Source organism: Staphylococcus sp. MI 10-1553 (assembly GCF_010365305.1).
Taxonomy (GTDB): domain Bacteria; phylum Bacillota; class Bacilli; order Staphylococcales; family Staphylococcaceae; genus Staphylococcus.
In genome coordinates, this window is record NZ_CP048279.1 from 1,845,484 (window position 1) to 1,903,154 (window position 57,671).

Below are 57,671 nucleotides of genomic sequence, written 5' to 3' on the forward strand. Positions count from 1 at the left end.
ACTCGCCTTCAATCGACCAATATTCTTCAGGTTTAAAGTTACGAATTTCATTTTCACGGTCAATCACAAGACGTAATGCGACAGATTGTACACGTCCGGCTGATAAACCTTTTTTTACTTTTTTCCATAATACGGGTGAAATATTATAACCCACTAAACGGTCTAATACACGTCGAGCTTGTTGCGCGTCGACTAAATCCATTTCAATCCCGCGTGGATGTTTGAAGCTTTCTTTTACAGCGTCTTTCGTGATCTCGTTAAAAACCACGCGATTTTCTTTACTATCTTCTAGTTCTAAAATGTTTGCCAAGTGCCATGCAATTGCTTCACCTTCACGATCGGGGTCACTTGCGAGAAACACTTTTTTCGCTTTTTTCGCATGTCTCTTCAAATCCTTAACAACTGGCCCCTTACCTCGAATAGTAATATATTTAGGTTCATAGTCATGTTCAACGTCCACGCCCATTTGACTACGTGGTAAATCTCTCACATGACCCATTGATGCGATTACTTTGTATTTTTTGCCTAAATATTTTTCTATTGTTTTCGCTTTTGCAGGCGATTCAACAATGACAAGATTATCTGCCAAAGTAGTTACCCCCTTGCTTTTTCTGTTTACAAAGATAAATGATAAACGGTTATTTTTATATTTGTCAATCTTTTGTATTTATTTCACAAAGCGTTAACATTTAAATTCGCATAATCTTTCAAAATATCTTGGGCACATAATACAATTTCTGCCCCCTCTTTGACACGTAGCATATTGCCTTTCGTATGCACGTTGAACATATCACCCGGCAGTACATAAACATTACGATTTTGTTCTAATGCCTGATCCAACGTAATGAGCGCGCCACTTTTTTCTTTTGCCTCAGTGATAAGTATCCCTTTTGACAAACCACTGATAATGCGATTGCGTTCAGGAAATCTAAATTTAGCAATAGGCGTATGTGGTGGATATTCGCTAATAGTTAAATGGTGTTGTTCCATCGTTTGGCGTAATGATTGTGTGTCTCTAGGATAATGATGAAAATGCCCAAAGCCGAGCACACCAATCGTGGACAACTCATGTCGAATCGCATAATGATGTGCGAGCGCGTCTGTACCATGTGCAAGTCCTGAAATAATAGTTAGTGGAAAATGTTGAAACGTGTTAAAAAGAACTTCGAGCGCTTGTGGGGTGTATGCTGTATGTTGCCTTGCTCCTATAATGCTAAGACTATTTGCTGAATGTTGAAGGAGTTCGAGTCGTCCTTTACAAAATAAAATCAACGGGGGATCATAAATTTCTTTCAACAATGGCGGATAAAGTGGTTCGTCTATCGCAATCGGGACAATTTGATGTTCATGTAAAGCTGCTTCAATCGTATGAATATTTAGCGTTTCAAGTCGTGCGAACTTTTGTAGAATATGAGATTGCGGCATGTGTGAAAGCATCGATTTGAAGGATTGAATCAATTGTGTCAAGTTCCCTGTAAGACAGCAAAGTTTAGAATAGTAGGGTTGGATTTGTTGTGTTGAAAAACCAGCGTACAATAATAATAGTAGAAATTGTTTCATGAATAGTGGTCACCTCTAGATGTGGAATAAGCGCGATGTGTGAATGCGGAAAAATAAAAGGCGTTGTGCCCAACATAAGTGGCACGTTTAAAAAGGGAATAAAAAATGATATCAAAATCAGCTATCAACACATGAACTGTTGGCAATTTTGCGCTAACAGTCCATGCATGAATAGCTTCAAATCGCGACGTGTCAGTTGCCCAACGCACCGCTGATAATTGTGTTGAAATTCAATTATTTAACAGTAAGTAATGATTCGTAAATACCTGCTTCTTTAGCGGCTTCAATTAAAGTTGAACCAATTTCAGAAGGCGTCGCTGCTGTTTTAACACCACATTCATTTAATGTTTTGATTTTTTCTGCAGCTGTACCTTTACCGCCTGAAATAATCGCACCTGCGTGACCCATACGTTTTCCTGGAGGCGCAGTTTGACCACCGATGAAGCCAACAACAGGTTTCTTCATGTTCGCTTTAATCCATTCTGCAGCTTCTTCTTCTGCCGTACCACCAATTTCACCGATCATCACAACTGCTTTCGTGTCATCGTCATTGTTGAATGCTTCTAACACGTCGATAAAGTTTGTACCGTTAACTGGGTCCCCACCGATACCTACAGCTGTAGATTGACCGATACCTTCTTCAGTTAATTGATGTACCGCTTCATATGTTAAAGTACCAGAGCGTGAAACAACGCCGACATGGCCTTTTTTGTGGATGTATCCTGGCATAATACCAATTTTCGTTTCATCTGAAGTAATGACACCTGGACAGTTTGGTCCAATTAAACGTGTCTTTTTACCTTCAAGATAACGTTTAACCTTAATCATATCGATAACAGGAATATGTTCAGTAATACAAATCGCTAAGTCTAATTCTGCGTCGATACATTCTAAAATCGCATCTGCCGCAAATGGCGCTGGTACGTAAATAACAGATACGTTACCGCCAGTTTCTTTTTTCGCTTCTTCAACTGTATTGAAAACAGGTACGCCTTCAACGACTTGTCCACCTTTACCTGGTGTTACCCCTGCAACAATTTGCGTACCATATTCTAACATTTGCTTAGTGTGGAAAAGGGCAGTTGACCCTGTAATACCTTGTACGATTACTTTTGAATTTTTATCTACAAATACACTCATTGTAGTTGTCCCATCCTTTCCTTACGCTTCGTTTACAAGTTTAACAATTTTTTGTGCACCTTGAGCCATTGTATTTGCTGGTTCAATTGCTAAACCTGAGTCTTTTAAGATTTGTTTACCTTCTTTAACATTTGTACCTTCAAGACGTACAACTAATGGTAATGTTAATTCCACTTCTTTTACTGCCGCTACGATACCTTCAGCGATAATATCACAACGCATAATACCACCAAAGATATTAACGAAAATACCTTTAACGTTTTCATCGCCTAAAATAATTTTGAACGCTTCAGTAACTTTTTCTTTAGTTGCACCGCCACCTACGTCAAGGAAGTTAGCTGGGTTACCATTAAAGTGATTAATCGTATCCATTGTCGCCATCGCTAAACCTGCACCGTTAACCATACAACCAATATTACCGTCTAATGCGATATATGATAAATCGTATTTAGAAGCTTCAATTTCTTTTGGATCTTCTTCTTCTAAATCGCGTAATTCAACGATATCTTTGTGACGGAATAATGCGTTGTCATCAAAGTTGATTTTAGAGTCAAGTGCTAAAACATCACCTTCACCTGTTAAAACAAGTGGGTTAATTTCAACGATTGAACAATCTTTTTCAATAAACACATTATATAAAGCAATTAAAAACTTAACCGCTTTGTTAATTGATTCTTTAGGAATATTGATGTTAAACGCAATACGACGTGCTTGATATGGTGCTAAACCAACCACTGGGTCAATTGTTTCTTTGAAGATTTTTTCAGGGTTTTTCGCTGCAACTTCTTCAATTTCAGTTCCACCCTCTTCAGACGTCATTAAAGTCACACGGTCTGTCGCACGGTCAATAACAAATCCAACATAATATTCTTTTTGGATATTGGCACCTTCTTCAATGTAAAGACGCTTCACTTCTTTACCTTCAGGACCTGTTTGGTGTGTAACGAGAACTTTTCCAAGTAACTCATTTGCATATGCTTCAACTTCTGATAAAGACTTAGCGATTTTAACACCACCAGCTTTACCACGTCCCCCCGCATGGATTTGCGCTTTAACAACATATACATCTGTGTCTAACTCTTTCGCTTTCTCAACAGCTTCTTCAGCAGAAAAAGCCACACGCCCTTCTGGTACTGCTACGCCCATTGAGCGAAAAATTTCTTTTCCTTGATACTCATGGATATTCATACTCCATCCTCCTGTTTCTTAAGGTTAAGTTCAAGTACAATTATAGGAAATGTAAGCGCTATTGTAAACAGATTCCCTCTAGTATCATGATGTTTTATAAAGGCTGAGACCTCCTGCAACACACGCAATACATTGTTTCAGCCGTTATCAAATTATAAAAATTATTTTTTAGCACACTGAATCCAACCTAAACGACAGCTGAAATACAACTGCCAACAATACATCTCTCCCCTACTGAAAAAGAATGAGGATGCGTTTGCAGTTTGTGACACCATGCATTTCCCTCACTTTGATTTGAGTTCCAAACCTAGATTGCAAAAATCGCGCAAGACTCCTGAGGGAATGAGTGTATACTGCTAACTTCCCCTTCTCTACTTTAATAGTGTGGTTGCTGTTTATCGCAGTAGCTGTCTGACTTCTCAATGCTATTGCTTTTGAGAAGTCTAGTCAGCCTTGCGGGGGCAGTGCGACGAAATCTTTGTTGCACATGAGATTTCTGTACTGCTCCCAAAATCCAATTCGGCTTCCACCTTATGTCCACTTCAATCAAGCCAAATTGAGTTGAATTTTCAGCCCCTAGGAACGCGCAGGGCGATTCAAGCAATCTAACGACCTCACACGCACTCAAACCTGTGAATATCTCAACATGTGCCTATAACTAAATTGCGCCTATAACCAAATTGTGCCAAAACCTTAACGTACCCTACAACCTAAATACTCCCATAACAAAATGTCCCAAAAACAAAAAAACTAGGACAAAACGAAAAACACTCCGCCTCATCCTAGCGCATCACACATCACACTAATCCTCATCATTCACCTGGAACGAAATCTGCGTATCATCATCCATTGGCACTTGCACAATCTTCTGCTCATCCTCCGTTGACTCCACCACAAACTGATGTTCCTTCAACAAACGAATCAAATCCGCCTGCTGTTCATCCTCAATCGAAATATTCAAATTCTCTTCAATCTCTTCCTTGATCTTCTTTAACTTCGCTTCATCTTCAGTAATTCCCACTTCTTTTTCTTCAAAATGTACTAACACCTTATATAATTTTTGTAACGTTTCATCCATGAGTTTCATATTCCTTTCTTTATTAGAAATTACTACTAGTAAAACATAATTCTAACTTTTTGAAAACTTTTTATACGCCCATCCATTTCATTTAAAACTTTGAAACTATTGATTTAATGGGCTCGAAAGATTTTCTATGAATAGGTGTCACGCCGTATCGTTTCAAACCATCTAAATGTCTTTGCGTGCCATATCCAACATTTTGTGCAAAATCATAACCAGGATATCGTTGTGCATATTCAGCCATCAAGTCATCCCGATACACTTTTGCGATAATACTCGCCGCAGCAATAGACACACTTTTCGCATCTCCTTTAATGATCGCTTGTTGTGGTGCAGTCAGTTGATCGAGCTTCATCGCATCAATTAAATAGTGCGTCGGGGTGACTGACAAATTTTCAATAGCACGGTACATCGCGATTTGTGTCGCCGCATAAATATTGTGTTCGTCAATTTCTTCAGGCGTTGCAATTCCCACTGCCCAAGCACACACTTGATTTTTTAACAATGTATTCAACAAAGTGCGTTGTGTGGCAGACAATTGTTTGGAGTCATTAATTCCTACAAAGTCATGACCAGGCTGTAAAATGACTGCACTTGCGACGACAGGTCCAGCAAGAGGCCCACGTCCGACCTCATCCACGCCACAAACCAGCGCTTCTGGATGCGCATTTAAAATTTCTGTTTCAAACTGGCACATGTCACGATATTTTTGTTGTTGTAACGCTATTTTTTCAAGTTGACGTTGACGCTGCAAAAACGCTTGTTGGACCCCTTTACGTTCATCTTGAAAGTCAGGGTGTCGTACTAAGTCCTCTATTGAAATCACTTGTTGCAATTCTGCTTTAATCGTTTGAATCGTTTTGCCTTTACGCATTGGTCTCGGCCTGCCATTCGGAATATAAGTCAAAGCAATAAGTCCCGATTTTCGCATTTCTAATGTCATAGATGAGTGCTTCAATGACCGCTTCATAATCTACTTCATTCCCACGTTGTAACAGACCACGCTTGCGCCCTATCGCGTCAAACCAAGCCAACATTTCTGCATCTCGAGGTACATCGATTTTAAAATGGGCGAGCAATGCTTCATAGTCATGTTCAATGAGAAATTCTAATCCGTAAATCGCCACTTCATCTAAATGTACAATGCTATCTTTAATTGCACCCGTTAAACTCAACTTTTTACCAATCAGTTGATCTTCAAACTTTGGCCATAAAATCCCCGGTGTATCTAATAACTGTAATGATTTACCTACTTTAATCCATTGCTGTTGTTTTGTCACACCCGGTTTATTCCCTGTTTGTGCAATCGAACGGTTTGCGAGTTTGTTAATCAAAGTCGATTTACCAACATTAGGGATGCCGACAATCATCGCACGTATTGCTCTCGGTTTTAACCCTTTTGCTTTTTCACGTTCAAACTTTTCACGTGTCGCTTCAATTGCAGCTGCTTCTACATTTTTTAAGCCTTTACCATGTTTCGCATCAACGGCTACCGGATAAGCCCCTTTCTCTCTAAAGAACGCATACCATTTTTCCATTTCTTTTAAATTGGCCATATCTTTTTTATTGAAAATGACCACGCGTGGTTTTTGTTGAATGACCTCATCAATCATAGGGTTTCTCGAACTAAAAGGAATGCGCGCATCGACCAATTCAAAGATCACATCCACTTTTTTTAGTTGTTCCGTTACTTCTCGTTTTGCTTTGGCCATATGACCTGGATACCATTGAATCACCATAGTTTTAACTCCTCTTAATTATTCTTACAAATCGTTTTTTTTAATGTTATATGTTATATTAATTGTTAGTTTTAAAGATATAAACATATGATATTGAATGACGAATTAAAGCATCCGCATCATGTATTGTATAACAAAATTTGATATACACCACTTTAAGTATAATCAACTTTATCGTCAATAGCTATTTACAATCACATATCGTTGAACAAAGGTAGGTATATTGAATGGTGAACTCAGCACGTTTTTTTGAAATTTTCCGGTTTGTATTAGTAGGTGGTATTAATACTCTAAATTATTATATCGTCTATTTAATATTATTGCGTTTATTTGATGTCCATTATCTCATCAGCCATATTATCGGTTTCATTTTTTCGTTCGTCGTTTCTTTCTATTTAAATTGTTACTTTGTCTATAAAGTGCGACCGACGCTAAAAAAATTTTTGGCCTTTCCACTGACACAAGTGGTTAATATGGGGACACAAACGTTACTCATTTTTATCTTTGTGGAGCTCATGCATTTCAACGCAGCCTTTGCACCGTTTGTAGGACTCATCGTTACGATACCAATTACTTATATTTTATCTAAGTTTATTCTTAAAGATCGATAATTAAAGTGAGGCTCGGATTATGAGACGTTACATTCACCCCATCGGCTTTATTGTTTTATTTTTATGCATGTCACTCATAGGGCATGCTTATATTTTGTATCGCTTTTTTGCAGACGGTCTGTTATATACAGGTCCAAATGACGGTATGGAACAAATGGTACCGATTCAGATGTTTTTATACGAAAAATGGTCTGAAGGTACCTTTTTCTATGCCACCGATTTTGGTCTTGGCGGTGATTTTTTTACAGATCTATCGTATTATTTTTCGACTAATTTCATTTTTATTTTAACTACAAGCGTCACTTGTCTTTTAGCACTATTACATATCGTGGACCCTAAAGACATGATGTATTGGTTCACACAAGCATGGGTCGTTTCCATTTTGAAGTGCACTGGCGCTATGATAGCAACGTATTACTATGCACGTCAGTTAAAACTCCAGCACGTCGCATCGGTTGTATTTGCGGTGTTATTCGCCATGTCGCCACTTTATTTCCGATTCACCGTGTACTGGCCCTTTTTTAGTGATGTATTTATTTTATTACCACTGCTCTTACTCAGTATTGAACGTTTTTTGAAATCGGGTAAGTTAGGCCTATTCATCATTATTACAGCTATTTCTTTTGCGAATAATTTTTACTTTGCCTATTACCAAGTCTTGATGGGACTCATTTATTATAGTCTGAGAGTGTTTCATCCACACCCCGATGATCAAAAAAGAGGTATCAAAACTGTTCTACCCTTAGTCGTTGCAGCTGTTTTAGGCGTAGGTTCAAGTTTATTCTTTTTCTTTCATGGGGCACGCAGTTTTTTCAACAATCAACGTATCCCATTTGATGGTGACATGCCACTCATTGAACAGTTCAATGAAAATACAAATCTTTTCTATGACAACTATTTAATCATCATTTCATTTGTCGTAATTCAAGCGTTACTGACATTTAAATTGTACCGTCATTTTTACTTTAGACTGTTCGCAATACTGAGCATTTTAACCATTATCGCAGCATTTATACCATATGTGGACAGTATATTTAACGGCTTTTCAGCGCCACAAAACCGTTGGCATTACTTATTAGCATTTGTGACAAGTGGTTTAATTGCAACTTATATACAGCATTTCAAATCGTTATCACGCCTTACATATATCTTGACCGCGATACCTGCAATGGCTATTGTTTTCATGAGTGCTTCCATGAATGATCGGGTCGTCTGGTGGATCTATCTCATCCCTATCGTATTTCTGATTGGATTACTCGTCTTAACGATTGAACATCATGATAACAAACGATGTCATTTCGTAACAGTGAGCTTTGCATGCGCACTTATCGTTTTACAATTTGCGATGTCGGCAGTGTTTATTAAAAATCAAATTTTCCATACAGATCACGAAAAGCGAGCCAATACATTTTATGCGCATGCCAGTTTGTACAATACACCTTTACAGCAGTCGTTAGTCGACCAAATGAATGCGGATAAGCGTGAGGATGAACGGATAGATTGGCGTGTAAACGAGCAGGATAATACACCGATGTATCAACATTTTAAAGGGATGAGTTTGTATTCGAGTATTTTCGATCAACAGCTCATTGAATTTTATTATCGCTATTTAATGATTAACTTAAAAGAAGAATCTGTCAGCCGTTATCAATCTACAGGGAGCCGCTCGAACATTGCAAGTCTCTTATCCGTACGCTACCTTATGGAAAAAGATTATCAGCACCAGCAACCTGCTCATTTTGAAAAAGTGCATCAATTTGGTCAATATGTCATGTACGAAAATCAATACCCTTTACCGGCCGTGCGTGTGAGCCATCATTATTATAACGCTGAAGATTTAACGACACCGATTGATCGTGAACATGCGATGCTCGATGGCGTCGTATTGGATCATCAAGGTCAAACGTATCCTCAAAAAGCCCAAAATCTTGTTCATGAAGTCGAAATGACAACCCTTGATGCCCAACGTACACGCTCAGATGGGTTAACAGTCACTAAACCGAATGGTGGTGTGACGCTGCAACTCCCGGAAACATTACGCGAACAGTATGAAGACTTTTATCTCGTCGTCTATTTTAAACGTAATGCGCCAGATAGTAACAGTACACTCGATGTCAATGGCTATGAAAATCACCGTCTATTTAACAATTCTAAATATCGTACAGGTCAAAATACTTTGCTGTATCGCGTGCAACCTGACAACAACGGCCAAATTCATCTCGGTATTTCACCAACAGGGTCGTATCAATTGCGCATTCAAGGTTTGTACGGCGAAGATTACGATACGTTAAAACAGGCATATCATCAGCAAGCCCCTCATCACTATGAAGAACATCAAGGAAAGATTAAAGTTCATTTAGCTGAGCATTCTGGTGGTATGGCGGTCATCAACATCCCTTATCGTAAAGGCATGACGGCAATTGTTGACGGACACGCTGTCATACCACAAAAGGTCAATGGCATGATGACAGGGATCAAAATTGGACCACATGCGAAACAAATTGACATTCACTACCGTCCACCTTATTTCATCACGATGATCGTCTTGTCAATCATCAGTATCATCAGCAGCATCATTTATAGTCGTTGGTATCAACATAAACAATCGAGAAAGAGTGAAAAACATTGAAAAAACAGAAACAAAAAAGTATTGTAACTCGTTTTTTAACCGTCTTCATTGCGGCCTGTCTCGTCGGATGTATCGTGTACGTGCCGGTCGTGTTCCGTTTCATACATGAAGGCATCATTTATAGTGGAAACGGCGATGGTTTTAAACAAATGATGCCTTTTCAACGCTTTTTGTATGAACATTTTTCTCATCTCCACTCGCTTTATGACAGTGGTTTTGGACTCGGTGGCGATTATTTTACAGACCTCGCCTACTATTACACGACCTCACCGATGATGTATGTGAACTTCATCTTTGTAGGTCTTGGGCAATGGCTGTTACATTTCGATCCGAGTGACATTGAATTTTGGCCCAGCAACCAAATTTTCACGGCGTATTTACGTTGTGTCATCACATTTCTTGCCGCTTATGGCATGTTTCATCAATTTAAACTCGAGCGCTTTTATCGTTATTTAGGTGCCATCCTTTATGCCACTTCCACTGTGGTCTATTATTTCAATTTTACATGGTCGTTTTTTGGCGATATTTTAATTTACTTGCCCCTTTCAATTTGGGGAATTGAACGCTTTTTCAGAAGTCGTCACATCGGATTATTCATCATCGCCATTGCTTTAACTTTGTTTTCTAACTTTTACTTTAGTTATTATGAAGCGATTATTTTAACAATGTACTTAGTTTATCGCATGATTTGGCCGCATCGTGACGATCAAGTTGGTCGCTGGCAAAAATTATATTTGCTTATTCCAGCTGTCCTTTGTAGTTTGTGTATCGCGGCGTTAGGCTTTTTTACTGGTGTACGGTCGTTTTTAAATAATGATCGTCAAACGAATGATGTCTTTATTTCACCGATTATCGAATTTTCACAAAAGTACCATATCTTTACAAACGGTTTTTATATTACAGTTACGTTTATTGCGCTCGTCGCACTATTTTCGTTCAAACTATACCGCCATTATCACTATAAAATGGTCGCGATTTTCACTTGGATACTGTTGATTGGTTCTTTTTCACCCTATTTTGATAGTGCGTTTAATGGCTTTTCATTCCCACAGCGTCGTTGGGTCTACATCCTCGCATTAACGACAAGTGCTTTAATCGCATTGTGGATTAAATATTTGACCGAGTTGACTGTGAAATCATTTTTACAATCACTCATTCCGATTGCATTACTTGCGATTGCAACAGCATTCTTTTCACGCGGTGCGATGTGGTGGATGCTTGCCAGTGTCATCATTTTAATCGTAGTAGCCTATCACATTTACCAACGTCGTCCGCTGACAGGTTGGATGCGCGGTGTCTTGTTCATACTCTTTGTCGTGCAACAATTTATCTTATTACTCAACTATCATCATAACAATATCGCACCCTATCAGTCGATAATGGACGATATGAAAGCGCCAAATTATCATAGTACGACTATACAACAACAGATTGATACGATAAAGCATGACCAGTCACCATTACAGCGCATCGATTACATGAGTACTTACGCTGTGAACTCTAGTATGATTTACGACTTTAATGGGGTCGCACTGTATTCCAGTATTTTTGACGGCAATATTTATGATTATTATGACCGCCAAATGCAAATCAACATGGAATATGACAGTAACAGTACGTATCGTTTATTAGGTGATCGCGAAAATTTATACGCATTATGGGGTATCACGGACCGTATTAAAGATGCCCCCGACCGCACTTTGCCGTATGGAATGAAAAATGTTCAAACGATTCAAGACGAAAACCATGCTTGGACCCATTCCCAACAAACGATAGATTATCCGAGCGCACATTTGACCTCTCGTGTTTATGACGCCAAAGACTTAAAATCACCGTTAGATCGTGAACAAGCGATGTTGCAAGGTGTGGTACTCGACAATCAAAAAGCCAATCAAACGTTCCAGGCGAATTCGAATTTATTATCAAAAGCGACAGTGACACCACGAGATGCCTCGATGAAAGGAAAAATTTTAACCGTTCATGAAAAAGACGGTGGCGTGAATATCGATTTACCTCAAAACGTGAAAGAACGTTATCACGACTATTATGTTGAAATGGACATCGAATTATTGTCACCAAATCAACCGCACTATTTAAAACTAGATGACTTTTACCAACGCCGTACGAAACTCGACTATGCTTATCGTCGTTTTGTTACACCCATTACAGTGCGTGTGACTGTTCGTGACACGATGCAACTGAAGTTAAAACAAGGCGATTACCGTTTTCAGCTTAAAGGTATTTACGGCGAAGATTACAGTACGCTTAAACGTGCTGCTTCAGAAGTAGAACCCGTACAGATGGATAAGGAGCGCCGACACATCAACGCACATTTCAAATCAGACAAAGACCAATACCTTGTACTTCCAATCCCCTATAGACAAGGTTTACACGCTGAAGTCAACGGCGAGACAAGACCTGTGCTTCAAGGCAATGGTTTAATGACAATTGTGCCCGTTGAAAAAGGTGACAGTAAAGCGACATTGACCTATTCACTACCTTATTGGCATATTTTAAGCCTGATTACCGTATTAGGCATTGTGGGCGCGATAGTTTATCGTTGGTGGCTCCGTCGAACAACCAAACAATAATATGAGGCACGATGCTTCGCCGACTGAGCAGGCTGGAATTGAGCAGATTCACAAATTCCAGCCGCTACATAGTTAAGGTGAGGCATCGCTTTTTATTTGTAATTCTCATAAAATCGTACCTTCCGAATTCACAAAACAGATCATTTTTTTATCGTATCATTGTGTAATTTTATATGTTTAGAGGTTAAAATGATGTCATATGACAAATGTATAGAGGCGGTGATTTTTTGAACCACACTGAAAATGTTTTTCTAGATTTTTTACTTCAAAGTTTAAGCGGGCTCGCTCATGTCTTAACATCCTTATTTGAACATTTCAATTTTCCTTGGCTCATTTTAATCGCTATCATTATTTTCAGGAAAGATATTTCAAAAATGCTGACGCAGGTCAGTGGCGTTGATTATGAAGGTAGTGCCGGTAAAGTGAGCGTGTTATTTTCGAATATGAAACAGTTGGAATCCCAAATGGAAGGGTCAGAACATCAACAAATTCATGAATACGGCAAAGATTTAAGGAATCGTGTGAACATAGACCAGAACCCGATGTCAGAAGATGAAATGACGCCTTATGATTATTATTTTAATCTCGTTCATATGCCTGCGTTCACTTGTAAATCCATCGCAAAGCACGGGTACTTCAAAACGATTGAAGATTTGTACAACGCTTATCTTTTCCTCACGAAAGATGATGCGAAAGACCATCACCGACCAAGCGAAATTATAGCTAACATCTATGACACTGTAATGGACATCAAAAGAAATAGTGGCCTTTTATTTGATGAAGCCTTTATCTCGAAATATAGACGGTTTATCGAATTGACGTATATGGGGCTTGCAGAAAGTCATAAAAAAAGTGAGTAAGTAGACATTTGAATAAAGATTAAAGTGGAGGAATGCGAGCTTTATCATGATATCCTGCTTTTCACATTAATCAATCGCATATTCAAAATAAGCAAAATCCCCTCAACACAAAATCAGACTCATCGTAATTATCAAATTTAATAAAGTTAATAGCTTGTAAATTGAACGCATCTAACTGAACATGAAATTTATTATTCATTTAACTTGCAACTTTTCCTTTTTCTAAACTAGCATATCTTTCATAATTCTCGTTGCTAACAAAATAAGACTTAATATCATCTTCTTTTTGATTCAAGTATCTACCTACTTTCTCCTAAAAACGCTATACATCACATGTGCTCATGCTCTATACAATGTCTTCATCTTCGACATTTAGGCATGCCTTAATGTATTTTTATATAAAATTAATTGCGTTTAAGCATATTATATTTCCAACTATGAAATAATCATAAATTTATGTATAAAAGGATTTAAAATAAAGTTATACAATAAGAGGAGGTGTTTCAAATGGGTGATTTATTTGAGTCAATCACAAGCATTGTAACTTCTGCCATTCAACACGACTGGGTGAACATGGGTACTGCGATTGTCGCTACAGTACAGCACAGTGTCGAATTACTCGCAAAATTATTCGGACTGGGTTAGGAATTAAAAGTGTAGAAAAATCTCCTAATCACGCCCACTGGAGAACTTGGAAAATGAAAAGCATAAGATGCATCCACACATCACAGACACTAACTGTAACTTCTGATTTAATCACATTGGGGGCTAGGGTGAAAAAATATCCTAGCCCTGATCAAAGTCCTCAAACAACGATAATGTATCACAATCATTCTTTTACATAAATAAAACAGGGTTGAGACAATACATGTCCCAACCCTGTTTGATATGGGGTGTCCTTAAGACTCGAATTAACGAATTTCTTGGATACGTGCAGCTTTACCACGAAGGCTACGTAAGTAATAAAGTTTCGCACGACGTACTTTACCGCGACGTTTCACTTCGATTTTCTCGATTTTTGGTGTGTGTAATGGGAACGTACGTTCAACACCTACACCTGATGAGATTTTACGAACAGTGAATGTTTCAGAAATACCGCCACCACGACGTTTGATTACAACACCTTCGAATACTTGGATACGCTCACGAGTTCCCTCGATAATACGTACGTGTACACGTAAAGTGTCACCAGGACGGAATGATGGGATATCGTCACGTAATTGTGATTTTGTTACTGCTTCAATTAATTTGTGATTTGTCATGATTAATTCTCTCCTTCAACCTATGTTCTTGCCTCGACAATATATAGCAGCGGATCATAGTGATATTCGTGTTTCCACACTTAAAATATACTAGCATACATTCAGTCGTTTTTCAATGTTCTTTTTAACGATTGAATGAATTTCTGATCTTGATCAGTCAATGGATAATAGTCCAATAAATCAGGACGTTTCAGCCAAGTGCGTGTCAATGACTGCTCATGGCGCCATTGGGCAATTTTCGCATGATCACCAGACAACAGCACATCAGGTACGGTCATCCCTTTATAATCACTTGGACGCGTATATTGTGGATATTCTAATAAGCCACTCGAAAAAGAATCATCTTCATGTGACACTTGGTTCCCTAGCACACCAGGAATTAAGCGCACAATCGCATCTGTCATGACCATCGCAGGCAACTCGCCCCCTGTCAGCACATAATCGCCGACAGAAATTTCATCAGTGACTAAATGTTCACGGATACGTTCATCATAACCTTCATAATGGCCACAAATGAAAATGAGATGTTCCGCTTCAGCGAGAGACTCCGCTAACTTTTGATTGAACGGTTGCCCTTGTGGTGTCATCAAAATCACACGTGTGTCATCTGAAACTTCCAAATCTGCCATCGCATTAAAAATCGGCTCAGGCTTCAATACCATCCCTTGACCGCCACCGTAAGGATAATCATCCACTTGATTGTGTTTATTGTTGGCATAATCGCGAAAATTAATCAATCGCGTCGTTAATGCGTCATTTTCTCTTGCTCGCTTTAAAATGGATTGATTGAGTACGCCATCAAACATTTCTGGAAAGAGCGTTAAATAGTCGATTTTCATTCGTTTAACAACCCTTCTAATGGCGTAATGACAATACGACGTCCTTCAATGTCCACTTCTTTTACAACATCCGCAATGTATGGAATTAAATGTTCCTTGTCACCTTTAACGACCCATACATCGTTTGCACCTGTTTCAAAAATTTCAGTCACTCGACCAATCGGGCGATCACCATCAAATACTGTACAACCGATAATGTCTGAGTAATAAAACTCATGTTCGTCTAATTCAATCGCTTCATGATCACGCTCTTGATAGAGATGTGTCCCTTTCAAATGTTCGATGTCATTAATATTCGTATAGCCTTCAAACGTTAACATATGTAACCCTTTATGCATACGATGGGATTTCACCGTTAAAAGGAGCGTTTGACCTTGATATTCTGCTTGTAACACTTCACCAGGTTGAAAGCGAATCTCTGTAAAATCCGAATGAGACTGTACCTTCACTTCTCCTTTGATACCGTGTGTGTTCACAATTTTACCCACTTCTACTTTCATATCGTGAGCCTCCTATTATCGCTATTTATACAAAAAAGAGATGAGACCGAAGCACCTCTCATCAAGTCACTTCTCGTCTCACCTCATGATTGGTGATTCCATGTATATAGAGTTTCAAATCATCTCTCAACTCGAACTCTAGAAAGGCGACTCGATTTTTAAAACTTGAAATTTACTGTTTTAAAGTCAGTCACTTCTTGCATGACTACTCTTATCGACACTGTCATGCACTATCCGCTTGAATCACCGCGATATCAACAAACGTTATCGCTTAAAATCAAATAGGAAAGGTGTCTATCCCTTCCCCGTTGATATGCTTACATTATTTTGCTTTTTTCTGTTCGTCAAAAGTTTTTAAAATACCTTCACGTGATAAAAGGTTGTGAACTGTATCTGTTGGTTTCGCACCGTCTTTTAACCATTTAAGTGCTAATTCTGCATCGATTTTAACTTCCGGTGCATTTACCGCTGCTGGGTTGTAAGTACCGATTTGTTCGATGATACGACCGTCACGTGGTGAACGTGCGTCTGCTACTACGATACGATAGAATGGGTTTCTTTTTGAACCTAAACGTGTTAAACGAATTTTAACTGCCATTTATAATTCTCTCCTTTAATGTCATAAGTTTTGTTATCTACAAGAAATTATAATAACAGGAACTCATGGTTTTGTAAAGAGAAAATACTTTACCATTTTAAAATTTCTATATCCCAATCCCTTTCCTACGATTTGTCAAGGGTTCAATAAGTGAAATTGACATTACTGAACTAGACCGTCCAATTTTTACTTTTTTGAATAAGGTGTTATGATGTATATGATTATGTGGTTTCGTTAGTGTGGTGCTTTCTGATAATCATATAATTTATCATTGACTATCAAGTAGTGAATGGTCTTTAATAAGCGATTGATACTCGCTATTACGGCAGTCTTGTGGGGTTTCCCATGAGGCTGCTCTCTTAATTTATAATAATAATCCACAATATGGCTTTGATAATGATTTCTTCCCCTAAGAATGTTCATAGTGATTAAATACAATAAACGCCTTGCTTTTTTATTTCCTCTTTTATTAATCGTATCTCGACTCTTTGAAGTTCCTGATTGGTAACGTTTAATATCAATGCCTACAAATGCATTCAGTTGTTTATTTGTTTTGAATTCTCTAATATCTCCAAGTTCCCCAATAAGCAATGTAGCTGTGAGTTCTCCGATGCCAGGAATTGAAATAATATTTTCAAACTCAGTTGTATTTTTAGCTAAATCAATCATTTCCTGATTAAATGCTTTCATTTCTTCTATCCCAATAAGCAGTTTGTCGCATAAGTATTGGACTTTTTGTAGGAGGAAAGAAGACTTGCGCACATTCGGAAAACTATTATTCTTTATTTCAATTAATTTTTTGGCATACTTGTGCGCTTTTTTAATTGAAATGCCTTTATCAGTTGAATGAAGTACTTTTTCCACCAATTCATCATGAGTCAAAATACTTACATAATCAGGATGAGGAAATGCTTTAGCTATATTTAATGCGATTTTTGAATATCTGTTAGTAAATAACTTTTCTAACCCTGGAAATGTTTGATGTAGTGTTTCGACTAACTCAACTTTGAGACAATTTTGGTTGATCTCCATTTCTAAGTGAAAGCGCGCACGTTCTCTCAGTTCAAAGTAGATCTCTTCAGGATGACGTTGTACCTTTGAATCTTTCATTCTAAAGGCAAGAAGTGCGAGTTTATGTGCGTCTGACTTATCTGTTTTCCATGATCTTAACGAATTTGTTTTAAACTTGGCTTCTAGGGGGTTCATTTCTAAGTAATTTATTTTGTGAATTTCACAAAAGTGTTTCATACCTCTTGAATAAACACCTGTTGATTCAAAGAGGATAAACAGGGAATCAAGATGCTTGATATAATTTTTAAGATAACGATAGCCATTTTGATTATTTTGAATGACCAATTCTTTAACGAAAACTTCATCCTTATAATGTGCGACCACACTTTCTGACTTACTGATATCAATACCAAAACAGTTAATAAAAATCATACCTTTCTCTATTGAATTGAGAAGATTTTAACTTTACTTAGCCTTTTTCATTTCATTTTCCTATACACGGTTTCTAAAACCCAACATACTTCAATCGAATTTCAAAAGGAGAGTAAAGCTGATCAGTTTACATTACGGATTCAAAGATCCAAGGGACTGCGCGATCTACTTCTCTCTACAACTATAAAAAATAGCTGTGAAGAAATCTATCGTCATAAATTTCTTCACAGCTAATCTTAGTATGTTTTTATCGTCCAATACGATCATCCATCTCACAATGACATCATACTTTCATCACTTTTGTATGATCTTATGGTCGTCATCAATTGCGTATAAAATTTCATCCATAGGCACTTCAACATACCGAAATTCAACCTTTTTTACATCAGTGAGATAACGCTCTTGATAGACGTGACAATACTCTGTAACCATTGATTTCCCCATTTGCGTCACATATACAGACAAATCATTGTTCGCTTGTCTATAACCATTCAACAGTCCTGCCGCAAACAACCGCCTCAAATATTTTTGAAACGATTCCGACACCGTATTCATCTCTTTATGGTTTCTATTAAAATATCGAATTTGATAGAACAACAAGCCCATCAGCGCACCATCGTAAATCCCCATTGAATTATCAACATAAATCCTTAAATTTTTCATATTGAGCTTCGTTAAAATCTTAAGTGTGAAGTAATCTTCGTATTTAAATATATACCAACTACTATGATCTAGGTGTGTTCTGATTTGATCGAGTAAAACTGCTTCTTCCAGTGTCGTATAAAAAGTTTTATTAGAGAAATACGAATGATTTTTATGGTTACTGATACGAATCGGCATATACGCAAAAGCACCCTTTCGAAACAACACATAAATCGAACCATTGGAATCAGACTGCGTTAGCGACAAAATCCACTCATCCTCATGTAAAATACTTTGCAATTGAGACGCAATATCTTCCACCATTAGACATTCCCCCTTACTTCACCCTACGACATTGATCCCCTCAATCAATGACACACTTTTTCTTCATTCACTATTGATATTCACAAACATGCATATTGACATTACACAAACATCTTTTGGAGTAAGCCCTTTTTACGTTGTTTTAAGCATTCGATTTTTTGGCCTTGTAATTCAATTTGTTGGTCGAGTTTATTGAAGAAATCACCAATCTTTTGTTGTTCTTCTAATACTGAAGAAGATAATATTGAGATTAAAGATAAATCTTTAGAATTTATTGCTGGATAGTTAGTACCTGTACATTTCACTAAAACTTTATTCACAAACGAATTAGTTAATAATAATGTATATAAATAATAATAATGTACTAAAGGTCTTAACTGAGCATATCCTGTAGATACTACAATATCATTTCGGTTTGATAAATTTATAAAATTATTTTTTTGATATGGTCTAACTGTTTGATAGAAAACATCATGTTTTTTTGCTAACCTTTGTGCTCTAGATGGAGCATTTATTTTATTTACTACCTTTAATTGATTAATTTGACCGTTGTTAACACTTTCTAAGTCTATATAATAAAATTTATCAGGCAAATAGTTACTTTTAGGATTCAAATCACTAATTTCATGCAAGTATTTGTTTTCCCACTCTGGATAATTTTCCCCATTGTCATCTTTAAATCGAAGTTCTTGGGAGAAAATCTTTTGCATATAACCTTCTTTCTGTTCTTCCAACAAGGCTAATTTTTGTTCTTCTAATTCAATTTGATGGTCGAGTTTACTGAAGAAATCACCTGTTTTTTGTTGTTCTTCAAATTGAACAGGTATATTAATTTTCAAATTCTTTAAATCACTATTATAAAGGTGAACCACTGTTTTACCTTGTGCAAATCTAGATACATTCCATTTGTTCACACTGTTTAAAGACAAAGAAATGAATCTACCATCATCTTTTTTAGGAGTTAGAATATTTAAATCTCCACCGATATAAACATCATCATTTACATTTATGGCTGATGCCGTAGCAATATCCTCTACTGTTTCTCCAGAAGATGGAATTAAAACCTGGTTATTTCCAGCTTTTTTCAACTTATTTGGATTTACATTTGTTCTACTTTGAATAGTATTAATAATCGCTCCATATTTTGTATACAGTTCTCCATAAAGAATGCACGGATAGCTCCCATCTTCACTTAAATCTTTCTTACCTAATAATTTTCCTTTACTAAAATTTACAAGTGTCTCTAGTCTATTCTCTTCCCACTCACCTTCAAACTCAGGAAATCTTAACTCCGGCACATTTTTATTTGGATGAGTCATGCTTCAACACTCCCAGTTCTTTCAAATAGCTGTTAATTTCTTGTTCGACTTGCGCGATTTCATTGTCGATATTCACGATGTCTTGTTGAATTTGGTCGAGGTCGATGGGTGCTTCCTCTTCAAAAGTGTCGACATATCTCGGAATATTGAGGTTGTAGTCATTGTCTTCAATTTCTTGTAATGTTGCGGCATAGCTGTATTTATCGATGGTTGCTCTGTTTTTGTATGTGTCGATGATTTTTTCAACGTGTTCGTCGTTTAAGTGGTTTTGATTTTTACCTTTTTCGAATGCGTTAGATGCGTCGATGAATAACACGTCGTGGTCTGATTTACGACATTTTTTGAACACTAAAATACACGTCGGAATGCTTGTGCCATAGAAAATATTTGCCGGTAAGCCAATAACCGCGTCTAAATAATTTTTCTCTTCAATAAGATATTGTCGAATGACACCCTCTGCTGCACCACGGAACAGGACGCCATGTGGTAATACGACTGCCATCGTTCCTTCATCATCTAAATAGTGCACCATATGTTGGATAAAGGCGAAGTCGGCTTTTGATTTCGGTGCGAGTTTGCCGTAACCACTGAAACGGTCGTCATCATTGAATTTACTATCCGCTGACCATTTCGCACTGTATGGGGGATTGGCTACCACGGCATCGAATTTCTCACCTAAAAAGGCTGGATTTTCGAGTGTATCGTCGTTTTGAATGTCAAAGTTTTCATAACGGACATCATGCAACAACATGTTCATGCGTGCTAAGTTGTACGTTGTGTTGTTACGTTCTTGTCCATTATAACGGTACACTTTCGTTTCTTTACCGACACGTAACAGTAAGGAACCTGAACCACATGTGGGATCATATACATTTCTTAATTTATCTTTCCCTAATGTGACGATTTGCGCTAAAATTTTCGATACTTGTTGTGGCGTATAGAATTCGCCTGCTTTTTTACCTGCACTCGCTGCGAAACGTCCGATTAAATATTCGTAGGCGTCCCCTAACATGTCAATTTCCATGTCGCTATGTACAAATGGCAAGTCCGCTAAGTTCACCATCACCTTGCTTAATAATGCCGTACGATCTTTCACTGTATTACCCAGTCGTGTCGAACTTAAATCCATATCACTAAATAGCCCGATGAAATCTTCTTCACTGTCTTGACCGAGTGTTGACGTTTCAACTTTGCGAATCGCTTGCGCTAAATGTTCGATATCAAAACGTTGGTTTTCAATTTCCTTCACCATTGTGCTAAACAAATCTTGCGGTTCGATGTAGTAGCCGACTGTGTCTAACAATTCACCTTTTAAGTCTTCTCGATATTCTGGATCTGCCCATGCTTCTTCGTATGACAGTGTTTCTCCTGATAAGGCTTCAGCGACTTCTGCTTCTGCTTTTTCCGATAAGAAACGATAAAAAATGAGCCCTAAAATATAATTACGGAACTCGCTCGCATCCATGTTCCCTCTTAAGTCATTCGCGATAGACCACAATTTTTTATGTAATTCCGCTTGTTGTTGGCGCTGTTTTTCTGTAATTGACATTGCTTTTCCTCCATTTAACTCTCTTACCACCTATTATAATATATTAACAAATCGGATAGGTTGAAATTTACGTCTTTTGCGTAAACTTTGCCCGAGAAATTTATGTATCAGTTAAATCAAACGGTGGTCTATTTAAACTTTAGATTAGTACAAACAAAGAACAAGCCCCTCTCCATCTACCGCTTGGAAAATCAATAATGAGTGAATAGAACGAATGATGGTAAAAATGATGATCCAATTCATGTCTCGCTTATTTGATATTTCGGCACGCGAATTTTTAACATTAGGAGACTACACCAAGATTGCTTGAACAACACTCGCTTTCACCACATTTCAGCAAATGATTGCCAATCTGGGCGAGACTCCTGAGGGATCAGCTGAACCGGAAAATCCAATTTGGCTTCCATCAAGTGTGTACTTCAATCAAGCCAAATTTAGTTGGAGGTTCAGCCCCTAGGAAAGCAAGCCCAAGATGGCAATCAATCGCACCCAACCCTAGCAAGCGAGAGCTTGTTCAGCAATCAAATATTCACCAAAACTCCCCCCGTTAATATTCGCAATGTTGAAAATCAAAAATGAAAAAGACGAGCATGAAATACAATCATCACAATTGCATTCCATCCACTCGCCTCTATTCAAAACAAACTATTGCTTATCCAACTCTTGCTTCAACAACTGATTCGCAAGTTGTGGATTCGCTTGACCTTTCGACAACTTCATAATTTGTCCAACTAAGAAGCCCATTGCCTTACCTTTGCCATTCTTATAATCTTCAACAGATTGTGGGTTTTCAGCAATCGCTTGTTGTACAAATTCTAAAACAGCACCTTCATCAGAAATTTGAACAAGACCTTTATCTTTCATAATTTGCTTCGCGTCCCCACCATTTTGTGCTAATTCTGGGAACACTTTTTTCGCAATTTTACTACTCATTGTGCCGTCTTCAATTAATTTAATCATACCTGCTAAGTTTGCTGGTGTAAGGCCTGTATCTTGTAACTCAATTTGGTTTTTATTGAGATATTCGTTCACACCACCCATTAACCAGTTCGAGATCATTTTCACATCTGCGCCTTCTTCAACAGCCGCTTCAAAGAAATCTGACATCTCTTTTGTTAATGTTAAAACATGTGCGTCATAAGCTGGTAAACCAAATTGTTTCACGTATTTTTCTTTACGTGCATCCGGTAATTCAGGGATTGATTCACGAACGCGTGCTTTCCATGCTTCATCGATATATAAAGGCACGATATCTGGTTCTGGGAAGTAACGGTAGTCATCTGACGCTTCTTTAACACGCATTAAAATCGTTTTACCTGTTGATTCATCAAAACGACGTGTCTCTTGTAAAATTTCACCGCCATTTAACAATTCTTCCTCTTGACGTTTCACTTCATATTCTAAACCTTTACGCACGTTGTTAAATGAGTTTAAGTTTTTAAGTTCGGCTTTCGTACCAAACTCTTTTTGACCGTATGGACGTAAAGACACGTTTGCATCACAACGTAATGAACCTTCTTCCATTTTTCCGTCTGATACGCCTGTATATTGAATAATAGCGCGTAACTTTTCTAAATAGGCATACGCCTCTTCTGGTGAGCGAATATCAGGTTCAGAAACGATTTCAACAAGTGGTGTCCCTTGACGGTTTAAGTCAACAAGTGAGTAGCCGTTTTTATGTGTCGATTTCCCTGCATCTTCTTCCATGTGCAATCTTGTTATACCAATACGTTTTGTTTCACCATTTACTTCAATATCAATATAGCCATTTTCACCAATAGGCTGATCTAATTGTGAAATTTGGTAAGCTTTCGGGTTATCTGGATAGAAATAGTTTTTACGGTCAAACTTAGATTCTGTTGCAACTTCCATATTCAAGGCCATCGCTGCTCGCATTGACCAGTCCACTGCACGACGGTTAACCGTTGGTAAGACACCAGGATAACCTAAATCGATCACGGTTGTGTTTGTATTTGGCTCAGCACCGTATGCTACTGGCGCATTTGAAAACATTTTTGAGTCTGTTTTCAATTCAACATGGACTTCAAGTCCGATTATTGTTTCAAAATGCATTGATTGCCACTCCTTATAATTTTTGATATTGGTCGTGTAAATTAAATTGTGTCTCATATTGATGTGCTACACGGTAAATTGTTTTTTCATCAAATGGCTTACCAATGATTTGTAAACCGATAGGACGACCATTTTCTGCTAAACCACAAGGTATCGATATACCAGGTAAACCTGCTAAGTTAACAGGTGTTGTTAACAAATCATTTGCGTACATTGTCAATGGATCATTAATTTCAGTTCCAATATCAAATGCGACAGTTGGTGTTGTAGGTCCTAAAATGACATCATAGTCTTCAAATACACTTTCAAAGTCCTGTTTAATTAAAGTACGGACTTTTTGTGCTTTTTTATAATAGGCATCATAATAGCCTGAACTTAATACGTACGTACCTAATAAAATACGACGTTTCACTTCTTGACCGAAACCTTCACTTCTTGAAAGTTTGTATAATTCTTCCAATGTTTGCGCTTCTTTAGAGTGGTAACCATAGCGAATGCCGTCAAAACGCGCTAAGTTAGAAGATGCTTCCGCTGAGGCAATCACATAGTAAGATGGGATACCGTAAGATGTTCTTGGCAATGATACTTCTTCAACAATTGCGCCTAATGATTTGAAAGTTTCTGCCGCTTTTAAAACTGCGTCTTTGACTTCTTGATCAACACCTTCACCAATATACTCTTTTGGTAAACCTATTTTCATATCTTTAATATCTTGACCAATTTCTGATGTAAAATCATTTGAACTATCTGGCGCACTTGTAGAATCCATTTCGTCTTCACCAACGATTGCTTCTAAAACAAGCGCATTGTCTTTAACATTTCTTGTAATCGGACCAATTTGGTCTAACGAAGACGCAAATGCGACAAGTCCATAACGAGAAACACGACCATATGTTGGTTTTAAACCTACCACACCACAATATGCTGCAGGTTGACGTATGGAACCACCTGTGTCAGTTCCTAATGTAAAAGGCACTAAACCAGCTGCAACTGCTGCTGCTGAACCACCTGAAGACCCGCCTGGTACTGCTTTATGATCAAATGGGTTGACTGTCTTTTTAAAGTAAGACGTCTCTGTAGAACCACCCATTGCAAACTCGTCTAAATTGACTTTCCCGATTAACACACTGTTTTCATGATGCAATTTTTTCATAACAGTGGACTCATAAATTGGTACAAAGCCCTCTAACATTTTACTTGCACAAGTCGTCTCTAGACCTTCTGTAATAATATTGTCTTTGATACCCATTGGAATACCAAATAATTTTCCGTTGATTTCACCTTTGGCTTGTAGTTCATCTAATTCTTCGGCTTTTTTAATTGCATTTTCTTTATCTAAAGCTAAAAATGATTGGATTGTAGGATCAGTTTCTTCAATTGCTTGATAAATATCTTTCACAATTTCTGAAGGCTTTATTTGATTCTCCTTGATCATCTTTTGTAGATTTTCAATAGACTCATAACGGATGCTCATATTTATGCGTCCTCCCCATTCATAACTGCTGGTACTTTAAATTGTCCAGCTTCAACTTCTTTGGCATTACTCAATACTTTTTCTTGTGGCAACCCTTGTACTGCCACGTCTTCACGTAAAACGTTCTGTAGATCTAATACATGATGCGTTGGTTTTACTTGTTCAGTATCAACAGCATCAATTTGATGACAAAAATTTAAAATACCTTCTAATGTTTGCTGCATATCACTTGTATCTTCTTCAGTCACATTTAAACGCGCAAGATTGGCAATATGTGCAACCTGATCTTTGGTAATTTCCGCCATGATGATATAGCCTCCTTAAAAATACTCTTTTATCTATAAATTGTACCAAATTTCAGCATAAAAATCTAAAATATTTCAAACAAGGTGCGTCACGACACAATGTTGACACGATCATAGATTGCTCTATCATTTTCCGACATACTTGTTTCACACAAGTCCAACCCTCACTGTATTTTTTATTTATATTCATGACAGCAAACTGAATAATTATTGATATTTAATTTACGCCTATTTATACTCATATATCGCTATTTCTCTTGGGGTGACAAGGTTAAATTACACATAAACTGTGAAATACATCTTTCTTTTCGTATACATTTTTGTATAATAATCTTATGCAAGTGAAAACAAAAGGGGAGATCAATATGGTTTTATTTGGTTCTAATTTGTCCAGTCAAGTCAATCTCGATTGGCAAACGTACATTATGATTGCCATTTATTTCATTATCTTACTCGGTATTGGTTACTATGGTTATAAACAAGCAACAAGTAATTTGAGTGAGTACATGTTAGGTGGCCGTAACATTGGCCCATGGGTAACCGCCCTCTCAGCAGGTGCTTCTGATATGAGTGGCTGGATGATTATGGGATTACCTGGTGAAGTTTATTCAACTGGGTTATCTGCCGTATGGATTACGATTGGTCTAACACTCGGTGCTTACATTAACTATTTAGTCGTCGCACCAAGACTTCGTGCACATACAGAAATTGCCGGTGATGCGATTACGTTACCAGATTTCTTTAAAAATCGTTTAGATGATCAGTCGAATTTAATTAAAATTATTTCAGGCTTAATCATTGTCGTGTTCTTTACATTGTATACGCATGCTGGTTTAGTATCAGGTGGTAAGTTATTCGACAGTGCATTTGGATTAGACTACCATGTCGGATTAATTTTAATTGCGGTTATCGTTATTCTCTACACGTTTTTCGGTGGGTATCTTGCTGTATCAATCACTGACTTTTTTCAAGGGGTAATTATGTTAGTGGCAATGGTCATGGTGCCTATTGTTGTGATGTTGAAGTTAAATGGTTTAGATACATTCCATACGATTGCAGAAATGAAACCGACTAATTTAGATTTATTTAAAGGTACAACAGTGATTGGAATTATTTCATTCTTTGCATGGGGACTCGGTTATTTTGGCCAACCTCATATTCTCGTACGTTTCATGTCGATTCGTACTGTGAAATTATTCCCTCTTACACGTCGTATCGGGATTACATGGATGATCGTCGGATTATTGGGTGCTGTGTTAGTAGGACTGCTCGGTATCGCGTTCGTTCCAGCACAAGGCGTTCAAATTCAAGACCCAGAAACATTATTTATTTTGATGAGTCAATTGCTATTCCATCCGTTAGTCGGTGGTTTCTTGCTCGCAGCGATTTTAGCAGCCATAATGAGTACGATTTCTTCTCAATTGCTCGTTACATCAAGTTCATTAACAGAAGACTTTTACAAATTGATTCGTGGTGATAAAGCTAATGCCGCTGCACACGAAAAAGAATTTGTATTAGTGGGACGTATTTCTGTAATCATCGTAGCGGTTGCTGCTATTGCCATCGCTTGGACACCGAACAACACGATTTTAAACTTAGTGGGTAATGCATGGGCAGGTTTCGGTGCAGCTTTTGGTCCATTAGTCATTCTTTCATTGTATTGGAAAGGATTATCACGTACAGGTGCAATAAGTGGGATGGTTGCGGGTGCGTTAACCGTTATTTTATGGATTGTATTTGCGCATCCATACGGTGACGTGAACGATTTCTTTAACTTATACGAAATTGTTCCAGGCTTTATCATGAGTTTAATCGTCACTGTCCTTGTTTCAAATATGACACAAAAACCTGGTGCATTTGTAGAAGAAGATTTAAATCAAGTCGTAAAGCAATTGAATGATGCAAAATCAAGAAATTAAAATGAAGCAATACACTTTTTACATTCAATTGATTGTCGTTCAATATCATTCATAGCTGTCATTATACTTTGAATCTCGAGATTGTTTCTTAATAAAAAACGACCACTTATACATTAGAGTCATAAAAACTCGGTGTATCGTGGTCGTTCTTCTGATTTTATTCATTTTTTACATTAGTTTTGATAAATATGCACTTGTGGTGATTTTTCTTCTTTCGTTTTACGTATGAGTGCACGTGGCTGACTCCCATCTTTAATATGAATTTCATATTGATCCACAGATTTAAAATCTTTTTCAGCAAGTTGTGTCACATATTGCGTAATTCCGATTAACTCGGCTTTACCGTAATAATCAATAGGTAAATCAACAGTTAAATTTTGTACTTTTTTGTTTTTAAACTCGGCTTTACCAACGGCTTGTGTAAAGTTAGAGAAGTAAGATTGTAATGCACTGTTAAAGTCCTTAAAGTTCGCATTGAGATTCTCATTCAAATCTGATGCCTCACTTGACGGTAACAGTACGGTTTTTTGATCGATTTGATGCCAGTCTGAAAGTTTAGCCCCTTTTTTCTCGGCTGTCGCATAACTCACAAAATGACCCGGAATGATATCCTCTTGCGCTGACTGAATGTATATCGCAAAGGTGATTGGAATATCTTTCAAATCGTCATTTTCTCTTAAACGTGATAACATTTCTTCAGCCATTTGTCGGCCTTGCTTTTTAATTTCTTGTTCATCCAGTTTTTCATGATACGTTTCGCCGTATTTTTCTTTTTGATAGTAATACACACTATTCATCGCTAAACCGATTGTCATACCTTCAATATCTTCACCTTTAGTATCACCATTATCATAAAAGTCTTGTTCTAAAATATTAGATAAATAGGCAGGAGATTTTTTAGCGATTTTTTCTTCATCTGTTTCACCATTCACAGATGGATTTAATCCTAAATTGGCTGTCGCATTTTTATTCTCTTTTTCTTTGTCGCTCATTTTATCAAGTTCTTTTTTCGTATACTTCGGTTTAAGATAGGCTCTAATCGTATCTTTATCTAAATATTGACCATCTTGATACAAGTATTCATCAGTCGGATACACTTCTTTACTAATATTGAGCAAGCCATCTTCAAAATCTTCGCCGTTATAGCTATTAGCCATATTTTCTTGAATTAATCCACGCGCCTGACTTTCTTTAAATGGTAAAATTGTTCGATAATCCGTTCCTTGCACATTTTTATCTGTCGCAATTTCTTTTACTTTATTGTGGTCTCGTTGTTGCGTTTCAGTTTTTTCTTTCGAGGACTTTGACTCATCTTCATCTGGACCACAAGCTGATAATACAAGTGATAAACCTAAAAGAAGTACTATTGACTTTTTCATCGCCTATCCCCTTACTTATTAATTTCATTTTGCTTATCAATAAAATCTTGTTCTGTCCAAATCATTGTACCAAGTGATTCTGCTTTTGTTAATTTTGAACCTGCATCTTCACCTGCAATGACAAGATCTGTGGACTTTGTTACGCTACTTGTCACTTTTGCGCCTTGTAATTTCAACCAATTCGATGCTTCATTACGTGTCATTTGTTGAAGTTTACCTGTTAAGACAATCGTTTTACCCGCAAACTCTGGATGACCTTCAATTTGCGATAATTTTTGACCTTTAAACGTCATATTGACACCTTTTGATTTTAACTTTTCAATCAGTGCACGAATGTCTTCATTTTCTAAATACGTCACTAACGATTGCGCTAACTTTTCACCGACATCATAAATTTCAACTAATTCATCTTCCGTAACGGTTAATAAACGGTCCATCGTTTCGTATTTTTCAGCTAACACTTGACTCGCTTTCACACCTAAATGACGAATGCCCAGTCCAAATAATAAGTTTTCGAGAGAGCGTTCTTTTGAAGTTTCAATCGCATCAATTAATTTTTGTGCTTTCTTTTCGCCCATACGTTCTAACGGTAATAAATCTTCTTTCGTAAGGTAGAAAATGTCAGCTATGTCTTTAATCAACTCGTGCGTATACAATTGTTCAATCATTTTCGTACCTAAACCGTCAATATTCATCGCTTGTCGAGACACAAAATGAATCAAACCTTCAACGAGCTGTGCCTGACATTTCGGGTTGATACAGCGTAAAGCTACTTCGCCTTCAATGCGAACGAGTTCATGATCACAACTTGGACAATGTGTCGGCATATGATACGTCTTGGCATCTTCTGGTCGACGGTCTAAAATAACACGCACAACTTCTGGAATAATGTCCCCTGCTTTTTTAATAACGACACTATCACCAATACGAATATCTTTATCATGAATTAAGTCCTCGTTATGTAAAGACGCTCGAGAAACGGTTGTACCTGCCACACGTACTGGTTCCAAAATAGCAGTCGGGGTCACTACCCCAGTACGTCCAATACTCAACTCAATATCTAATAGTTCTGTGATGACTTCTTCAGCTGGAAACTTGTATGCAATAGCCCATCTTGGTGATTTTTGTGTAAAACCCATCTCCTCTTGGTGCTCAAGATGATTCACTTTAATGACAATCCCATCAATATCATAAGGCAATTGTTCACGTTGGTTTGTCCATTTTTCAATATATTCAAGCACTTCATCAATCGTGCCTACTTTTTCACGTTCATGGTTCGTTTTAAAACCGAGTTCATCGAGTTCATCTAATGCTTCACTTTGCGTTGAAGCATCGAGCTCTGTAAAGTCGTTAATACTGTATAAAAAGATGTCCAGTTTACGTGCTGCCGCAAGTTTTGAATCGAGTTGACGCAACGACCCAGCTGCCGCATTTCTCGGATTGGCAAACGGCTGTTCATCGCGCACTGCTTTTGTCTCATTCAACTTCAAAAATGATTGACGCGGCATATATGCTTCCCCTCGCACTTCAAACGAGATTTTCTTGTTTAAAGTGAGCGGAATCGCGTAAATCGTCTTTAAATTTTCAGTAATATCTTCACCCGTTATCCCGTCACCACGTGTTAAGCCTTGAACGAGCTTTCCATCGACATACTTTAATGACACGGCTAAACCATCAATTTTCAATTCACACATATATTCGACTTCACCGACTGCATCGCGCACACGTTGATCGAACTTTCTTAAATCTGTTTCATTAAATGCGTTCGATAAGCTTAACATCGGTGTATCATGATTGACCTTTTCAAACGATGACTGGGCCTCTCCACCTACACGGACAGTAGGCGAATCCGAAGTTTTCAGGTCAGGGTGTTTTGTCTCAATATCAATCAATTCATGTAATAATTTGTCATATTCACTATCTGGGACACTAGGATTATCTTGAACGTGATATTCATAGTTGTATTGGTGTAATAATTTGTGCAATGTTTCAACACGTTGAGCTATAGATGACATCCTTTAATCCTCCTTCTTTTCAATAGGCGCAAATTGTGCAAGTAAACGCTTCGGCCCTTCAGATTTGAAAATAATATCCAATTCGATAGAGCCATTTTTATTATTGACGTTCGAAACCATGCCTTCACCCCATGATTGATGCATCACTTTATCGCCGACTTTCCAATTTGACGCTGATGCTGATGAAGTTGAATTTTTCACTGCACGTTGACTAAAACCACGTTTAGCCGGTTGACGTTTTTTCATACCGATAGTCGTAGCTTGTTGACGTTCTGGTAAATCAAGCAGTTCTTCTGGAATTTCATTTAAGAAACGTGAACGTGCATTGCTTTGCGGACGTCCAAATAACGTACGTGATGTGGCATGTGATAAATAAAGTTCTTCTTCAGCACGTGTAATCGCCACATAACTGATACGTCGTTCTTCTTCCATTTCGTGCTCATTGTCACTTTTAATCGCGCGAATGTGTGGGAAAATCGATTCTTCCATACCAATAATAAACACAATTGGGAACTCCAGCCCTTTCGCTGAGTGCATCGTCATTAACGTCACACCGTCTTCTAAGTTGGCTTCGTCTACATCCGCGACTAATGATAAGTCCGTTAAGAAATTGATCAGCGACTGCTCCTCTAAAGGAGTGTTTTTTTCATAATCGACAGGTACTGACATAAATTCATCAATATTTTCCAAACGGCTGCGTGATTCTAATGATTGATCACGTTCTAACATTTCACGATAGCCTGATTTTTCTAGTACTTCATCTACAATTTCTGAAATCTCTAGAAATTCTTGTTCTTGCATTAAGTTCGACATCAATTGATAAAATTCTGCCGCTGCTTGTGTCACCTTTTTCGATAGCCCGATAAAGTCGACTTCTGCCAATGCATCAAACATCGTTAACTCGTGATCTGCGGCATATGTTGCTATTTTTTCAACTGAAGACGGTCCGATACCACGCTTTGGCACGTTAATAATACGTTGTAAACTGATATCATCGGCACTATTCGCAATTAATCGCAAATAGCTCAATAAGTCTTTAATCTCTTTACGATCATAGAACTTTTGCCCGCCGACCATGACGTAAGGAATGTTGGATTTCAAAAATGTTTCCTCGAGTACACGTGATTGCGCATTTGTTCGATAAAGTACCGCCATGTCTTTATAACGTTTACCCTTTTTTTGCTGTTTGAAAATTTCCCCAACGACATATTCAGTTTCATCGCGCTCACTCATCGCTTCATAATAATGAATTTTTTCACCTTGCTGGTTTGCTGTCCACAATCCTTTAGGTTTACGTTCCGTATTATGACGAATCACCTCGTTAGCCGCTTGTAAGATGGTCTTAGTCGAGCGATAGTTTTGCTCTAAAAAGATCGTACGTGCATTCGGATAATCTTTTTCAAACGATAAAATATTGTGGATATTTGCGCCACGCCAACCATAAATAGATTGGTCTGAATCCCCTACAACACATAGATTTTTAAACTTTTGCGCTAACATATTCACTAATGTATATTGCGCTGTGTTCGTATCTTGATATTCATCTACATGGATATATTGGAATTTGTTTTGATAAAAATCTAACACTTCCGGCACACGTTCAAACAATTGAATCGTCGTCATAATCAAATCATCAAAATCTAATGCTTGGTTACGAACGAGCTGGTGTTGATATCCCTTGTATACCGTAGCAACCATGCGTGAATAAAAGTCATGTGCTTCTGCCTCTGCTTTTGCAGGTGTCAATAATTCGTTTTTAAGTTTACTGATTTCTCCAATAAAAATTCTCGGTTCATACTTTTTCGGGTCGATATTTTCTCGTTTTAAAACATCTTTAATGACTGATTTTTGGTCGGTTGGATCGATAATCGTAAAGTTGCGTTCAATACCGATACGATCTGCATCACGTCGCAAAATGCGCACACACATTGAGTGGAACGTTGACATCCAAATCACTTCTGCCTCTTCGCCTACAAGTGCTTGAACACGTTCTTTCATTTCCTTTGCCGCTTTATTCGTAAAAGTAATCGCTAAAATATTGTATGGAGATACATCTTTTTCATCTAATAAATAGGCAATTCGATGCGTGAGTACTCTCGTTTTACCAGAACCTGCACCTGCCATAATTAAAAGCGGTCCCTCAGTCGTACGCACCGCTTCACTCTGTTCTTTATTCATATTTGCAACGAGTGGATTCATTATGTTCTCTCCTTTATTTTTGTCGTTTTAAGTGCTGCTTTTAAATCTTCATAAATCACATTGCCTACAATAATCGTATCTGCTATTTGTGCCATTTCCATCGCTTTATCTAATCCATCAATACCCCCACCATAAAACAATTGCGTATTGGATAGCGTCTGTTTCGCTGCACGCACGATTTCAGGATTGCCGTATTGCCCACTATATTCTAAATAGAGCACTGGCAGACGGTAAAACGATTCAGCCATTTGCGCATAAGACACGACATCTGATTCATCTAATGTGGTCTGTGCACTTGTCTTTGTTGCGACCTTGCTTTCGGGATTTAACACAACATAACCTTCAAACACCATTTCATCAAAATCAATCATGTGTCCATAGGCTTTAAGCGCACTATGTAATAATCCATTATGGTATGTCACATCTGTACTATTCAATACTGTCGGCACAAAATAAAAATCAAATCCTGGCATCGTACTCTCAAGATTTGAAATTTCTAATGCTAACGGTAGTGGATAGCGACGGACCCGACTCATTAGATGAATGACATTATCTTCAGTGACATCATCTGTACCACCAATCATAATGGCGTCCGTATTTGACATACAAATCTGTTCTAAATCGGCGTCTGAAATCTCTTTAGCAGGATCAAGTTTAAAGATATGACGCCATTCCTTGATATCATACATAGTTGGTGACTCCTTTAATTTTCGTAACTTTCATTATAGCACTTTTACTTATTGATATCTAAAGTTCATACATATATCGTGCACATTTTTTAGAGGTGTCGTTACAAGTTTCATTTAACCATTGATTGTTGGCTTTAAATTCGAATGACGCGTCGTTTTCAGGTGGATGGCTGTTCGCTTGAATACCTTTCACTCAAAACAAAAGACTTCTCCCTATACCAACTTAAAACTCAAGTCAATATAGCAAGAAGTCATTTCATGTTACTGTAAAATTACTTACATCTTCGTTTCAATATTCATCCGGTCTAGAATCATTGTGTAGGCATCATTTCCCCATTGTAAAGAACGTTTGACACGAGAAATCGTAGCCGTCGATGCACCTGATTCTTTCTCAATCGTTGCGTAAGTATAACCTTGCTTGATCATCTTCGCAACTTGAAGGCGTTGTGATAAAGATTGTAACTCATTCACTGTACATAAATCATCAAAAAATTGATAGCATTCTTCACGCGTCTCTAAAGTTAAAACTGCATCGAATAACTCATCTAAAGCTTTTCCGCGTAATTTTTCTATTTGCATGCGAACAACCCCTATATTCATAATCTATTACTATTTTAACGGATTAATAGATTAAAGTGTAGTGAAATTATTCTAAACCGACTCTTTTAAATATTGTATCAACTTGGTTCAAGTGATGTCTAGGGTCAAAACAAGCATCGAGTTCTTCTTTTGAAAGCTTGTCTGTAATATTCGTATCCGCTTCTACAAGTTCTCTAAATGGCGTTTTTGTTTGCCATGATTCCATTGCTTTTGGTTGTACCGTATCATAAGCTTCTTCACGGACCATGCCTTTATCAATGAGAGCAAGTAACACACGTTGTGAATAAATAAGACCAAACGTTTTATTCATATTTTCAGTCATGTTTTCTTCATAAACTGTTAAACGGTCAATAATATTTGTGAAACGGTTTAATGCATAATCTAATGCAATCGTCACATCTGGCAGCATAATACGTTCAGCTGAAGAATGTGAAATATCACGTTCATGCCATAATGCAACATTTTCATAAGCTGTCGTTAAGTAACCGCGAATCACACGTGCGATACCTGTAATGTTTTCAGAACCGATTGGATTACGTTTATGTGGCATTGCTGAAGACCCTTTTTGTCCTTTAGCAAATGCTTCTTCTACTTCACGTGTTTCTGTTTTTTGAAGATTGCGTACTTCGACAGCAAATTTTTCAAGAGAAGTTGCAATTAAGCTTAACGTCGCAATGTAGTACGCATGACGATCACGTTGTAAAGTTTGTGTAGAAATCGGTGCAGTACCAATGCCTAAGTGTTTACAAACATATGCTTCAATTTCAGGTGGAATGTTTGCAAAAGTCCCCACTGCACCACTCATTTTACCGACTTCGATTTCAGTTCTTACATTTTTGAAACGTTCCATGTTACGTTGCATTTCTGCATACCATAACGCCATTTTCAAACCAAAAGTCGTTGGCTCAGCATGCACACCATGTGTACGGCCCATCATTAATGTCGTTTTATACTTTTTCGCTTTCGCTGCTAAAACATCAATGAAACGTTGAATGTCTTGCTCTAAAATGTCATTCGCTTGTTTAATTTGATAACTTAACGCTGTATCTACAACATCTGTTGAAGTCAAACCATAATGTACCCATTTACGCTCTTCTCCTAAAGTTTCTGAGACTTGACGTGTGAAAGCTACAACGTCATGGCGTGTTTCTAGTTCGATTTCTTTTGCACGATCAACATCTACACGTGCATGTTGGCGAATCTTTTTCACATCTTCTTTCGGAATGTAACCTAACTCACTCCATGCTTCACTCGCAAGGATTTCCACTTCTAACCAAGCTTCATAACGATTTTGATCCGTCCAAATTTGAGCCATTTCTTCTCTTGAATAACGTTCGATCATGTTTATTAAACTCCAATCTTGTAATGTTAGTTTCATTGTATCAAAACAATCAATCATGTACATGTATTATTCAAACAAATTTATCGTTCGTAATCAAGCCTCAAATGCATATTCGTGTCAATTTATTAATCATATTCATAATCGCTTCAAATTATAATGCAATTAATCCAGCAAAATATTGATAATTCAATGTTTATCGCACATTCATTTACGTTTTAACATGTTTGATTTCATCATTTAAAGTTCATGCTCCATTTTTGACCAGACGTTATAAACACGAACGTTCTAAATTTATATCACATAAATATTCGACATCATTTTTTCGAATAACCTCAATTTTTCTACAATACTTTTTCATTAGATTGCTTTAACATCTTTCAATCCACGCGATAGCAATAAAAAAGACAGCACATGTTCAACCGTTATGTGCTGCCTTTCTCTTATGATTCAAATGTTTCTAGTATTTTTTTACCTGTAAATTCAATATCTTGTCTCAACACTTCGATTTCACCGTGCTCATTTTCGATAAACACTGGCTTTTCAAATCGTTTAACTGGTATATATCCTGCCGCTTTCATTCTTGCTAAACAGTCTTGAATCGTTTCATCAGGTTCAACTTTAAATTTCATCTGTATCATACGCCTTTACTTTTTTACTTTTTACGCCTTTAACCCAGAAACCACCGTGAATATTTCGAGGTTCGTACGCAATAATAAATGCCTTGGGATCCAATTGTTTAATCGTATCCATTAATTTCAATTCATAACGACGCGGTGTTAAAATTTGCATCACTAAACGATCACCATCACGGCCATGTGCACCAAAGTGCGTCACACCATATCCTAATGCGCGTAGCTGACGAGGCAAATCTAGTTCGTAGTCTGCTGTAGTGACATTGACGACCGAATAACCGAGCGCGAGTTTTTCTTCTATTTTCATTCCTACAATGATACCCACAGAGAAACCAAGGGCATAGGCAATAATATTTTGAAATTGATCTAAGCTCGACATCACCAAACCTAAACCGATAATATAGACAAACACTTCTACAAAACTAACAAGTGCCGCAACGTAACGGTAACCTTTTAACGTTAAAATGACACGCATCGTCAGTGCTGTGACATAGGCAACATTAATGACGAAAATGGCAATGAGCATTAGCCAAGGATTGTCATTGATCAAACTCATACGCACCCTCTTTTCCTTTTAAAAAATCTAGCTCATTGTATCAAGTTCTTTTATATTTGTCATCACTTATCTGATTTGGGCCATGAAAAGCGTGTGTATGCCAATTCACGTTTATGTGCATTTCTGACGTAGTGACGCTCAATCACCGCTGCATCTTCTGGTGATACGACTTTACCTTCAAGATAATTATCAATCGCTTCATAAGTGACACCTAAAGCTTCTTCGTCCGGAAGTTGGGGTTTGTCATCCTCTAAATCTGCAGTCGGCACCTTTTCATATAAATGTGCTGGTGCGTCTAAATATTGTAACAGTTGACGACCTTGACGTTTGTTCAAACCGAATAGTGGTGCAATGTCTGCTGCACCGTCTCCGTGTTTTGTGAAAAATCCTGTAATATTTTCTGCAGAATGATCTGTCCCGACAACAATCCCATTCGTATTCGCCGCTATCGCATATTGAACTTTCATTCGTTCTCGCGCCTTTTCATTCCCTTTATGAAAATCGCTTAATGTAATACCCGCTTCTTGTAAGGACTGCACGCTTTGGTCAACAGCCGGTTTGATATTTACAGTCACGATACGGTCAGGATTAATGAATTTTAATGCATCCTCGACTTCATCAGCGTCTTTTTGTACACCATACGGCAACTTCACCGCAATAAATTGAACATCTCTACCTGAAGCGTTTCTCATATTTTCTACAGCTAACTGCACAAGTTTTCCCGCTAAAGTGGAATCTTGACCTCCAGAAATCCCGAGCACTAACGTCTTAACAAACGTGTGTGCATGGAGGTATTGCTCGATAAAATGTTGAATCTCCTTAATCGTTTCAGCACTATCGATACTCGGTTTCACTTTCATCTCTTCTACAATCATCGTCTGCATTTCACTCATGGTCATATTTTTCTTCCATCTCCTTCACATTTTCTGCAACTTCAAAAATGCGCTTTTGTTTATTTTCCCAACATAGCGTACTTAAATCGACAGGATACTCCTCAGGGTTCAAGTAACGCTTGTTTTCTTCCCATAAATATTCCAAGTTATTTTTCAAATATGCTTTCGCTTCCATTTCTGTCGGACAATCATAAACGAGCTGACCGTCTTTAAAAATGTCATGGTGTAAATCAACGGCTTTAAAGTTTTTAATCCGCTTCATTTTGTATGTGTGAATCGGGTGAAACATTTTTAAGACTTTTTCTTCATTCGGGTCTTCATGATCTAACGTAATATAGTCCCCTTCTGATTTGTGCGTTTTCGTATTAATAATGCGGTACACTTTTTTCTTACCTGGTGTCGTCACCTTTTCAGCATTATTGGAAAGCTTAATCCGATCAACAAGTTTGCCCTCGTTATTCTCTACAGCAACCAATTTATACACGGCACCTAAAGCAGGTTGTTGATAAGCGGTAATCAATTTTGTTCCGACACCCCATGAATCAACTGCAGCTCCTTGCGCTTTCAAACTACTGATCGTCTGTTCATCTAAATCGTTTGACGCGATAATTTTTGCATCTTTGAAACCCGCTTCGTCTAACATTTGACGCGCTTTTTTCGATAAATAAGCAATGTCACCTGAATCTAAGCGAATACCGATAAAATTAATACGATCGCCGAGTTCTTTTGCGACACGAATCGCATTAGGCACACCTGATTTTAAAGTATGGAACGTATCGACAAGAAATACACAATTGCGATGGCGCTCTGCATATTTTTTAAATGCTGTATATTCATCACCATACGTTTGTACAAATGCGTGCGCGTGTGTACCAGAAACTGGAATATTAAAAAGTTTCCCTGCACGTACGTTGCTTGTCGAATCAAAGCCACCAATAATCGCAGCACGAGCACCCCATAACGCAGCGTCGAATTCATGTGCACGTCTTGTACCGAATTCCATTAATACATCATCCACAGCAACTTGTTTAACAATACTTGCTTTCGTTGAGATGAGTGTTTGGAAATTAATAATATTCAGCAATGCTGTTTCAATGAGCTGTGCTTGAATGAGTGGTGCTTCAATACGCATAAGCGGCTCATTATTGAAACAAAGTTCGCCTTCTTTCATTGAACGGATGTTGCCAGTAAATTTTATATCAGCCAAATAGCTTAAAAAGTCATCTTGATAACCAATGGATTTAAGGTATTCAATATCTGTGTCAGAGAAATGGAGGTTTTGGATCAATTGAATTACGCGTTGTAAACCATTGAATACGGCATAACCGCTTCCGAAAGGCATATTTCTGAAGTAGAGATCAAATACTGCTTTACGCTCATGGATACCATCAAACCAATACGATTCGGCCATATTAATTTGATACAAATCATTATGTAACATGAAACTGTCATCTTTATATTGATACATGATTGACTCCTTTTATGTTTTCTTATTATTGCTATCATATCACACAATAAGAAAGGTTTCTTGGGTTTGAACATTTCGATTTTAAGGCGTCTAAAAAATGTATTCTTTGTACTTATTATACAGATTGCAGAACTCGCCCTCGCTTTCTTAGGCGCTCACTTCAACTAACCAACGTATTCATTAAACTGTTACAGAAAGGAATATAGGCATTCGACTTCAGCTGTTCCCTCAAGCGTCTCGAACGGTTCGGCAATCGTTATTGTGCAAATTCCCAGTCCAATTAACATCACAATATTGAACTTATGATTAACGGTGGCACCTTGTAGCTAAAGTCAAACAATATTATGACAATTATCATATTCGTTTCAAAGGTGACATGAATTTCATTATAATAACGTTGAGGTGGGGAATATGCTAAAAGAAGCACTAGCATTTATTAAACAAATGTATGATGAATTAAATTTACCTACAACTGAACGTGATGCGCGATTAGCAGAAATAGAACATGCGATTCATACGACGGGGACATACCGACATACGACAGACGAACTGACATATGGTGCACGTGTAGCTTGGCGCCATTCTAATCGCTGTATCGGTCGTTTGTTTTGGGAAAGCTTGAAAGTGATTGATGCGAGGGATATTAAAGAAGAAACACCATTTCTCGAATCAATTGAATCACATATTAAAACTGCGTCTAACGGCGGTCGCATTAAACCTTGTATTACGATTTATGCTCAGTCGGATGAAGATGGCCCTCAAATTTGGAATAATCAACTGATTCGTTATGCGGGGTATGCGTCTAAAGGTGATCCAAGTGAAAAATCGATTACGAAGCTGGCTCAACATTTAGGGTGGACTGGCGCACATACCGACTTTGATGTGTTGCCACTGATTTATCAACTCCCTAATCAACCTGTGAAATATTTTGACTATCCATCAGATTGGATTATGGAAGTGCCGATTACACATGATCAATTTCCGAAAGTGGCAGCGTTAAATTTGAAATGGTATGCTGTGCCGATTATTTCAAATATGGATTTAAAAATAGGCGGTATCACTTATCCAACAGCACCTTTCAATGGTTGGTATATGGTGACAGAAATTGCTGTTCGTAACTTTACAGATACATACCGCTACAATTTACTCGAAACATTTGCGATGGCGATGGGGTATACAGATTTACGCAATGCTACGTTTAATAAAGATCGTGTACTCGTTGAAATCAATGATGCTGTCTTACAATCATTTAAAAAAGCTGGCGTGTCCATGGTCGATCATTTAACTGCCTCTAAACAGTTTGAAAAATTTGAAGCAGCTGAAGCACGTAAAGGCAGAACCGTTACAGGCAAATGGTCCTGGCTAGCACCACCGCTGTCACCTACTTTGACCGCAAATTATCATCACGGTTTTTCCAATGAAACACGTGAACCGAACTTTTTTTACAAGAAAAATACATCAACAGGCTGTCCTTTTCACTAACATCATGTAAAATAAAGGCAATTCATGTGAAAGGAATGAGGTTATGACACTTTTCTACCTTGGCCCTAAAGGTACTTTTTCATATTTAGCAGCTTTGAAATTACAATCTCAGACAAATCAAAAAGAACAATTGGTCGAACGTTCGAATTTGTATGAAGTGATGTCATCCTTACAAAAAGACCCATCAGCGAGTGCGATTGTGCCGATTGAAAACTCGATTGAAGGCACAATTAATGTCATTGCCGACTCGCTCATAGAACAAAATTTCGTCATTATTGATGAAATTATATTAGATATCGCCTTTGCTCTGTACGGCTTAACGGATCAAGCCATCACGGATATTCAACGTGTATATTCTATCAGCCCAGCGATTAGTCAGACACAAAAGTTTATTCATGAGCAACAGTTTGACTATGATTATACGACAAGCACTGTAGCGTCACTCGAAAAAATTGATGCCACAACTGGTGCGATTGCGCCTGTCGGTAGCGGTGAAATGTATGGTTATGAAGCACTCGCGACACATATTGAGGATTATCCCCATAATATGACGCGCTTTCTCGTATTAAAACATGCTTCTGAAGTGACAAATCAAAGCGGATCCGAGTGTTTATTAGTCATCACACCGACAGAAGATAAACCCGGTCTCCTTGCGAGTATTTTGAACACGTTTGCGATGTTTCAAGTCAATTTAAAATGGATTGAGTCACGGCCACTCAAAACACAATTAGGGATGTATCGCTTTTTCGTTCAAGCAGAATGTCCAGATACGACAGTGTTAAACAAAATATTAACGATATTAGAAACACTTGATTTCAAAATTAAAAATTTAGGTCGTTTTCATTAACAATTGTTGAAGATAGGAATGGGACAACAATTTTTCAGTCCCATATACCTTATCTTCATTGTATGTTTCAATATTATTTTTCATTTATTGTAGGAAAGTCATGGGAGGCATAATGATGTGCCCCCCTTATTTCAGTTATTTACTTTTATCTGTGATGAATGCTGTCACATGTTTCTGATTCCATTGAGGTGGATTTTCATTATTTAAAACGGCAATGTCATGTACACCTGTTAATTGAGCGACTTGATGTCCACTTGTAAATGTATTACCCATCACGTTGACGTCGGTATGTGGTGCATCTTGGTGACTTCGAATGTGCAGAACATCTTTAGACCCGTTATTCATAAAGTCATTGTGCATCACATAAAAACCGTCGCCCCCTTGTTTACCTTCGTGATTTCCCTCTAACGTCAATGCATTTTTACCTTGATGCACACCTAAATATCGGATACCCCCTGCACAATTTAAAAACAGATTATGCTGAATAAAGATGTTTTTACCTTTTAATGGTGTCAGCGCGTAATCTCGTGTCCCTTCAAAAACATTATGTTGAATAATGATGTTTTCATAAAAACGATCGAACCGTGTCGCGTGTGAACCGATTGCACGATTCCAACTTTGCATGTCTCCTTCAAATGAATTACCAAAGTAACAATGTTCGATGATCGCATTTTTCGTAATCGTGCCATCATTGACACCAAATTTTGGAAAGGCCCCTTCAACAAATAAATCTAACTGTACCGCTTCCGAAAACCAACGTTCACCAGTCACATCGTAAAATCCAACAAAATTACAATGATGTACGTGCAAACCGTTGAGCCCACAAGCATCAATCCCGTGACCCCCAACGACATTTTTTATTGTTAAATGACAAACCTCTATTTCTCGTGCATGTCCTAAACACATTGCTGTATTATTGTATGGGTAACGGACGCCATTCATATTCCAAATGCCGCCTTGAATTTTAATGTGACTGTTGCCATTGTAACCGTGATAGCGTTTTAAACCTGACCCGTTTTTCAACAATGCATCTTTTCCAGTCCTTAACATTTGAGCATCTGGGTCTAATATGAGCGTCGTTCCTTCATAAATCTTTAATGCTTTTGCGATATGATAAGTACCGCTAGGAATGTAGACAGTAATCGGTCCTTTTTTAGCTTGGTTGAGCGCACGTTGTATGCCCCAAGTGTCTAACAATCGATTCTGGCCTTTCGCACCAAAATCTAAAACATTTATTTTCATATACGTGCCTTCCTTTCGCGATTAAGTTATACTTATTATACTGTTGTTTAATCTTTATACCACTTTTAGGAGAGAATGAAATGTCAAATAAAGCTTTAGTTGTTGTAGATTATTCGTATGATTTTGTTGCAGATGATGGTAAACTGACTTGTGGTGCGGCTGGTCAAGCAATTGAGCCGTACATTGTGGAACGCATTAAAGCATACCACGAAGCACAAGATAATATTTTTTTCATGATGGATTTACATTTTGAAGATGATCCTTACCATCCTGAGACAAAATGTTTCCCACCACACAATATTAAGGGCACAAAAGGTCGTGAATTGTATGGTGATGTGAAAGCATTATATGATACGATAAAAGATAGCGCACATGTTTATTTTATAGATAAACGCCGTTACGATTCATTTTACGGTACCCCTTTAGATAGTATGTTACGCGAACGCCAAGTCGAGACCATCGAAATTGTCGGCGTGTGTACAGATATTTGTGTCTTACACACTGCGATTAGCGCATACAATTTAAATTATCAATTAATTATCCCTAAAAAAGGTGTGGCGACATTTAATGAAGCTGGACACCAATGGGCATTGACACATTTTAAAACGACATTGGGCGCTCAGGTAGAATAATTGCTATTCTCCGTGCTAAAATAGAACTGAAATTTAGAATATGAATAAGGAGATTTAATAATGACAACTTATATTTTTGGTCATCAAAACCCAGACACTGATGCCATTTCTTCAGCAATCATAATGGCAGATTTCGAACAACAACATGGAAACAAGGAAGCTAAAGCATTTCGTATTGGTGAGTTAGGTCCTGAAACTCAATATGCGTTAGATTATTTCAACGTAGAAGTTCCAGAATTCTTAACAGATGACTTAACTGGGCAAGACGTCATTTTAGTTGACCATAATGAGTTTCAACAAAGCGCTCACAACATTGAAAAAGCGAATATTCGCCACGTCATTGATCATCACAGAATCGCGAATTTCGAAACAGCAGGTCCACTTTATTACCGTTCGGAACCTGTTGGCTGTACAGCAACGATTTTGTATAAAATGTATAATGAGCGCAACTATGAAATTCGTCCTGAGATTGCAGGTTTAATGGTTTCTGCAATTATTTCAGATAGTTTATTATTCAAATCCCCAACATGTACACAACAAGATATTGATGCAGCACAAGCACTCGCAAAAATCGCTAATGTTGATTTACAAACATACGGTTTAGAGATGTTAAAAGCTGGTGCTTCTACAACAAACAAAACAGAAGACGAATTATTAAATACAGATGCAAAATCATTTAGTATGGGGGACTACACAGTTCGTATCGCACAAGTGAACAGTGTGGATATCGAAGAAGTGTTTGCACGTCAAGAAGCACTTGAAAACGCAATGAATAAAGCAAGTGCTGAAAATAATTACGACACATTTATCCTTGTCGTTACAGACATTATTAATAGCGACTCAAAAATTCTTGTCGTTGGTGCAGAACAAGAGAAAATCGCACAAGCATTCAATACAACATTAGACAATCATACAGCATTTTTACCAGGTGTTGTTTCTCGTAAAAAACAAATTGTACCACCGATTACAGAAGCATTATCATAATTTAAAAATATAAACAAAGGTGTGAGACCATGTCTGAAAAAGTGAAAGCAGGACATCAAAAGTTTTATTACGGTGAAACTGAAAATAGACCAGAAGCACAAATTCTATTTTCTTACTATGATACAAATGTAATTGATGTATATAGTACTTATGTCAGTCCTTCTTTACGCGGTGGCGGTGTGGCGAAACAATTGTTTGATGCTGTCATTGAAAAAGCGAAAAATGAAAATTTAAAAATTATTCCATCTTGCAGTTATGTCGCGCATCAATTCGAACGCGATGCATCACTTGCACCATATAGAGCGGATTAAAAAGATGACTTGAATTCGAGGCACAATCCAACGTGTCTCGATTCTTTTTTGTCCTAAATCCTGTGATTTGAGATTGTTTTTTAAAGCGATTTTGAACATGATGTCAATGCCAGTGACCTCTCACGTATGTATTTTAATGGAGTATGTTACAATCATACATAATGACTCGTTACATGCACGATAGTGATAAAAGTAGCATCAACGTACTGACTTCACCCTATCTGAACTGATAAAAGACATTTGATTTCTTGAAAGGAGCATTTTCTATTGAATCCATTTCACACACAATTCGATGCAACACAACGTTATTTTAAATCACATGCGACACGTTCGCTCAAATCACGTAAAAAAGCTTTAAAACAGTTAGCCAAACAAATCAAACTGCATGAACAAGAGATTTTCGATGCGCTTAAACAAGATTTAAACAAAAATGAAGTTGAAGCGTATGGCACAGAAATAGGTTATACGTTAAATAACATTCGCTACATCCGTAAAAATCTATCGAAATGGGCAAAAACACAAGCGGTCGACACACCCTTTTTTCTTTTTCCAGCCAAAAGTTTTATTGTCAACGAACCTTTAGGCACAGTTTTGATTATTGGACCTTTTAACTACCCATTTCAATTAATTTTTGAACCTTTAATTGGTGCCATCGCTGCAGGTAACACTGCCATTGTGAAGCCATCCGAACTTACGCCAAATGTAGCTGTAGTCATTGAAAAAATTATTACACAGACATTTGACGCAGAATATGTTACTGTTGCTCAAGGCGATGCCGGAACGATTCAATCATTATTGGAACTGCCTTTTGATCACGTTTTCTTCACAGGCAGTCAAAAAGTCGGCAAAATCGTGTACGAAGCAGCGGCGAAACAATTGATTCCCGTGACACTCGAACTCGGCGGCAAGTCACCTACAATTATTGATAAAACTGCCAACTTAAAAGTCGCAAGTGAACGCATCTGCTTTGGTAAATTTATGAATGCTGGTCAAACGTGTGTCGCGCCGGATTATGTCCTCATTGATGAAACGGTTAAAGCTGATTTTATTGAAGCACTGACCTCGACTATTCGTGAATTTTATGGTGCACACCCGATTGACAGTAAAGATTTAGGCCGTATTGTTAATGAGCGTCATTTTAATCGATTGACACAACTTTTAACGGCACATCAATCGAACATCATTGTCGGTGGCGAAACAGAAGCCGAACAACGTTACATTGCGCCAACTTTACTTGATCGTGTTCAAGCGGATGACCCAATGATGCAAGAGGAAATATTCGGACCTATTTTGCCGATTTTGACATATCGAGATTTTGACGAAGCCATTGCGTATGTACAATCGAAACCTAAACCATTATCGCTTTACTTATTCAGTGAAGATGAAAATGCCACAACACGCGTTTTGAATGAACTTTCATTCGGCAGTGGCGCCATTAATGATACGGTTTTACAATTAGCAAATCCGAAACTTCCTTTTGGCGGGGTTGGCGCTTCAGGTATCGGACGTTATCATGGCAAATATTCATTCGAAACATTTTCACACCAAAAGCCATACATTTTCAAAACGACAAAATTAGAAACTGGTTTATTGTTCCCACCCTATAAAGGAAAACTCGGATATGTGAAAAAGCTATTTAAGAAATAAAGGCATCAATTTTTTCTGTTAAATCATGTCAAACTTTACCTCATAAGAAAAAGGCTTGGACAACTTATTAAGAATGCCTGAGCCTTTTTCATTATTTTTCTATAGCATTATAAATGTGTTTCATCCAAAAACTTCACACAAACGCCTTCTGGAGCTGTTTGTTGATCATCTGTTTTTGTTAATCGACCCGTATCGAGATGACGTTTAAATACGACCACTTCTGAATTTTTTTCTTGATGGGCCACTACAAGATAAGCATCATCTTCTGTAATATTAAAATCTCTTGGGAACGAGCCACCACTTGAAACGATGTCGACCAATTCAAGTTTGGCGCCGTCTTCTAATAATTTAAAGATGGCGATACTGTCGTGTCCACGGTTGCTCACATATAAGAAACGTTGATCATGTGATAAACGTACCGCAGCTAACTTTGTAGGTAACAGAAAATCTTCAGGTATCGTTAAGTGACGCTCTAATTCTGTAAAACGCCCATCTTCGTACGCCATTACAACAACAGTGTTTGATAATTCATTAACAACGTATGCATAACGTCCAGTTTTATGATAAGCAATATGTCTAGGCCCGTCACCTGGTTCCAATGCTGTTCTGTGAGCAACTTCTAAGCCTTGGTCGCCATAATGATATGTCACGAGTAAATCGGCACCTAAATCTACAGCCACAACGTATTTGTGCTCAGGTGTGACGTCTAAATAATGGACATGTGACTGCTCTTGTCTATCTACATTAGGGCCATGTGGATATTCGTGAATCACTTCTTCAATTAAGCGTGTAATACGGTTGTTTGCAGCATCGAGTTCATAAATACGGGCAACCCCATCACCGTAAACCGCTTCAAATACATATTTTCCATCTGGTGATACTGCAACATAACAGCCCGAACCTTTCAACGACTCCAATGACTCCCCTGTTTTTTCAAGGCTACCTTCTTGATTAATTTTAAATGTAACTAAACCAGCATTTTTATCGTTTTTCGTAATTCCGATTAATGTATCCTCATGTTGAACAAGATATGTTGACGCATTCAATTCGTATCCTGTTTCAACCGTTTCAATACGTCCTGCTTGTTCATTTAATTCAAAGCGATAAATTCCTTTACCGTCCTTTTTTGTATAAGAACCAATATAACCTTTTACCATGGCATACACCCCTCCATTTTCTTACGTCTATTTTACCAAATTTTGATGATGAGACACACGAGAAACGTTTCATATAACTTATATCGCTGCTCATCTTGACAATAAAAAAAGCGAGATTGAAATCTAATCCTTCTCATAGACTTCATATACTCGCTCTCAGTACTCAAAATCATAAAAATTGTTCGCCTCAAAAGACTCTTTTATCGTTTTAAAAGCGAATGTTACTTTTATCCTTGGTTCGCTTCGATATCAGCAATAATTTCTTTCGTTTTGCTTTCGATTTCTTCAAAGTCTTTTTTAAATACATATGTCAATACTGCTAAACCAACACCTACAACGCCAGTAATCACTAGTGTTGAAACGAATAAAAATTTAAATAATCCCTTAATGAAATTCCACATAACTCTTCACCTCTATATTTTATTGATGTCACAACTATCATATCATAAAAATACAATATCATTAAACTTATACCCCAATCTCGACTTTATTAATCAGAAATCAATTCAATTTTTAGAGTCAATATGTTACATTATCAATATAAAGAATAATGAAAGAGGGCTCTTAAAATGCCATATATATCATTAATAAGTTCATGGAAAAACAATGATATTGATAAAATTGAGGATATGGTAGATGATCGTGTCGCTGCATATTATGTGAATGAACTCGGAGAACCACAGTCACTCACAAAATCAAATGTGATTGATATGTTGCGAAAACGTATGAATCAAATTGCAAAAATGAAAGATACACAATGGAATTTTGAGATGATTCATCGCGCACAAATCAACGACGATCAAATGATTATATTTTATGTATACTCGGTAGAAAATCCAGATTATCCAAAAACAACGAAGACACTCGTCGCTTTAACATTTGGTGACACCCAATCGCTCAACCATCGTATTAAAACGATTTACATCACAACAAATGTCACAGAAGTCCATTCGACATAACGCCATCATTGAACGCATGACGACATCAATTCAAGCTGCATTTCGCTGAATAAGGTTAGTGGCAACATTTCATACGCCCAACCTCTATTCAATTATGATGCAGTTCAACAATTGAATCTTTCGCATGCATAGAATCTCCTTCTCACTTCATTTCATTATAGACGGTTGGACTGAAAATGCGACGATACGAAGCTTTTTCAGTTTTCATTCAACATGTTAAAGTGGGACGGCCCAATCTTTTTGACATCGGATTTCTGTCCCATTTTTGTTGTTATACATAGGTTCATCCTTGATAAAAAAGAACCGAGATACGATCCATACCTCAGTTCCCTCATTATCAATATCCTTATTGACTATTCGACTGTAACCAACTCATATCGAAACTTTTTCATTTCGTTCTTATTTTTGCTAGTGCGCAATTTATATTTCAAATCTATACGACATGCTTCCGTATACATATCATGTTATCGTGTACTCACGTTAAACATATCCGTAAAAGCTTCAAAACAATGACTTCAATTATTTTGTGAAATTTCTAAAGAACCAACGTTTAGCTTTATAATAGTATTCCCACATATACTTCCCCCCCTATTGATTTAATATACTTTTCCAATTGTTATAATGATAAAATAAGTATATTAAAGTAGCGTATGAATTACCATTAAGGAAATATTACAACCTATTAACAAATTATGTTATACAGATGTCAGAAAGGATGGATACACATGCAACAAGTGTCATCAGACGTTTTAACTTTTCGTGGTACGCATTATGATTATGGTGTTGCTACAGGTCAATGGCTGCAACAAACTGCCATGTTGAAAAATAGAGAAAAAGAATGGAAAAAGCGCGTCCCTCGTTTTGACATCGATCTAGAAGAAACCTATCAAATTTTCCAACAGTTCGCTCCTAAAATATGGGATGAAATTCAAGGGATTCAAGATGTGTTAAACATACCGACAAGACAAGCGATTTTGAACTTTGCGCATTATCGTTTTACGACATTGCCTGACAGTGGTTGCTCGGTATTTGTTGGAGAGGATTACTTAGTACGCAATTACGATTATCATCCGGCCACATACGATGCACGTTATCAACTGTTCCAACCGACCGATGGAGGCTATGCGCAAATTGGCCCGATGTCACGGACAACTGGGCGTATGGATGGTATGAACGAACATGGGTTAGTCATGGCTTATAATTTTATGCATCGTAAAAAACCTGCGAATGGCTTTGTTTGTTATATGATTGGACGCTTAGTATTAGAATATTGTTGTCATGTCGAAGAAGCGATCCAATTTTTAAAAGCATTACCACATCGAAGCTCATTCAGCTATATTGTGCAAGATAAAACGGGGGCACACGCCATTGTAGAAGTGACACCAAGAGGCATTGATGTCCGTTACGATACGACTTGTACAAATCACTTTAAATTACTTACACATGAAAACCGTAACTATACAAAAGAGTCAGAAGAACGTTTGGCACGGCTTGATACCCAAGTCCAGTCATCTGAGCAATCACGTTTCGATATTTTCAAACGCTTTAATGATCCACAATACGAACTGTATAGTAAGTTGTTTAAAAGTTGGAGTGGCACGATTCACACAACGATGTATGAACCGCGTCAACTTTATGCGTGGATTACTTTAGGTGAAAATCAACCACCTATCAAATTTGATTTTGGCGCCTGGCTTAAAGGTCAGCAAATTGAAACAACAACGTTAACAGGTCACATCGATACTGGCATTCACTTTGCTACACATTAATGTTGATGAATGGTCTGTTAAACGACGTATCATCGAAATATAAAAAATACAGGTGCTCGGATAACTTCATATCCAAGTCCCTGTATTTTTTTGCCTATTCGACAGTGATATCGCCACGTGTCGTATAAAGTTCTATTTGATGCGCGCCTGTCCCATTTTTACCTTTTTTAAGCTGCTCGTTATTGATGATTGCTTTACCTTTTTCAGGATTGAGCGACAGCATTACGTCAGTTGGCGATTGACGATACCCTAAATAAATATTGCCATCTTTGACTGAGCTTTTGAAATCACAATCCGTTAGCATATCTTTCAAGTGAATATCACCACTATTCAACTTAAAAATACTGTTCTTGAGTAGTGTTTTTTCACCATTAATTTTTCCTTGTTTAATATTGAATTCACTATTGTCTATGCGACTGTTTTCAATATTCACAAGTGTTTCATTGGCGCTAAATTTAGAATGGGTCAACTGACTATTATGAATATTCAATTCTCCACTGTCACCATTCCAAATCGTTGCATGATCAATATTTACGTTTGCTATATCCACCGCACCTAAATTCGAAGTGAAATCGATTTCTTTAAGTTGGTCTTGAGGAATGCCAATTTCAAGCTGTCCTTCTAAATCATTAAATGGGTTGAGATTCGGCGTTCGAATACCTGATCGATTCATTTCAGTAATCGTTAACACTCGACTTTGTTTTGAAACTTTCATATCTTGTTTTCCTTCGTATGAGATGTGAAAGTCATCGCTCGGCACCATTTTAATATTAGTCGAATCAACGTTAATAACAATTTGATTGATTGCGCTTTTTTCAAAGATTTTATCGATTTTCTCAACAGATTGTTTTTTCTTTTCAAAACCAAACCACACGGCTGTCCCTAAAATAAAACAAATTAAAAAGCAACTGAGTCCAAATACGAATAACTTTCTCATGACTGTGATGTTCCTTTTTTAATAAAATTGACATTCCATTTTAAATATTTAATAAGTAATTTTCTTATAGCTGCAATCAGTTTAACAATCATTACGATAAACATCATGCCCAGTCCTAAATAAGCAAAACTATATAAATAATTGCTGAGGGAGAATGAAAACATCCCTGACCAAATATCTGTAATCAACAGCAACAGTGGCGATAATAACATACCTAAAGCGATAAACGTCCCTATCAGTAAGAGTAAGCCCACAAAAAAGAGCGGAATCACAATAAAAAACAATGTAATCATACTCATTCCAATTGTTGCAAATACAGCGCGGACTAAATGCGTGACATCCGGTTTCTTTTCAGCATTTTTGACTGCATATTTTGCATAACGTTGCTTCGCGATTTGTTTCGGTGTATCGAGAGCATTGACGATGGCTTCATCTGATTTACCATCCAATCCTTCACGATAAAAATGGTTTTCATACTCATTCATCACTTCGTCAACGATATGATTTGGCAATCGATGTAATTGGTATTCTAATTCATTCAAAAACGTAATTTTATCCATCGCAGCTCCCCCCTTTTTTAATCTTTTATCACCCCAAATTATAAGGAGTTGTGCTGTAAAATTAAACACTTTTTGAATATTTGTATTGTAAATGTCATAATCTTAATTTGTCGTAATCTTTTTAATTTTCTTCAAAATCATACACTGCTATAATGAATTAAAAGGGAGGGATATTTTATGGCACATTTAAGAACTTATTACACAGAAGCTAAACCTTTCGAACAGTACATTCAACATATGGAACAAAATCAAACAGAAGTCTTAAATATTTATAAAGATTTCGATATGCCGACTGATGATGAGAGAATTGAAAAAATTAAAGATAGAGGCTACAAATATGTCCTCGTCATTACAGAGGATTGGTGTGGCGATGCAATGATGAATAACCCTATTTTGAAACATATTGCCGAACGCGCCAATTTAGAGGTTCGCGCATTTTATCGTGATGACAATACAGATTTAATTGATCAATATTTAACAAATGGTAAGACACGTTCCATTCCAATTTATATTTTTATGAATGAGAAGTTTGAACAAAAAGCGGTATGGGGACCCCGTGCATTAAATGTCCAAAAATTTGTAGAGGACATACGTAAAACATCATTGCCGGACAAAGCAGATCCGCGCTTTGAGGAGAAGCAAAAAGAAGTACATCTCAAGATTCGAGAGCGCTATTTGACAGACGCATCATTTTGGCATGATGTGTATGAATCAATTATGTCTCGACTCGTATAATAAATCGTAGGAAAGGGGCTGGGACATAAATCCCGGCTCAAATAAAGAATCGACTAAGTAAGAAATCATTTACTTAATCGATTCTTTTTTAGATATTATTTAAAAAAAATAAAGTCCTCGCGTATAATATTGAATAACCACAAACATAAATACGGAGGAACTTTATATGTATAAAAATTATAACATGTTTCAACTTACACTTCCAATAGAAACTGAGATGTCTTTTCCTGAAAATGATATTGTATTCATTATTAACAAACTTGTAGAATCTGTTCCCCAAGAAGCTTTTAATCCATATTATAGCCAAAGAGGTCCTTCATCTTATCACCCAAAAATGATGTTAAAAATCATACTGTATAGTTATGCCCATTCTGTTTTTTCAGGACGAAGAATCGAGCATCTGTTAAAAGATAGTTGTCGAATGATGTGGCTTGCGCAAGGTCAAACGCCAACTTATAGAACCATCAATCGCTTTAGAGTGAATCCCCACATGATGGAATTTCTACATATTTTATTTGTCGGTTTAAGAGCCCAATTATTAGAAGATAAACTCATTACAGAGGATGTCATTTATATTGATGGCACAAAAATAGAAGCAAATGCGAATAAGTACACATTCCAGTGGCTGGCTAATACGAAGCGTTTTAGTCAGTCTGTCATTGAAAAATCAACGGCTTTATATGAGCAACTCGTTTCTGAAGAGATTATTCCTGAAATCAAACGTGAATCTGGGCATGAATTAACAAGTGAAGAACTGAATCAAATAGAGACGCATTTAGGTCATAAAAATGATGCGCTCACGTCTGAAATTGAAACGACTCAAGATGTAGAGACAAGAAAAACCCTTAGAAAAGAAAGAAGTAAGGTGAGACAAAGTAAGAAAGCCATCCAAGATTTTAAAGACCGTAAAATCAAATATGACAAGCAAATGGAAATTTATGGTGACAGAAAAAGTTATTCAAAGACCGACCACGATGCGACCTTCATGAGAATGAAAGATGATCATATGAGAAACGGCCAATTGAAACCGGGTTATAACCTACAAATCGCAACCCATAATCAATTCGTTTTAGCTTTTGGTGTTTACAGTTATCCAGGTGATACAAGAACGCTCGAACCATTTTTAAAATCCATCCACAATTTATATGGTGACATTCCAGAGTATATTGTGGCAGATGCGGGTTACGGAAGTGAATACAACTATACCATGATACTCGATGAATTTGAGAAAACACCTTTAATCACTTATAGTATGTATCTCAAAGAGAAGCAGCGCAAATATAAAAACAATCCATTTATTACTGCTAACTGGGAATACCGTGAGATAGATGATTACTATATATGTCCTAACAAAAAGGAATTACATTTCCAAAGTTACAGAAAGAAAAGAGACGGATACGGTATTCAAAGAGATTTTAAATTATATGCATGTGAAGCGTGTGTGGGCTGTCCATTACGAAGTCAATGTATGAAGCAAAGTACGAACCCCAACACAAATAAACGCTTATTTAAAAATTTAACTTGGGACTATTTTAAAGCCTTCACAAATCAACAGCTTTCAGATCCAAAGACGAAACACATTTATCAAAAGAGAAAGATAGATGTTGAATCAACTTTTGGAAATCTGAAGGCTAATTTGGGTTTCCAAAGATTATCGGTTCGCACAAAATCAAAGGTTGAGTGTGAACTTGGCATCGCACTCATGGCAGTGAATATACGAAAACTAGCTAAAATAAGTGTTCGTTTTCGTTCGTTAATAAGAAAAAAGCCGTCAAATTCTAAAAAAATGAATTTTGACGTCTTTTTCTTAAAGGAGCTGAAGTCTATGTCCCAGCCCCTTCCTTTTGACAAAGATTATACGAACAGGCTAATGAAGAGAACGAAAACGAGCCCACTCACTGAAATAATGGTTTCAATTAATGACCATGTTAAAAATGTTTCTTTTACTGTTAATCCGAAATACTCTTTGAACATCCAGAAACCTGCGTCGTTAACATGTGAGCAAAATATGCTACCTGCCCCAATCGCTAATGCAACGAGTGCTAAGTTGACATCTGCTGTTTGTAACAACGGTAACACGATACCCGTAGTTGAAATCGCCGCTACTGTTGCTGAACCGAGCGCAAGCCGTAAAATGGCTGCGACTAACCATGCTAACAGAATTGGTGAAATGTGGACGTCAGTAAATATTTTTTCAATGGCACCTCCAACGCCACCATCAATGAGCACTTGTTTGAATGCCCCACCTGCACCGATAATCAACAACATCATCCCAATCGGATAAATAGCTTGTGTTAATGTATTCATCACTTGTTTCGTTGGGATACCACGACGAACGCCCATGCTGAAAACCGCAAAGACAACCGCTATTAACATGGCTGTACCCGCACTGCCGATAAAATAAATGATATTTTCAAGTGTATTGTACGCTTTACCTTCATGCCCAGAAATGAGTTGCCAAAGTGTCGCAAATAACATTAATAATACAGGTAATAATGCAGTAAATGTACTTAACCCAAAACTTGGCAATTCCTCGTTTTTAAATGACTTCGTTGCACCTAATGATGAAATATCTCCTTCACGTTGAAACGCTGTTGGTGTTAAACGTGGTGCAATTTTCGCAAAAACAGGTCCCGCAATGATCGTTACAGGTATCGCAACAATAAAGCCGTATAATAAAACTTCTCCAATATTTGCACCTAATTCTTTGGCGATAACGACTGGACCTGGATGTGGCGGTAAGAAACCATGTGTAACTGATAAAGCTGTCACCATAGGCATGCCGATTTTTAATTGAGATACATTCATTCGTTTCGCAATTGTAAAGACGAGAGGTATTAATAAAACAAGACCGACTTCGAAAAATAATGCAATCCCGATGATAAATGAAGCAATAACCATCGCCCACTGCACATATTTTTTACCGAGTTTAGCAATTAAAGTATCCGCAATTTGAGTCGCGCCGCCACCATCAGCGAGCAACTTCCCTAGCATCGCACCGAGACCAAAAATTAATGCGATATGACCTAATGTACCGCCCATACCTGTCTCAATCGTTGCGACAATTTTATCAAATGGCATACCGAGTAAAATGCCAGTCACCATCGCGGTAATGACAAGTGCAACAAATGTATTTAACTGCAATTTCATAATTAATATTAATAACACAATAATTGCAATAGCCACACTCAACAGTGGCCAAATTTCTTGAAACATACTATCCCCTCTATTCTTCGTTATTTTCTAAATCACGTTGAAATTGTGCCAATGTTTGATATGACGGACTTAAATCTCTACTAATTTGAATAAAGATTGAAGCCAATTTTTGATACACGTCGACATGTGATACTTCTGGTTGATGTTGATGTGTCGCGCCTACCCAAGATTTCATAATGTCATAGTCATCAATTTGCCCGAGTGCTTTTAACCCTAAAACACAGGCGCCGAGACAAGAACTTTCATAACTTTTTGGTATTTCAACATTCGTGTTAAATATATCCGCCATCATTTGACGCCACAAATGACTTTTTGAAAAGCCACCTGTCGCTTTAATCGATTGTGGTGACATGCCAATGACTTCAATTAATGCTAAAAAGACAGTATATAAATTGAATAATACGCCTTCCATCACTGCACGAATCATATGTTCTTTCTGATGTGATAATGTTAATCCGATAAATGAACCGCGCGCATCAGATGTCCATAATGGCGCACGTTCCCCTGTTAAGTAAGGATGGAACAGTAAGCCCTGTGCTCCTGGTTGAACATTTTGTGCAATGCGAGACATCACATCATACGTTTCAATACCTAATCGTTTAGCCGTCTCGATTTCGCTCGCTAACAATTCATCACGCAACCAACGCAACACGACGCCACCATTGTTGACTGGTCCACCAATGACATAATGTTCATCATCGAGCACATAACAGAAAATGCGCCCTTTTTCATCAATGACAGGATGATCAACAACTGTACGAATTGCGCCTGATGTTCCAATCGTAATAGCTACATCTCCAGGTTCAAAACTGTTCACACCTAAGTTCGACAATACACCATCACTGGCACCAACAATGATAGGCAGATCACGATGTAAGCCGAGTTTTTCAGCCATATAGTCATCTTTGAAATGCAGTTGATGCGTCGTCGATACGAGTGTTGGTAATTTCGAAGTCGGAATATCCAGCAACGCCAACACTTGTTCATCCCACGTTTTATTTTGTAAATTGTACAATCCTGTAGCAGACGCAATCGACGCATCCATCACCCATTCGCCCGTCAATTGGTACAGAACATACGATTTAATATCGACATAGCGTGTTGCAGTTTCAAAAAGTACGGTTTCATCTTGTTTCAACCACCATAATTTACTTAATGGTGACATCGCATGAATCGGTGTACCGGTACGTTGATAAATGCCATCTCCGTCATGATGATTCAGTAAATCTTCAGCAGCAAAACGCGCACGATTATCTGCCCAAGTCATACTTTTTGTTATTGGACGTTGTAGTTCATCAATGAGAAATAAACTATGCATTTGTGCGCTCAACGAAATAAATTGTAGCGCTTCTTGTTGAACGTCGCCTTTCCGTACCACTTCTGCAATCGTTTCTGTCACTGCGTTGACGATAATATCTGGATCTTGCTCTGAAACATCAACACGTGGTGTGTGCAATGCGTATTCTATCTGTGCTTTTTGTTGAACTTCCCCGTCAGTATTAAACAACACGGCTTTCGTGCTGGTCGTTCCAATATCTACACCAATCATATATTTCTCCATAGTGATACACCCTTCTTTTAATATTACTGAGCCCAAAACGCGCCAATATCGTTGTTTAAATCATTAAAATTGGCTTCAAACGCTTCATACATCATCTTTCTATCTTTTTGTGCAATCGCTGTAACAAACAGTTCATGGTTTTGAATGACCCGCTCAAAATCATCAAAATCCTCGTCCATTCGCTTTTTCATACTCATATAGTTCAGACATAAC

51 protein-coding genes and 1 pseudogene (2 of these 52 only partly in view) are annotated in these 57,671 nt (G+C 37.5%); 16 read left to right on the forward strand and 36 right to left on the reverse strand.

Translation table 11 applies throughout. The annotated features are described in order from the left end of the window. The 7 genes from topA to ylqF all read right to left on the reverse strand — a co-directional run. Positions 1–589, reverse strand: partial view of a type I DNA topoisomerase gene (gene topA, locus GZH82_RS08590; RefSeq protein ID WP_162682145.1) — the 5' end (the start) only. Its footprint begins 1,481 nt before the window's first position; 589 of the gene's 2,070 nt are visible here — the first part of the coding sequence; its start codon is at positions 587–589; its stop codon lies beyond the left edge, outside the window. Between the two features lie 83 nt (positions 590–672). Next, complete coding sequence (gene dprA, locus GZH82_RS08595) at positions 673–1,560, reverse strand: DNA-processing protein DprA (RefSeq protein WP_162682146.1); 888 nt, start codon at positions 1,558–1,560, stop codon at positions 673–675. Between the two features lie 234 nt (positions 1,561–1,794). Then, a complete protein-coding gene (gene sucD, locus GZH82_RS08600; protein ID WP_086427944.1) occupies positions 1,795–2,700 on the reverse strand; it encodes a succinate--CoA ligase subunit alpha in 906 nt (301 codons plus the stop codon). Between the two features lie 21 nt (positions 2,701–2,721). Continuing rightward, on the reverse strand, positions 2,722–3,888 hold the full coding sequence (gene sucC, locus GZH82_RS08605) for an ADP-forming succinate--CoA ligase subunit beta (RefSeq protein ID WP_162682147.1): 1,167 nt from the start codon (positions 3,886–3,888) through the stop codon (positions 2,722–2,724). An 802-nt stretch (positions 3,889–4,690) separates the two neighbouring features. Beyond that, positions 4,691–4,966 carry a hypothetical protein gene (locus tag GZH82_RS08610; protein WP_162682148.1) on the reverse strand — a complete coding sequence of 92 codons (276 nt, stop codon included), beginning with the start codon at positions 4,964–4,966 and terminating at the stop codon, positions 4,691–4,693. A gap of 91 nt (positions 4,967–5,057) precedes the next feature. Continuing rightward, positions 5,058–5,843: a ribonuclease HII gene (locus tag GZH82_RS08615; protein ID WP_162682149.1), complete on the reverse strand. Its 786-nt coding sequence runs from the start codon at positions 5,841–5,843 to the stop codon at positions 5,058–5,060. Continuing rightward, positions 5,836–6,708 carry a ribosome biogenesis GTPase YlqF gene (ylqF, locus tag GZH82_RS08620; protein WP_162682150.1) on the reverse strand — a complete coding sequence of 291 codons (873 nt, stop codon included), beginning with the start codon at positions 6,706–6,708 and terminating at the stop codon, positions 5,836–5,838. Before ylqF ends, GZH82_RS08615 begins: the two co-directional genes overlap by 8 nt. Before the next feature lie 227 nt (positions 6,709–6,935). On the opposite strand from ylqF, the gene GZH82_RS08625 reads away from it, so the two are divergent. From GZH82_RS08625 to GZH82_RS08645, 5 genes are all read left to right on the forward strand, one after another. Continuing rightward, positions 6,936–7,319: a GtrA family protein gene (locus tag GZH82_RS08625; RefSeq protein WP_162682151.1), complete on the forward strand. Its 384-nt coding sequence runs from the start codon at positions 6,936–6,938 to the stop codon at positions 7,317–7,319. A gap of 19 nt (positions 7,320–7,338) precedes the next feature. Next, a complete protein-coding gene (locus GZH82_RS08630) occupies positions 7,339–9,948 on the forward strand; it encodes a YfhO family protein (protein ID WP_162682152.1) in 2,610 nt (869 codons plus the stop codon). Next, positions 9,945–12,539, forward strand: a complete 2,595-nt coding sequence (locus tag GZH82_RS08635; protein ID WP_162682153.1) for a YfhO family protein — start codon at positions 9,945–9,947, stop codon at positions 12,537–12,539. The genes GZH82_RS08630 and GZH82_RS08635 overlap by 4 nt, the downstream gene beginning before the upstream one ends. Positions 12,540–12,766: 227 nt before the next feature. Further along, entirely contained in the window at positions 12,767–13,399 is a 633-nt protein-coding gene (locus GZH82_RS08640; RefSeq protein ID WP_162682154.1) for a hypothetical protein, read from the forward strand. Positions 13,400–13,906: 507 nt separating this feature from the next. Beyond that, positions 13,907–14,044, forward strand: coding sequence for a beta-class phenol-soluble modulin (locus GZH82_RS08645; protein WP_162682155.1), 138 nt, complete (start codon positions 13,907–13,909; stop codon positions 14,042–14,044). 266 nt (positions 14,045–14,310) lie between these two features. On the opposite strand, the gene rplS is transcribed toward GZH82_RS08645, so the two are convergent. From rplS to gatC, 11 genes are all read right to left on the reverse strand, one after another. After that, a complete protein-coding gene (gene rplS / locus GZH82_RS08650) occupies positions 14,311–14,661 on the reverse strand; it encodes a 50S ribosomal protein L19 (protein ID WP_014614103.1) in 351 nt (116 codons plus the stop codon). A gap of 101 nt (positions 14,662–14,762) precedes the next feature. Continuing rightward, positions 14,763–15,500 (reverse strand): tRNA (guanosine(37)-N1)-methyltransferase TrmD, encoded by a 738-nt coding sequence (gene trmD, locus GZH82_RS08655; RefSeq protein WP_162682156.1) that lies wholly within the window; start codon positions 15,498–15,500, stop codon positions 14,763–14,765. Continuing rightward, complete coding sequence (rimM, locus tag GZH82_RS08660) at positions 15,497–16,000, reverse strand: ribosome maturation factor RimM (protein ID WP_014614105.1); 504 nt, start codon at positions 15,998–16,000, stop codon at positions 15,497–15,499. The genes trmD and rimM overlap by 4 nt, the downstream gene beginning before the upstream one ends. Positions 16,001–16,322: 322 nt before the next feature. Next, on the reverse strand, positions 16,323–16,598 hold the full coding sequence (gene rpsP, locus GZH82_RS08665) for a 30S ribosomal protein S16 (protein WP_014614106.1): 276 nt from the start codon (positions 16,596–16,598) through the stop codon (positions 16,323–16,325). A 234-nt stretch (positions 16,599–16,832) separates the two neighbouring features. Next, the gene (locus GZH82_RS08670; RefSeq protein WP_343236280.1) at positions 16,833–18,032 is read right to left on the reverse strand and encodes an IS110 family RNA-guided transposase; all 1,200 of its coding nucleotides are present in this window, start codon (positions 18,030–18,032) and stop codon (positions 16,833–16,835) included. A gap of 303 nt (positions 18,033–18,335) precedes the next feature. Then, a complete protein-coding gene (locus GZH82_RS08675) occupies positions 18,336–19,007 on the reverse strand; it encodes a hypothetical protein (protein WP_162682157.1) in 672 nt (223 codons plus the stop codon). Positions 19,008–19,108: 101 nt separating this feature from the next. Further along, entirely contained in the window at positions 19,109–20,326 is a 1,218-nt protein-coding gene (locus tag GZH82_RS08680) for a restriction endonuclease subunit S (protein WP_162682158.1), read from the reverse strand. Beyond that, on the reverse strand, positions 20,310–21,875 hold the full coding sequence (locus GZH82_RS08685; RefSeq protein ID WP_162682159.1) for a type I restriction-modification system subunit M: 1,566 nt from the start codon (positions 21,873–21,875) through the stop codon (positions 20,310–20,312). Before GZH82_RS08685 ends, GZH82_RS08680 begins: the two co-directional genes overlap by 17 nt. Positions 21,876–22,520: 645 nt before the next feature. After that, positions 22,521–23,948: an Asp-tRNA(Asn)/Glu-tRNA(Gln) amidotransferase subunit GatB gene (gatB, locus tag GZH82_RS08690; RefSeq protein ID WP_162682160.1), complete on the reverse strand. Its 1,428-nt coding sequence runs from the start codon at positions 23,946–23,948 to the stop codon at positions 22,521–22,523. Between the two features lie 13 nt (positions 23,949–23,961). Then, positions 23,962–25,422, reverse strand: coding sequence for an Asp-tRNA(Asn)/Glu-tRNA(Gln) amidotransferase subunit GatA (gene gatA, locus GZH82_RS08695; RefSeq protein ID WP_162682161.1), 1,461 nt, complete (start codon positions 25,420–25,422; stop codon positions 23,962–23,964). Between the two features lie 2 nt (positions 25,423–25,424). Continuing rightward, positions 25,425–25,727, reverse strand: coding sequence for an Asp-tRNA(Asn)/Glu-tRNA(Gln) amidotransferase subunit GatC (gatC, locus tag GZH82_RS08700; protein ID WP_162682162.1), 303 nt, complete (start codon positions 25,725–25,727; stop codon positions 25,425–25,427). A gap of 365 nt (positions 25,728–26,092) precedes the next feature. Between gatC and putP the strand changes: the two genes are divergently transcribed. Beyond that, positions 26,093–27,646 (forward strand): sodium/proline symporter PutP, encoded by a 1,554-nt coding sequence (gene putP, locus GZH82_RS08705; protein ID WP_162682163.1) that lies wholly within the window; start codon positions 26,093–26,095, stop codon positions 27,644–27,646. A 173-nt stretch (positions 27,647–27,819) separates the two neighbouring features. Here putP and GZH82_RS08710 read toward each other — a convergent pair whose 3' ends face one another. From GZH82_RS08710 to GZH82_RS08755, 10 genes are all read right to left on the reverse strand, one after another. Beyond that, positions 27,820–29,025: a CamS family sex pheromone protein gene (locus GZH82_RS08710; RefSeq protein ID WP_162682164.1), complete on the reverse strand. Its 1,206-nt coding sequence runs from the start codon at positions 29,023–29,025 to the stop codon at positions 27,820–27,822. Between the two features lie 11 nt (positions 29,026–29,036). Next, positions 29,037–31,040 (reverse strand): NAD-dependent DNA ligase LigA, encoded by a 2,004-nt coding sequence (gene ligA / locus GZH82_RS08715; protein WP_162682165.1) that lies wholly within the window; start codon positions 31,038–31,040, stop codon positions 29,037–29,039. 3 nt (positions 31,041–31,043) lie between these two features. After that, entirely contained in the window at positions 31,044–33,239 is a 2,196-nt protein-coding gene (gene pcrA / locus GZH82_RS08720) for a DNA helicase PcrA (protein ID WP_162682166.1), read from the reverse strand. Then, entirely contained in the window at positions 33,239–33,928 is a 690-nt protein-coding gene (gene pcrB / locus GZH82_RS08725) for a heptaprenylglyceryl phosphate synthase (RefSeq protein ID WP_162682167.1), read from the reverse strand. The genes pcrA and pcrB overlap by 1 nt, the downstream gene beginning before the upstream one ends. Before the next feature lie 276 nt (positions 33,929–34,204). Then, complete coding sequence (locus GZH82_RS08730; protein WP_019169340.1) at positions 34,205–34,507, reverse strand: YerC/YecD family TrpR-related protein; 303 nt, start codon at positions 34,505–34,507, stop codon at positions 34,205–34,207. A gap of 67 nt (positions 34,508–34,574) precedes the next feature. Next, on the reverse strand, positions 34,575–35,870 hold the full coding sequence (purB, locus tag GZH82_RS08735; RefSeq protein WP_162682168.1) for an adenylosuccinate lyase: 1,296 nt from the start codon (positions 35,868–35,870) through the stop codon (positions 34,575–34,577). Between the two features lie 440 nt (positions 35,871–36,310). Next, the gene (locus GZH82_RS08740) at positions 36,311–36,499 is read right to left on the reverse strand and encodes an NETI motif-containing protein (RefSeq protein ID WP_162682169.1); all 189 of its coding nucleotides are present in this window, start codon (positions 36,497–36,499) and stop codon (positions 36,311–36,313) included. Beyond that, entirely contained in the window at positions 36,489–37,058 is a 570-nt protein-coding gene (locus tag GZH82_RS08745) for a DUF2179 domain-containing protein (protein WP_162682170.1), read from the reverse strand. Before GZH82_RS08745 ends, GZH82_RS08740 begins: the two co-directional genes overlap by 11 nt. 62 nt (positions 37,059–37,120) lie before the next feature. Continuing rightward, entirely contained in the window at positions 37,121–37,951 is an 831-nt protein-coding gene (gene nadE / locus GZH82_RS08750) for an ammonia-dependent NAD(+) synthetase (RefSeq protein ID WP_162683034.1), read from the reverse strand. Beyond that, positions 37,944–39,419: a nicotinate phosphoribosyltransferase gene (locus tag GZH82_RS08755; protein WP_162682171.1), complete on the reverse strand. Its 1,476-nt coding sequence runs from the start codon at positions 39,417–39,419 to the stop codon at positions 37,944–37,946. Before GZH82_RS08755 ends, nadE begins: the two co-directional genes overlap by 8 nt. A gap of 411 nt (positions 39,420–39,830) precedes the next feature. Between GZH82_RS08755 and GZH82_RS08760 the strand changes: the two genes are divergently transcribed. Both GZH82_RS08760 and GZH82_RS08765 read left to right on the forward strand, forming a co-directional pair. Further along, the gene (locus GZH82_RS08760; RefSeq protein ID WP_162682172.1) at positions 39,831–40,901 is read left to right on the forward strand and encodes a nitric oxide synthase oxygenase; all 1,071 of its coding nucleotides are present in this window, start codon (positions 39,831–39,833) and stop codon (positions 40,899–40,901) included. Between the two features lie 43 nt (positions 40,902–40,944). Further along, positions 40,945–41,748, forward strand: a complete 804-nt coding sequence (locus tag GZH82_RS08765; RefSeq protein ID WP_162682173.1) for a prephenate dehydratase — start codon at positions 40,945–40,947, stop codon at positions 41,746–41,748. Positions 41,749–41,883: 135 nt separating this feature from the next. On the opposite strand, the gene GZH82_RS08770 is transcribed toward GZH82_RS08765, so the two are convergent. Next, on the reverse strand, positions 41,884–42,990 hold the full coding sequence (locus GZH82_RS08770) for a glycosyl hydrolase family 28-related protein (protein WP_162682174.1): 1,107 nt from the start codon (positions 42,988–42,990) through the stop codon (positions 41,884–41,886). A gap of 80 nt (positions 42,991–43,070) precedes the next feature. Between GZH82_RS08770 and GZH82_RS08775 the strand changes: the two genes are divergently transcribed. From GZH82_RS08775 to GZH82_RS08790, 4 genes are all read left to right on the forward strand, one after another. Further along, positions 43,071–43,622, forward strand: coding sequence for a cysteine hydrolase family protein (locus GZH82_RS08775; protein WP_162682175.1), 552 nt, complete (start codon positions 43,071–43,073; stop codon positions 43,620–43,622). 57 nt (positions 43,623–43,679) lie between these two features. After that, positions 43,680–44,606, forward strand: a complete 927-nt coding sequence (locus GZH82_RS08780) for a manganese-dependent inorganic pyrophosphatase (protein WP_203232881.1) — start codon at positions 43,680–43,682, stop codon at positions 44,604–44,606. Between the two features lie 29 nt (positions 44,607–44,635). Further along, the gene (locus GZH82_RS08785; protein ID WP_162682177.1) at positions 44,636–44,917 is read left to right on the forward strand and encodes a GNAT family N-acetyltransferase; all 282 of its coding nucleotides are present in this window, start codon (positions 44,636–44,638) and stop codon (positions 44,915–44,917) included. Between the two features lie 267 nt (positions 44,918–45,184). Next, the gene (locus GZH82_RS08790; protein WP_162682178.1) at positions 45,185–46,564 is read left to right on the forward strand and encodes an aldehyde dehydrogenase; all 1,380 of its coding nucleotides are present in this window, start codon (positions 45,185–45,187) and stop codon (positions 46,562–46,564) included. A 107-nt stretch (positions 46,565–46,671) separates the two neighbouring features. Here the strand turns inward: GZH82_RS08790 and pglS are convergent, their stop codons facing one another. Together pglS and GZH82_RS13940 are read right to left on the reverse strand one after the other, a co-directional pair. After that, positions 46,672–47,721: a 6-phosphogluconolactonase gene (gene pglS / locus GZH82_RS08795; protein ID WP_162682179.1), complete on the reverse strand. Its 1,050-nt coding sequence runs from the start codon at positions 47,719–47,721 to the stop codon at positions 46,672–46,674. Positions 47,722–47,948: 227 nt separating this feature from the next. Next, entirely contained in the window at positions 47,949–48,122 is a 174-nt protein-coding gene (locus tag GZH82_RS13940) for a hypothetical protein (RefSeq protein WP_014613437.1), read from the reverse strand. 168 nt (positions 48,123–48,290) lie between these two features. On the opposite strand from GZH82_RS13940, the gene GZH82_RS08800 reads away from it, so the two are divergent. Both GZH82_RS08800 and GZH82_RS08805 read left to right on the forward strand, forming a co-directional pair. Then, positions 48,291–48,680: a hypothetical protein gene (locus GZH82_RS08800; RefSeq protein WP_162682180.1), complete on the forward strand. Its 390-nt coding sequence runs from the start codon at positions 48,291–48,293 to the stop codon at positions 48,678–48,680. Positions 48,681–49,405: 725 nt separating this feature from the next. Beyond that, positions 49,406–50,449: a C45 family autoproteolytic acyltransferase/hydrolase gene (locus GZH82_RS08805; protein WP_162682181.1), complete on the forward strand. Its 1,044-nt coding sequence runs from the start codon at positions 49,406–49,408 to the stop codon at positions 50,447–50,449. Positions 50,450–50,543: 94 nt separating this feature from the next. Here the strand turns inward: GZH82_RS08805 and GZH82_RS08810 are convergent, their stop codons facing one another. Continuing rightward, the gene (locus GZH82_RS08810) at positions 50,544–51,386 is read right to left on the reverse strand and encodes a DUF4097 family beta strand repeat-containing protein (RefSeq protein ID WP_162682182.1); all 843 of its coding nucleotides are present in this window, start codon (positions 51,384–51,386) and stop codon (positions 50,544–50,546) included. Beyond that, positions 51,383–51,946 (reverse strand): HAAS signaling domain-containing protein, encoded by a 564-nt coding sequence (locus tag GZH82_RS08815; RefSeq protein ID WP_162682183.1) that lies wholly within the window; start codon positions 51,944–51,946, stop codon positions 51,383–51,385. Before GZH82_RS08815 ends, GZH82_RS08810 begins: the two co-directional genes overlap by 4 nt. 177 nt (positions 51,947–52,123) lie before the next feature. Between GZH82_RS08815 and GZH82_RS08820 the strand changes: the two genes are divergently transcribed. Together GZH82_RS08820 and GZH82_RS08825 are read left to right on the forward strand one after the other, a co-directional pair. Next, positions 52,124–52,681, forward strand: coding sequence for a thioredoxin family protein (locus GZH82_RS08820; RefSeq protein WP_162682184.1), 558 nt, complete (start codon positions 52,124–52,126; stop codon positions 52,679–52,681). A gap of 166 nt (positions 52,682–52,847) precedes the next feature. Beyond that, positions 52,848–54,446 (forward strand): annotated as a pseudogene (locus GZH82_RS08825) (IS1182 family transposase); the annotation flags it as partial. Positions 54,447–54,535: 89 nt separating this feature from the next. Here GZH82_RS08825 and GZH82_RS08830 read toward each other — a convergent pair. The 3 genes in view from GZH82_RS08830 to GZH82_RS08840 are tightly spaced (at most 23 nt apart) and all read right to left on the reverse strand, a layout consistent with a single transcriptional unit that may run on beyond the window. Next, complete coding sequence (locus tag GZH82_RS08830) at positions 54,536–55,897, reverse strand: gluconate:H+ symporter (protein ID WP_162682185.1); 1,362 nt, start codon at positions 55,895–55,897, stop codon at positions 54,536–54,538. A gap of 10 nt (positions 55,898–55,907) precedes the next feature. Then, positions 55,908–57,458 carry a gluconokinase gene (gene gntK / locus GZH82_RS08835; RefSeq protein ID WP_162682186.1) on the reverse strand — a complete coding sequence of 517 codons (1,551 nt, stop codon included), beginning with the start codon at positions 57,456–57,458 and terminating at the stop codon, positions 55,908–55,910. Between the two features lie 23 nt (positions 57,459–57,481). Beyond that, positions 57,482–57,671, reverse strand: the final stretch of a protein-coding gene (locus GZH82_RS08840) for a GntR family transcriptional regulator (RefSeq protein WP_162682187.1). It continues 488 nt past the right edge of the window; the window shows 190 of its 678 coding nt (coding positions 489–678); its start codon lies beyond the right edge, outside the window; it ends in the stop codon at positions 57,482–57,484.

Coding starts and splice junctions, on each gene's coding strand:
- dprA (WP_162682146.1), bottom strand. CDS start 1,560: ATGAAACAATTTCTACTATTATTATTGTACGCTGGTTTTTCAACACAA.
- sucD (WP_086427944.1), bottom strand. CDS start 2,700: ATGAGTGTATTTGTAGATAAAAATTCAAAAGTAATCGTACAAGGTATT.
- sucC (WP_162682147.1), bottom strand. CDS start 3,888: ATGAATATCCATGAGTATCAAGGAAAAGAAATTTTTCGCTCAATGGGC.
- GZH82_RS08610 (WP_162682148.1), bottom strand. CDS start 4,966: ATGGATGAAACGTTACAAAAATTATATAAGGTGTTAGTACATTTTGAA.
- GZH82_RS08615 (WP_162682149.1), bottom strand. CDS start 5,843: ATGCGTAAAGGCAAAACGATTCAAACGATTAAAGCAGAATTGCAACAA.
- ylqF (WP_162682150.1), bottom strand. CDS start 6,708: ATGGTGATTCAATGGTATCCAGGTCATATGGCCAAAGCAAAACGAGAA.
- GZH82_RS08625 (WP_162682151.1), top strand. CDS start 6,936: ATGGTGAACTCAGCACGTTTTTTTGAAATTTTCCGGTTTGTATTAGTA.
- GZH82_RS08630 (WP_162682152.1), top strand. CDS start 7,339: ATGAGACGTTACATTCACCCCATCGGCTTTATTGTTTTATTTTTATGC.
- GZH82_RS08645 (WP_162682155.1), top strand. CDS start 13,907: ATGGGTGATTTATTTGAGTCAATCACAAGCATTGTAACTTCTGCCATT.
- rplS (WP_014614103.1), bottom strand. CDS start 14,661: ATGACAAATCACAAATTAATTGAAGCAGTAACAAAATCACAATTACGT.
- trmD (WP_162682156.1), bottom strand. CDS start 15,500: ATGAAAATCGACTATTTAACGCTCTTTCCAGAAATGTTTGATGGCGTA.
- rimM (WP_014614105.1), bottom strand. CDS start 16,000: ATGAAAGTAGAAGTGGGTAAAATTGTGAACACACACGGTATCAAAGGA.
- rpsP (WP_014614106.1), bottom strand. CDS start 16,598: ATGGCAGTTAAAATTCGTTTAACACGTTTAGGTTCAAAAAGAAACCCA.
- GZH82_RS08675 (WP_162682157.1), bottom strand. CDS start 19,007: ATGGTGGAAGATATTGCGTCTCAATTGCAAAGTATTTTACATGAGGAT.
- GZH82_RS08680 (WP_162682158.1), bottom strand. CDS start 20,326: ATGACTCATCCAAATAAAAATGTGCCGGAGTTAAGATTTCCTGAGTTT.
- GZH82_RS08685 (WP_162682159.1), bottom strand. CDS start 21,875: ATGTCAATTACAGAAAAACAGCGCCAACAACAAGCGGAATTACATAAA.
- gatB (WP_162682160.1), bottom strand. CDS start 23,948: ATGCATTTTGAAACAATAATCGGACTTGAAGTCCATGTTGAATTGAAA.
- gatA (WP_162682161.1), bottom strand. CDS start 25,422: ATGAGCATCCGTTATGAGTCTATTGAAAATCTACAAAAGATGATCAAG.
- gatC (WP_162682162.1), bottom strand. CDS start 25,727: ATGGCGGAAATTACCAAAGATCAGGTTGCACATATTGCCAATCTTGCG.
- putP (WP_162682163.1), top strand. CDS start 26,093: ATGGTTTTATTTGGTTCTAATTTGTCCAGTCAAGTCAATCTCGATTGG.
- GZH82_RS08710 (WP_162682164.1), bottom strand. CDS start 29,025: ATGAAAAAGTCAATAGTACTTCTTTTAGGTTTATCACTTGTATTATCA.
- ligA (WP_162682165.1), bottom strand. CDS start 31,040: ATGTCATCTATAGCTCAACGTGTTGAAACATTGCACAAATTATTACAC.
- pcrA (WP_162682166.1), bottom strand. CDS start 33,239: ATGAATCCACTCGTTGCAAATATGAATAAAGAACAGAGTGAAGCGGTG.
- pcrB (WP_162682167.1), bottom strand. CDS start 33,928: ATGTATGATATCAAGGAATGGCGTCATATCTTTAAACTTGATCCTGCT.
- GZH82_RS08730 (WP_019169340.1), bottom strand. CDS start 34,507: ATGCAAATAGAAAAATTACGCGGAAAAGCTTTAGATGAGTTATTCGAT.
- purB (WP_162682168.1), bottom strand. CDS start 35,870: ATGATCGAACGTTATTCAAGAGAAGAAATGGCTCAAATTTGGACGGAT.
- GZH82_RS08740 (WP_162682169.1), bottom strand. CDS start 36,499: ATGAAATTTAAAGTTGAACCTGATGAAACGATTCAAGACTGTTTAGCA.
- GZH82_RS08745 (WP_162682170.1), bottom strand. CDS start 37,058: ATGAGTTTGATCAATGACAATCCTTGGCTAATGCTCATTGCCATTTTC.
- nadE (WP_162683034.1), bottom strand. CDS start 37,951: ATGAGTGAAATGCAGACGATGATTGTAGAAGAGATGAAAGTGAAACCG.
- GZH82_RS08755 (WP_162682171.1), bottom strand. CDS start 39,419: ATGTATCAATATAAAGATGACAGTTTCATGTTACATAATGATTTGTAT.
- GZH82_RS08760 (WP_162682172.1), top strand. CDS start 39,831: ATGCTAAAAGAAGCACTAGCATTTATTAAACAAATGTATGATGAATTA.
- GZH82_RS08765 (WP_162682173.1), top strand. CDS start 40,945: ATGACACTTTTCTACCTTGGCCCTAAAGGTACTTTTTCATATTTAGCA.
- GZH82_RS08770 (WP_162682174.1), bottom strand. CDS start 42,990: ATGAAAATAAATGTTTTAGATTTTGGTGCGAAAGGCCAGAATCGATTG.
- GZH82_RS08775 (WP_162682175.1), top strand. CDS start 43,071: ATGTCAAATAAAGCTTTAGTTGTTGTAGATTATTCGTATGATTTTGTT.
- GZH82_RS08785 (WP_162682177.1), top strand. CDS start 44,636: ATGTCTGAAAAAGTGAAAGCAGGACATCAAAAGTTTTATTACGGTGAA.
- pglS (WP_162682179.1), bottom strand. CDS start 47,721: ATGGTAAAAGGTTATATTGGTTCTTATACAAAAAAGGACGGTAAAGGA.
- GZH82_RS13940 (WP_014613437.1), bottom strand. CDS start 48,122: ATGTGGAATTTCATTAAGGGATTATTTAAATTTTTATTCGTTTCAACA.
- GZH82_RS08800 (WP_162682180.1), top strand. CDS start 48,291: ATGCCATATATATCATTAATAAGTTCATGGAAAAACAATGATATTGAT.
- GZH82_RS08805 (WP_162682181.1), top strand. CDS start 49,406: ATGCAACAAGTGTCATCAGACGTTTTAACTTTTCGTGGTACGCATTAT.
- GZH82_RS08810 (WP_162682182.1), bottom strand. CDS start 51,386: ATGAGAAAGTTATTCGTATTTGGACTCAGTTGCTTTTTAATTTGTTTT.
- GZH82_RS08815 (WP_162682183.1), bottom strand. CDS start 51,946: ATGGATAAAATTACGTTTTTGAATGAATTAGAATACCAATTACATCGA.
- GZH82_RS08820 (WP_162682184.1), top strand. CDS start 52,124: ATGGCACATTTAAGAACTTATTACACAGAAGCTAAACCTTTCGAACAG.
- GZH82_RS08830 (WP_162682185.1), bottom strand. CDS start 55,897: ATGTTTCAAGAAATTTGGCCACTGTTGAGTGTGGCTATTGCAATTATT.
- gntK (WP_162682186.1), bottom strand. CDS start 57,458: ATGGAGAAATATATGATTGGTGTAGATATTGGAACGACCAGCACGAAA.